Source organism: Occallatibacter sp., assembly GCF_035317045.1.
Taxonomy (GTDB): Bacteria; Acidobacteriota; Terriglobia; order Terriglobales; family Acidobacteriaceae; genus Telmatobacter.
In genome coordinates, this window is the sequence record NZ_DATHHT010000024.1 from 173,014 (window position 1) to 230,684 (window position 57,671).

Genomic DNA, 57,671 nt, shown 5'->3' on the forward strand with positions numbered 1-57,671 from the left:
CCTATTCCCTGCTTTGATGGAGTTTCATTGGGAAATCGCTACTACAACGGCCCGCCCTCCGACCATTTCGATGGCAAGCGGTTTTTCCACGCGGGTCTGCCTTCAACCGACAAGAGCATCTTGGAACTCCTTCGCTGGAAGCTATTCGAAAAGCAATCGCCGTGGCCAGCATCCATCCCTTCTCGTTCTGGACTGAAGCCCGATCCGCGTGTCGATGGCTTGCGCGTCACCGCTATTGGCCACTCATCGATGCTGATCCAGGTCGCCGCCCTCAACATCCTCGTTGATCCCGTCTGGTCCGATCGCGCCAGTCCCTTTCGCTCCATCGGTCCCCTTCGGCGCAATCCGCCTTCCGTCGCTTTCGAAGACCTGCCTCCGATCCACGCAGTCCTGGTGACTCACAACCACTACGACCACTTGGACACCGGCACCCTCGCGCGTCTGTGGAAGGGCCACAAACCAACCATTATTTCGCCCCTTGGCAACGACGCGGTCATCCGCAAGGAATCGCCGGAGTTGCAGGTACAAACGGGTGACTGGTGGCAAACCTTCCAGCTTTCAGATCAGGTTCGCGCCACCATCGTCCCCGCCTATCACTGGTCCGCTCGAAGCCTTGGCGATCGCCGGTTCGCGCTCTGGAGTGGATTCATTCTCGAGACACCCGCCGGCATCATCTACAGCGCCGGAGACACCGGCTATCAGGACGGAAAGGTCTTCCGGGAAATTCGCAAACGCTGCGGCGCGCCCCGCGTTGCTATCCTCCCCATCGGCGCCTATGAACCTCGCTGGTTCATGAATTCGCAGCATGCCGACCCCTCACAGGCCGTTCAGATTGCCATTGACTGCGGCGCGCAACATCTCCTCGGTGTCCATTGGGCCACCTTCCAACTCACCGATGAGCCGTGGGACGAACCCGCGGGGTTGCTGGAGAAAACGATGCGCGAATGCTCCGCTGTAGACCTCACAGCCAAAGCTCTCCTCCCAGGCGACACTTGGGAGCCTTGATTGCGCTCAGATCCCCTTCCGCAAATCCGCGGCGAGCAGCCGGTGAAACAAATGCTCCCCGCCTTCCCGGCGCACCGACAACCTTCCCGCCGCATAAGCCCGCGAACTCAACCCCCTCTGCACCGACTCGCAGATATCCACATCTTCGTCCTGGATCCGATCGCTCACCGCCACGCTCTTCGCGTTGCCCTCCTGCGCCGCCTCGCTCACGTCCGCGAAGTAGAAATCGAATTGCACCATGCACCGATCAGTTCCCAGCGGAAGCACGAGGTTCGTGTCCATGACACCCTCGTAAATATTGATCATGAAATTCGGGTACAGCCAGTAGTAGTAAGCCCGATCTCCAGTTCGCGTGGTTGCAAAGGATGCGTGTTCCTGCGAGCTCACCATCGGACTCGACTGCAGCGAATACCGCGCGCTGTTCTCGATCGTGTACTCCTTGTAATCGAGCACGCTGTTCAGTCCCTTGTGCAGGTGCGGCACGTGGTAACCGCCATCGAGATAGTTATCCACGTAGACCTTCCAGTTGCACTTGAGCGTATAAATCTTGCGCGCAAAGAAGTGGAGGTTGCCGATCGCCAGCGGCGCCACGCGTTCCGGCAAGTCTCCAAAACAAGCTTTCAACTCCGGCGCATCCGCATCCAGAGTCACAAACACAAACAACTCCCAAACCGCCACACGCACTGGAACCAGACCATTCGCCGCACGATCGAAGTTGCATACCCCCGCAAACTCCGGAGCACCCTTCAGCGATCCATCAAGCCCATAGGTCCAGCCATGATAGGGACACCGCAGATGCTGCACCGTTCCACACGGCACGTTGGCAACCGCAGCCGCGTGATGCCGGCACACGTTGAAGAAAGCGCGCAACACGCCATCCGATCCGCGCACAATCACCAACGGTTCACCCGCGATCTCAACAGTGAAGAACTGTCCCTCTTTCGCCACCTGATCCAACCGCCCCACCGCGATCCAGTTACGCCCGTACACTTGCTCACGTTCCGCCTGCTCAAAGCACGCATCCAGATACCACGGCGCCGGAATCGTGTATGCCTCTTCAAGAGGCGCATCCGCGTCGTACAAATCCACTAATTCGGCGAGGGTTTTTCTCATGCACTGTTCCTCTCAGTAATGTTGCGCGCCTTCCTCCGCTGGCCCGAGCAGTAGACGGCAATGCCGGCGGCAAGCAGCACAAGCGTCATGATGACCACTTTGAAAAATGTAGCCGTAGGGTGCGCATCGTCCTCTGCTGGAAACAATGAAAGCACAATCGTGCAGGCCGTCGAAACCAGGCCCAGGCAGGCCAGCGGAATCATTATCCGTCGACCGCCAGGCAAGCGGAACGCTCCCTCCGGCAATGGCTCCCGCTGCAGCCGGATCGCCGAGGCAAACAGGAACATGTAGGGGATGAAGTAAGTAATGACCGCCATACTTACCAGCATGTCGTAAGCCCCGTGAATGCTCGTGCCAGCCTGTCCGAGCAATCCAAAGAGAATGCCCGCCGCGCCATACGAAATCAGCGCCACGTGCGGCGTGCTGAACCGCGGATGAATCCGCCCGAACGCTTCAGGAAGATAACGGTGCACCCCGGCCACAAACGGCAACCGCGCCGTCGACGAAAGATACGCACTTGCAGCGCCGACATTGCTTACCGCTACCAGCACGGCGATTGGAGCAACCAGCACGCCCATCCCCAGCCGCCGCGCCAGAAAGTCCACTGCTGTCATGAAACCACCGAGCCCACTGATGCTGCTCGAAGGCAGCGCCACCAGCATCGACACGGTCCCGGCAATATATCCCAACCCCAGAATCGCGCCGGCCACGAAAAGCGCTCGCGGAATCACCCGCCGCGGCTCCTTGATCTCATCGCCCATGAACGATCCTGCTTCGCATCCGCCGAACGCAAAAAAGATCGTCGAAAGAAAAATCAGATTCCTCATCCGCGGCCGTGGCACCATTGCGGCCAGTGTGAAATGTGTTGCCGATCCGAATCGCGCGAACGAAACACAGCCAAGAGTAATCAACACTACAGCCGGAACGAGACTGCCGATCGCGCCAAGATTGTTGAGCCACTTGCCTGTGCTCAGCCCCACCACGTTCAGCAGCGTTATCAACGTTAGCATCGCCACTGTGAACACCAGGAAGTAAACCGGCGACTCCGCCAATTGCTGCATCGGTCCGCCGACAAAGAGCAAGCTGCTCGCCGCAAAAAACAGCACCGAAGGAAAATACGGCAGGTTGCTCATCCAGTAGGTCCATGCGGAGATAAATGCGGAGAACGGCCCGAACGCCTCACGCGTCCAGATGTACAGTCCGCCCTCCGCCGGATAGCGCGAGGACAGATCCAACACACATGCCGCCAGGGGCACGAAAAAAACCAACAGCGCCGTCAACCACACCGCAATCGCCGAAGGCCCGCTCGCGGCCGCCGTCGCGATCCAGCGCAGGCTCAGTCCCGAAGCAACATAAAACAACAAAACGTCACGGAACCCGAGCGCCCTCTTCAGTTTTGCTGTTGCCAAGGAGTGACCTCGCTGGTTCGATCCGGAGAAAGCTTGCTCCCCAGAATAACCGCCGAGGCTCTTGTCTTCTAGTTTGTCGAGGGTTCAATTGCCCGCTGCGGAATCAGCACCGGAATCCCATCCACAACCGGATAGGAGCGAGCACAGGCGGTGCACACAACAGCCGCTTCCTCAATCCGCAGCTTCGCGTAGCACGCCGGACAGGCGAGTTCCTCACCCCACTGCCTCAGATTGTAGAGATTCGTCTTATTCGCTTCGGGTGGCATCAGCGCGCACTAGTGAATCGTAGCGTCGGAAGCATCATCTTCGCCTTGCCCGGGCTTGCGATTCGGCCTGCGCATGAATTCCTGTTCAATCCGCTCGTTCGTCCCCGCATGTGCAAACTCGTAGGCCACGCGAATGCCGTTAAAGATGGCGCGATCGTTCGACGACCCGTGCCCAATCACGCAAACCCCGCGCACTCCCAGCAACTGGGCTCCGCCGTACTCGCGATAATCCAGCCGTCGACGAAAATCGTTGAAAGCCTGCCGCGAAAGCAGCGCGCCAACCTTGGCCGTTACCGTCCTCGTCAGCGACTCACGCAGCACATCGCGCACAAATCGCCCAACGCCCTCGCTGGTCTTCAGTGCCACGTTTCCCACGAAGCCGTCGCAGACAATCACGTCCGCCAGCCCGCTGAAAATATCGCGCCCTTCGACGTTTCCGATGAATTTGATCGGCAGGGCTTTCAGCAGCGGAAACGCCTCACGCGTCAAATCGTTGCCTTTTGTCTCTTCTTCACCAATTGAGAGCAGGCCTACGCGCGGATGCGCAATTTTCAGCACGCTCCTTGCGTACATCTCACCCATCACCGCAAATTGTTCCAGGTTGTGCGCCTTGCAATCCACGTTCGCGCCCACGTCGAGCAGCACGCACGGATTACCTGTAGAACTCGGCATCGGCGTAGCCAGGGCTGGTCGGTCCACGCCAGGAAGCGCTCCAAGCACGCCCTTCGCAGTTGCCATCGCCGCACCGGTATTGCCTGCGGTTACAAAGCCGGCGCACTTGCGATCGTGCACCAGTCTCAGCCCCACGCGCATCGAACTGTCTTTCTTGCTCCGGTAGGCTTGCGCGGCCTTCTCTTCCATCCCAATGCGCTCGCTGGCATGGTGGATCACGATGGGCAGCTCCTCGTTTTCCAGGTGCTCGTCGAGCAGATCGCGAAGTTCTGAAGATGGCCCGACGAGGTGGATACGGACGGGAAGCTCGCGGCAGGCGAGGATGGCGCCTTTGATCTCAGGCTCAGGCGCCTTGTCGGAACCCACTGCGTCAAGAGCGATGTCGACGAGCATGCTGCGTCACCGTGAACTGGAATGATGTTACGCGAACGCCGGAAATGCTGACGGGGCCGTTCCCTTGGGACGACCCCGCAGACTCAAACACTTGCATCATTGCATATTCCGGCACGTTCGGTGTGAGCGCCGTTTACTTCGCGGCTTCCTTGGTCTCGAGCACCGCGCGCCCCTTGTATTCTCCGCACTTGGCGCAGGCACGATGGGGGAGCTTCTTCTCGTGGCAGTTCGGGCACTCCGAAACTCCGGTTGCGGTAAGGAAGTCGTGGGAGCGGCGAAGAGCGGTACGGCGCGTAGAGTGGCGCCTTTTCGGATTCGGCATGATGCAATTCCTTTCGTGTTCGCGCCCCGTCAAGACCGCAGGGGTTCCGGACTGCCTTGCGGCGCGGGCGGAACATCAAAACATTTATTTTGAGGACTTTATCTGGCTGCGTAGCCCGGAAAGCGCCTCCCAGCGGGGGTCGGATGGACCCTCATCGCAGGAGCAATCCTGGCTATTGCGGTTCTGACCGCAGCGCGGGCAAAGTCCTTTGCAGTCAGGCTTGCACAGCGTTCTGACCGGCAGGGACAAAAGCACCTGCTCGCGCAGCACATCCTCAAGCAAAAGACTGTCTCTTTGATAATAACCGATTTCCGTCTCCGGTGGCGTTATCGACCGCTCCGTAGGCTCGGAGTCCGCCACCACCGGCCTGAAGATCAGGTCAAACTCCGACTCTATCGGGATTTCCACAGGCTCTACACAACGGGCACAGGGAACCTCAAACCTGCCTGCGAACTTCCCCCGCAGCCGGATATCGGCAACGATATCTTTGGGGCCACGGTGTTCGTGCAGGACTTCCGCAAGCCCCGAAGTGGCCAGATTGCCCATCTGCGTGGCTTCGTTCCCTAGATCCACCTTGCCGGGCGGCAGTGCCAGAGCGAACTCGATCGGCTCCCGCTCCAGCTCAACAACTTTGAATTCCATAAGTCTCAGCGTAAGGCGCAGCGCTTTGCGCGTCAATGCTCTGCAGGATCATCTCCGCACATCGCGCGAACTTGAGAAACTCATTGAAGGTTTTCTGCCATGACGAGGGAACTCCTGAATGTGCCCAGGACGACGAGCACCGTTCGCCCATCGCGCGATACGCCGAGATTTGCGCTCCAGGGAACCGCTTTTGCCGGTCCGTTCAGATTGAGAATCTGTTTGAGCTGACGCGTCCGAAAGGAGTAATACATCAATGCTGGTCCCGGGTCTGCAGAAGAGTCGACCAGGTACAGGCCATTTTCGGTAACTGCAAACTCGCCCCAATAACCGAAATGGAGTGCGTCTGTAACGTGATGCGCTTCGCCTCCGGTGGCCGGCATTGCCCAGATGCCTCCACCACTAAATTTTGAAAAATAGAGCGTTTTCCCATCGAACGATTCAAAACAGGCTTGTCCGCCATCGTGGGTTATCTGCATGTCTCGCCCGGTCGCCAGTTGATGACGCCAGATTTGAAAGCTGCCAGTACGATCGGAAGTGAAATAGATCGCACTTCCATCTCTCGACCAGCTGGCAACGCCGGTGTCGTAATCCCCCGACACGACCATATGCAGGTTGCGCCCCTCTTCGTCGACGACGAAGATCTGTCTGTGGTTCTGGTTCTCAGGAAGGTGGTCAAACACAATCCATTTGCCGTCGGCAGACCACCGGGGAGTTCCCGCGGCACCGCGGAGAGCGGTCAATCTCCGCGGATCGCTGCCATCGGCATTACTCTTCCAAATCTCGTCATGCCCCGACCGCATCGACTCGAATACGATTTGCCGTCCGTCCGGAGACGGCTGTGGTCCATAGTCCAGGGAAGAGTCTGGTAGAAGCTGCCGTTTGCCGATGACAGCTCCGCCCTCGCCTGAGAGTTCTGCACGCCAAACACTGGAACCCATAAAGGCTGAAGGCCCTGGGTAGACGAGTCGACTGCCATCACGAGACAGAGCCCCGACGCCGGGGTATCGGGTCTCCGGCTCAATCGTGCCCCCACCCACCGGGACGCGCCATGTTCGTTCCGCCCCGCTGCGAGTGGAATTTAGACAGATGAATTTTCCATCTGCGGTCCACATGAAGGCACCGACAGAACTGTTATCGGTGGTCAGTCGGGTCGGTACGCCTCCTGCAAGGGGTACGGAGTAGAGATCGCCCGCGCCTCCAGTTCTGACCCTGACAAACGCCACTTTTTGCCCATCCGGCGAAAGAACTGGTCCTGAGTCTCCCGACTCCTCTCCCTTCGACAGGGCTACGAGACAACGCTTCGCTCCGGTTTCCATCGAAAGCACCACAATGCCTATCGGACCATCGGGAACACACCTGTCGGCGAGTACCAGAGACCTCCCGTCAGAAGTCAAGCTGAAAGGGGGAACGTATCCGTATGGGCAGGCGACGTCTGTGATCCGATGTTCCGGACCACCGAGAGCAGATTCCGTGTAGATCGCTCCTCCATTGTCGTCGCAGCGGCCAAAAGCAACCTCGCGGCCATCCGGAGACCAGGTTGGCGGAGTCAAATATTCACTGCGCGTGTGAGTGAGCCGTAGCGGCTGGGAGTCGCCGCCGACGAATTGCACATATAGATCTCCCCTGCTGGGATGATCCTCGGCATCCCAAACAAAAGCTATTTGCCTTCCGTCAGGCGAGAATGCGGGCCACGAAACATTGCCACTCAGATTGGTCAGTTGGACGACTCGGACTGGCGCGGTCGGTGAATGTTTGGCAAGATTTGGACCGCCGGCTTCGTTTTGGTTCTTCACGCCGCGATATCCAAACCACGCGACTGCGACTACCACCCCCGTCGCCATAACTGCAGCAAAAACCCATTTGGCTTTTCGTCGCTCCGGGATGCTTCGGTTCTGTTCGTCTCTGGTGAGTGACGCTGCCGCCCCAGGTTGATTGAGGCCACCGTCCGACACCTCTACGGGGCACAGAAAGCGGTAACCAATGGTCTGCACTGTTGCAATATAGCGCGGCTCGCGGGCGTCGTCGCGCAGCAGGCGGCGCAGCGTGGCGACGCTCCGCGTCAGCGAATTGTCCGAGACCGAATAGTCCTCCCAGACCGCGTTTACGATCTCATCTTTTTTCACCAGCCTGCCTGGATTGCGCAGCAGAAACAACAGCACGCGAAACACCTTGGGTTCGACAGGAAAGGATTCCTCACCCCGGATCAGCAGGAACTCACTCTGCCTGACCTCGTATTCCCCGAACTTGAAAACACAGGGCTTGTGATCCGTCACAACTCCGTCACTCACTTTCAGAAATCGATATGAGGACCATCACGACAGTGTGGAGGCACGAGGCGACATTGCACCCAGCCAACCCGGCTGAGGTGATCGTCAATGTCTCTCTTCAAATGCCTGCTCGTAGCAAGTCTTCTCTCCCAGGCCGCTCCCGCGGCTCTTGGAGAAGCGCACTGCCCTGGGAATGTAGCTAGTCTAACCCTGCGCCTTGTCCAAGGCACGTTAATTGTCGTTGCCGTGGAGGCCAACCACTCGGGTCCCTATGACTTCCTCGTCGATACCGGCGCGCAGGTGAGCACCATCGACGTTTCGCTCGCCACTGAACTCCATCTCAAGCCGCAAAGCGCCGTCGGCGTCGAAGGTGCCGCCACGTTCTCACGCAGAGCCGCAGTCTCAATCGACAATCTTGCCGCAGGAGACCACACCGCGGTCAATTCGCTCGCCGTGGTTGAAGACCTGGCTCAACTTCGAGCCGTCGATCCGCGCATCCGTGGCATCCTCGGCGGAAATTTCCTCCAACATTTCGACATGCTCATCGACAATGGCCACCGCTTCTTGTGCCTGGACGACTCGGGGGCCCTCACGGCCGAGGTGAAGGGAGAAAGAATCAAACTCGCGGAGCCGTACGGCACAGAGAAAGATCTTCCGTTTACACGGCCTATCGTTTTTCCCGCCCGTCTTTCCTCACTCGGAAAGACTCCCGTACTCCTTCGGCTGGACTCCGGCACCAATGCGCCAATGTTGTACGCGAACAACGCGAGCCTCCACCTGGTTGCGGCGAACCCTTCACGCGTCTTGAAGCGCACGGTGAGCGGACTTGAACAACGATTTGCCGTGCTTCGGCCGCAGGATGTAGCGATCGGGAAGAGCGCATTGAGGCAGGTTTCGTTCACCGTTCCAATGAATGCAATTGGCAACGGACGGGCTCAGCGGGAAGACGGGTTGCTGCCTACTATCGCCTATCGCCGTGTGTTTATCAGTTGCTCTGGCGGTTTTGTCTCTCTCGATCCCTGGTAGAGGAACGGCGATGCCCATCATCCGGCGTTTGTGTCACTTCGATTTCGCTGCGAACTCCTGCCGAATCTCCGTTATCTGCTTCGCATGCCGCGCCGGGTGCGCGGCAATCATGATCAGTGTCTCCGAGCACGTCACAGGCCCGACGATCAGCGGATGGTCCGTCATCATGCAGCGGGGATCCCCGGTGCAGTTTTCCACCCAACGTTCCACCTCCGCCCGGGTCGTATCGAAGGCGGCTACTGCCTCGGTTAATGACGCAAACAGTCCATGTGGGTGGGCCTGCTCCGGCGCCTCGATCCGCCGGCTGCGATCCGCGGCGAGTGCGGCGATCTTGCCCTCGCGACGCGATTTCTCGAAAGGCTGGTCCGCGTGTTCAGCCGCGTTCAAGCGCGTCAGGAGGTACCGCTCCGACTCAACCATGTGCTCCACGCAATCCAGAATCGACCAAGATTCGCCTGAAGGCTTATGCACGGACATCGCATCATCCACACCCGCAAGCGCCTCGCCCAGCGCGTCTCGGCCGGCTTGCAACTGCCGCAACACTTCGACTTTCTCTGCCTTCTCCATCCTGACCGAACCTTTATGCCGGAACAGCTATTCTGGTTCCGGGCCACCATCCGAGTCAAATGCGAGGTAGAAGCATGCAGATCCGCGATGCCGTCCAAGCGGACTTCGAAGAGATCACCGCAATCTACAACGATGTTCTGATGAACTCCACTGCCATCTACAACGACCGTCCCGCCAGCGTTGCCGATCGAATCGGCTGGTGGCGCACGCGCCTCGAGCAGCACTATCCCATCCTCGTCGCGACCGACGGCGAGCATATCTGTGGCTTTGGCAGCTACGGGGATTTCCGCCCCTGGCCCGGCTATCGCTATACCGTCGAAGGAACCGTCCACATCTCCTCAGAACTGCGCGGCCAGGGAGTGGGATCACTGCTGCTCAAGGCGCTCATCGTCCAGGCGCGGCAGGCGGGCAAGCACTCCATGATCGCTGGCGTAGACTCAGGAAACACCGCATCCCTCCGCTTCCTCGAGCGCTTTGGCTTCGAGCGCGCCGGCCATCTCCGCGAAGTCGGCTACAAATTCGACCGCTTTCTCGACCTCGTTCTCCTGCAATACTGGATCACGCCGCCTATCGGTCGCGATTAGAACCTCGGCTGTCAACAATCCCCAGCCATCTCTTTGGAGTTGCCAACCAATGCTCTCAATGATTCAAGAATTGATCCGCCATAAGTGGTGGGCAAACGCCAACCTGTTGCACGCAATCGAGCAACATCCTGCCGCCGCTGAAGACGAAGAGCTCAGCAAGATGCTTCACCACATCCTGGTAGCCAACCGCTTCTGGCTCCTCACGATTCTCGAGCACTCTTTCGTTCGCGAAAACGAAATGAAAACCCCCGAAAATCTCGCCGATATCATCGATCGATTCAGCGAGACTCAACGCCTCGAATCCGAGTGGCTCTCACATGCGAATGAATCGGACCTCGAACGCACATTGGAGACTCGCACTTCACAGCTAGGCATCAATGTTTCGGTTCGGCAGGCGATTTTGCAGATCTGCCTTCACACCCAGGGACATCGCTCCCAATGCGCCACACGCTTGCGAGCACTGGGCGGAACACCGCCCGGCATGGACTACGTTTTGTGGATCAGAGAACAGACAATGGCGTAATGAACAACTTATGACTGTCTAGTGAGTTTGCTCCCCCGGAGCGTGCAGGTATTTAGCGGCGAACTCCAGAAAGTAAGGCCAGTTCGGCGCTGGTGTATGTCCGCCTTCGTGCTGTCGAAACGCCAGTTCCCCCTTTACTAGGGCAGTACCCATCGCAGGAAACTCCATCGATCCCAAATCCTTCGCGCCCATCATCCGATACACCGGTCCGGCGGCCACTTCAGCCAGGAACATCCCGCGTGGATCGGCCCACGCATCCCCGTTGGGATTGGCATATCCATCCCCTGCATCGGTGCCCCCTCCAATAAACAGAGGCTGCGGCGCACACAGAGCGATCAGCTCGTGATTGTCCACGGGCAGATCGCCGGCATTCAGCTTGCCTGCATAGCGAAGAAAATTTCCATCGAACCAGTGATACAGCGAAGCGCTGGCAAGGTTCGGAATCTGCTCGCCATAAATATGGCGGTATAGCTTCGCACCGCCCTCGCCCGACGAACTGACGTATCCAACCGCAAATTCCCGGTACTCGTAAGCCATCGTCACCAGCACGGCCTTGCCGAACCGGGAGTGCCCTACGAGCCCAACCTGCTTTGCGTCCACCGCTTTGTCCATTTCAAAGTAATGCCTGGCCTGCTCTGCGCCCCATGCCCACGCCCTCAGCACGCCCCAGTCATCGAGTTTGCGCGGCTGCCCGCGATTGCTCAATCCAATGATTCCCTCCGTTAGCCCCGACCCATCATCTTTCTGATAGCTAACTGGATTCAGAATTGCGAATCCCCAGCCGCGCTGCACCGCGAGTTTGCCATCCACTCCCCACGGCGTCGGAACATAGCTGTCCAGCGGCCCGCTTGTCGCCAGCTCAAAATCCTTCGCAAACGCCAGCTCCATGATCACGGGCACAGGACCTGCCGCATGCGCCGGAACCGTCAGCAACAGATCGATACTGAATGTGATCTGCGTATTCATCCACGGCCCAACTCGACCGGCAAGCCGCTTCGTAATCACATCGACCCCGCCGTATTTCTCGTGAACGGTGCTGATCACATGCCACTCCACCGCCGGCATCAAGCCGGGCGAACGCCCCAGCACCTCGCGATCGAAATCCTCACGGATCTCGCGTCTCCGCTTGACCCAGTCTGCTGCAGTCTTCACCGGCTGTCCGTTGTTGAATACCAACGGATCCGGCAACTTTGGATAGACATCGGCCTTCGCTTCGTCGTAATTGGTAGCCTTGGGCGATCGCGCATCCGGAACTGGCGCAGTCCGCAAATCCGACTCCGTCAAACCGTGCAGCCCGAGCAAGCGCGCTCGATCCTGCTCCGCCGTCAAGTGCTGCGAAACAACTGGCTTCGCATCCGTTGGCAGAGAAGTCGAAGACACCTGCGCCGCAACATAAGTTTGCGCGCCGAAGACAACCATCAAACTCAACCCCAGCTCGATCCCGGCGCGGCGTCGCAGGTAAACAGCAACGTTCAACAAGCATTCTCCAGTCGCGCCAAGCATATCGATTTGGCGGCCCAGCGACAAGACCGGCCAGCGTTCCCTCGCGTTACCGGTTCATCGTCTCGCTATGCCTCCGAATGCTGCTCGTTGCGGAGCCGCAAGCCCCGGTCGCATCGTGTAGTTGAGTCCCACGAGAAACTGCTGCCGCGGAGAAGCAAAGGTGTAGGCACGGACATAGGCCCCGTTGACCGCCAGCCACAGCCGAACGCCCCATGCACCTCCGGCCAGTGCAGCCCCATAGCGATTCGATGTGCCCGGCTGCGATCCTCCAAATGCTTCCAGAGTTCCCAGAAGCTTCGGCAAGAAATGCCGCGTCACCGCCAGCCCAAATTGCGCCGCCCCATCATGCCCGTGCAAACCACCGGCCACCGTGCCAGCCGCGTTGAAGTCGAAATGTGTGCTCTTCGCATCCGCGCTGGCGATAAAAGTTCCCACGTGATCGGTATGTCCGCTCCCAAAACCCTTCGCGGGATTCGCAGTTGGAAACTTGACTGCATAGTCCATCGCCAGGTCTGGAACTCGCCCCTTCTGTTCATGAAAGCGGTAGCAGGCACCGATCCATTGATCGGTTATGCCAACCAACCGCGCCCCGCTCCCGCTCTCGATCAAGTGCCCCGGCAGTCCCCACCGCAACTCGAGCCGCGGTGTGAACCCGAACTTGGCCGTCGTTCCGATCGTCTCCTGGTGAACTCCACCACCCATCGGTTGCGCTGTGAAAAGACTGTCCATCTCCAGCGCGCCACATTGCGTGGTCACCGCCGGACTGTCCCAAGTCGGTGGCGCCGCATTCGGCTCGATTCCTCTCTCTCTGCAAGCATCGATCTTTTTCACCGGAGCACCTCGCTCCGCGTGGCCAAGGACCAGTGTCTCATTCGCACTCGCAATGCCTGCGGGATGGTGGTCCGCTGGATCCTCTGCGAATCCCAGCCCATTCGCTAAAGACAGCACTGCAAACGTAATGCAAAGTTCGGTCAACCGCCTCATCGCATGCCTCGGCAGGACTGAGAGCCGACCTGCACACTGGATGCATCGGCGATAAAGAGAAAATCTTCATGAAGAAAATCTAAAAATCAAAATGCAGAAATGGCGTTCGTACTCCATGAACCATCCTGAGACACTTCCGCGCCTTCCCTCGATGCTTTGGCCCTTCGAAGGAAATTTTGCGGTCAGCACTATCTCGCTTCTCTCCATTGCGCCGATAACCCAAAGTGTCTGGAACCGCCCGAAAGCAGCATCCCGAGCGGTTCCCTGGAAGATGCCTCCCACAAGGCTGACTCCCTTGAGAAAGGAACTGACGGAATGTTCGCAATTCGCAATGTCCCTATCGGACGCAAGTTCAAGCTGGCATTTGGCATCGTTTGCCTGCTCTGCGTCGTACTCGGCCTGTATAGCTGTTTGACCTATTGGGATATCTCGAAGAAGACGCGCGCCATGGGTCAGGACTTGCTACCTTCGATCATTCACCTGTCCGATATGCGGGGCGCCCTCAATCTGCTCCGGCGTGAGGACCTGGATCTGCTGGTGTGCTCTTCGGCAAAATGCCTCACCGAGCATTCGGCTCTGCGTCGCAAGGCGATCGAAAGCTTCGAAAGCAAAATGGCGCTCTACGCGCCCCTCGTGGACCAAGGCGAAGAGCGCAACGGTTTTGACGCCACCGTCTCCGCCTTCGCGCGTTATCGCGATTTGAGCGATCGCGATGCCGCTTTTGCAGTTAGCGGGAAGAAGTCCGAGGCCTTGGCAATCTTCACCTCCGGTGCCTCTATCAATGCCTTTGACCAGGTCATAAATTCGCTTCAGTCTCTTCTTGATTACAACGTCAAGGAGGGACAGACGGCCGCGGCAGAGAATTCCACTGCCAGCCTTCACGCCGTCTGGATTGAGGCCTTCGCCTCCCTCCTCATTGTCGCTCTGTGCATCCTTGTCGGTACGGTGCTCACGCGTGTCATCGCACCACGCATCGCCCGAGGCACCCAGATGCTCGAGCGCCTCGCCGCCAAAGACCTCACAGCATACGTAGAAGTGACCGGCACCGACGAAATCGGCCGCCTGGGCGGCGCCATGAACAAATGCGCCGAAACCATCCGCACCATCTTGCAGGAGGTGGGCAGAGGTGCAGACACCCTTTCAGCCGCCACAACCGAAATCACGGCTCGCGCGGTGCAATCCGCCGGCAACGCCCACGCGCAATCAAGCAAGACGAATCAGATCGCCGCGGCTGCGCAGGAGATGACCGCCACTATCGCCGAAATCAGCCACAATGCCGAGAGTGCTGCCTCCGCGAGCCGCATCTCCGCCGAAACCGCTGACCAGGGCGGAGCCGTGATGGAAGCCGCCGCGGCCACCATGGAGAAGATTGCCACCGCCACTGGCACCGTCGCCGAAAAAATGACCTCGCTGGCTCACCGCTCCGAAGAAATCGGCAAGGTGGTCAGTGTCATCCAGGAGATCAGCGAGCAGACCAACCTGCTCGCGCTCAACGCCGCCATCGAAGCTGCCCGCGCCGGCGAACATGGCCGCGGCTTCGCAGTCGTGGCCGGCGAGGTTCGTCGCCTTGCCGAACGCACCAAGGGCGCAACCGAAGAGATTGCTGCCACCATCCGCAGTATCCAGGACGAAACCCATGGCACCCTTGAAGTCATGCAAGAGAGCAGAAAAGCCGTCGAAAACGGCCTGAATGAAACCGCGCGCGCTCGTAAAAGCCTCGAAGCCACAATCGAAGCTTCAAAGCAGGTGGAAAATCAGATTCAATTGATCGCCTCGGCCGCAACCCAGCAGACCGCCGCCTCAAGCGAAATCTCGGAATCCGCAGGCCATATCTCCGAGTTCGCTACCGAAAACGCACAGGGCGCCGAGGAATCCGTAGAGGCCCTCAAGAACCTCGCCTCGCTGGCAAGCGACCTCGACGGAATGATGCGCCAGTTCAAATTCGACAATTCGCTTACCCACGACTCCTACACCGGCATACAACAGCCCGCGTTCCTGGGCCAGCCCCGGGCCGCACACGTCTGATTCCTCCTGGTGGCACTTGCCCCGGTGAATCACTGCCGATTCACTGGGGCTCTTTTTTCCTCATCACACCTCGCCATTCCCGTTCTGTTGATCCTGCGCTTGAAGTTTTACACCGCCGTCAAGGCCACCGGGTACAATCCTTGTCTGGATTGCTGAAACCTCCCGCTGGTTGAGACAATCACAGATGGAGCACGCGTTCCCGTCCCCAGATCGCTCCGCGCCTGGCCATCGCAAGGCGTATGCTGTGCCTGGTATGCCTCGAACCGCCGCCGTGTTCAGTACCACGTTTCGTCCCTCAGTTTGCACCCTGGAGACACGCGCATGAGCGCCGCCAAATACGACCTTGTCGTCATCGGTTCCGGGCCCTCGGGGCAGCGCGCTGCCGTGGCCGCATCGAAAATGAAAAAACGAGTTGCCGTGGTCGAAGCGCGATCGGTCGTCGGCGGCGTGTGCGTCAACACCGGCACCATTCCGTCCAAAACCATGCGCGAAGCGGTACTGCATCTTTCCGGCTACAACTACCGCTCCGTCTACGGCATGAACTACCGGGTCAAGGAAAAGATCAGCATGGCCGACCTGGCCTTCCGGGTTCAAGCCGTCATCAAAACGGAAGTGGACGTAACCGAGGCCCAGCTTTCGCGGAATGGCATCGATATCGTCCACGGCATTGCCCATTTCGTCGACCCGCACCAAGTGCGCGTTGAGGGCCTCACGGGCGACAGCACCATCGAAGCTGACCGCATCATCATCGCCGTCGGCACCAAGCCTGCCGGTTCGCCCAAAGTTCCCATCAACGGCCGCACCATCATTAACAGCGACCAGGTTCTCGAACTCCCCTCGCTTCCAAAGTCCCTCATCGTTGTCGGCGGCGGCGTCATCGGCGTCGAATACACCTGCATGTTCTCCACCCTGGGTGTGCGCGTCACTCTAATTGAAAAGCGCGCCAAGCTGCTCGAATTCGCCGACCAGGAAATTATCGAATCCCTTAGCTATCACCTGCGTGACAGCCGCGTCACCATGCGCCTTGGCGAGGAAGTCGAAAGCGTTGAAGAACTCGCCGACGCTACCGTCATCGCCAATCTCCAGAGCAAAAAGAAAGTCTCTGGCGATGCCCTCCTCTACGCAGTCGGCCGGCAGGGCGCCATTGACGATCTCAACCTCGCCGCCGCCGGCATCGAAGCCGACAACCGCGGCCGCATTCCTGTCGACGAACACTACCAGACCAATGTCCCGCACATCTTCGCCGTGGGCGACGTCGTCGGCTTCCCTTCGCTTGCCTCCGTGTCGATGGAGCAGGGCCGCATCGCTGCGGCACGCGCATTCAACGACAACGCCACTTCATCGAACCCGAGCTTCTATCCCTACGGCATCTACACCATTCCCGAAATCAGCTTCATCGGCAAAACAGAAGAACAACTCACCGATGAAGATGTCCCCTACGAAGTCGGCATGGCTTTCTATCGTGAAACCGCCCGCGGCCAGATTCGAGGCGACACGACCGGCCGGCTCAAGCTCATCTTTCATCGCGACACGCGCAAAGTTCTCGGCGTTCACATCATCGGCGAAGGCGCCAGCGAGCTCGTGCACATTGGTCAGGCCGTCATGATCTTCGGCGGCACAGTCGACTACTTCGTCGACACCGTCTTCAACTATCCCACCCTCGCCGAGTGCTACAAGGCCGCGGCGTTCAACGGGCTCGGCCGCCTGCACCGCTACCAGGTGGAATAACAATGGACGGTTTCAGAAATCACGGAACACGCGTTCCTTTCACCGCCGGCGATTTCTTATCCACGCAAGCATTCTCCCCATGGAGGGCGAAATGACTACCGCAATTGGCGTTGTTGTTACGGAACACATTGTTGCCGGCAGGCTCGAAGATATGCGCCTTGCGGGAGAAACCGTGCGCTATCCCCAGAACGTCGATGAGGTAGACGCGCTCAACGGACTCCCCGTAGGCGAATTCGTTGAAATCCTCGCCGGAGAAATCCTTTCGGTGATCGGCAAGGGAGACGTCGATGCGATCGGTGTAGCGGTCCCGGGCGTGATTCGTCACGGCGTCGTCGAAGACTCCCCCAATCTCACCCAGATCAAAGGCATGCATCTTGCCGAAGAACTCACGCGCGTCCTCAGCGCCAAGGGTGTCAATGCACCTGTCCACATCGCCAACGATGCCGATGCCATCGCCGCCGGCGTCGCCGCCACGCGCGGCCAATTGAACAAACTCACCCGCGTCTGGACCATCGGCAACGGCATCGGCTACGGCCGCTGGCCCTACGTCGAAGGCGTCTGGGAAGGCGGGCACATCACCGTCACCCTCGACCCCAAGGAGCGCTTCTGCGGATGCGGCGGCGCTGGTCACCTTGAAGGCATCATGGGCTACCGCGCCATGCGTATGCGCTTCCTCGACCTTGAACCCGAAGAAGTCTTCGCGCAGGCCAAGAAGGGCGATGTCCGTTGCCGCGAGTTTGTCGAACTCTGGCATAGCGCACTCGCCGCCGCAACCGCGTCCTTCATCCATCTTGCCGGCCCCGGCCGCTTCTACTTCACCGGCCACAATGTCGGCTTCCTCGATATCCCCATGTTGCGCCGTCATCTTGAAACCATGGTCAAGATGAGCCCGCTCCTCAGTTATTCACTCGAAATCCTGCCCAACGACGATGCCACCGCCCTGCTCGGCGCCGGCGTCAGCGCCATTCGCGCCCTCGCTTCCTGACGCGGTCTCCACGTCGAACCGAGCCGTTTCGATTGTGCGGGTCCGCACCTCTAGTTTCGCGTTGCCCATCGCGATCAACGGACTCTGGGTTACACTTGCGCAAGCACCGCCAGGAAATCCAGAATCCGACACCGGAAGTGATTATGCAGGCATTCATCACATCGCTCGGAAAATTCCTGCCCGGCGAACCCGTTGACAACGATGCAATGGAGGAATTCCTCGGCACCATCGACGGAAAGACCTCCCGCATCCGCAAACGCATCCTGAAACAAAACGGCATTCAAGCTCGCTACTACGCTATCGACCGCCAGCAGCAGACACTCTTCTCCAACGCAACCATGGCGGCTAATGCCATTCGCACCGCTGTCGAACGCGCAGGCATCGATCTGGAGGACGTTGACTTCCTCGCCGCCGCCACTTCGCAGGGAGATCTCCCCATCCCCGGTTTTGGCAGCATGGTCCATGGCGAACTGAAATCGCCGCCCTGTGAGATCGCGACCCTCCACGGAGTTTGTGCCAGCGGAGTCATGGCGTTCAAATCAGCCATGCTGCAGATCCTTCAAGGCGAAAAGCAGCACGCCGTTGTCTGCGCCAGCGAATTCCCCAGCCGCCTCTTCAAATCGTCGCGCTTCGAAGCACAGAGCGTCGTTCGAGAAGAAGGCTTGAGCTTCGATACCGAATTTCTTCGCTGGATGCTTTCCGACGGTGCGGGCGCGGCTGTGCTCTCTAGCTCACCATCCGCTTCGGGCTTGTCTCTGCAAATCGAGTGGATCGAACTGCTTTCCTACGCCGGCCAGTGTGAACCGTGCATGTATGTCGGCTTGCCGAAGAACGGCGAGGCCCCAAAATCGTGGCTCGATTTTCCAAGCTATGATCTTGCCGCTGACGCCGGCGCCATCAATCTTCGCCAGGACATTCGCATGCTCGACGAAGTCGTGCGTCACGCCGTGCAAGGACTGTTGCAGATTGCGAAAAACAAAAACCTCGAGCCGAATCATGTCGACTGGCTGGCGGTTCACTATTCTTCCCACGTCTTTCGCGACAAATCGCACGACCTGGCTGCGCGACTCGGATTCTATATTCCTCAGGAACGATGGTTCACCAACCTCAGTTCCACCGGAAACGTCGGTTCGGCATCAACCTTCCTCCTCCTCGAGGAGCTACTCTACTCCGGCAAACTGAAAAACGGCGACACCATCCTCTGCATGGTCCCCGAGAGCGGAAGGTTCCTCTTCGGCTACATGCTCTTGAAAGTCGTGGAAGGCGCCAGCAGCACCGCCCGCACCGAGGCCGCACCCGAAGCCATCTTCCGCGCACAGCCTCCCGAACTGCACACCTCCAACGATCCGCTGGCCGAAGCACTCGTGCGCGACCTGGCACTGGTGTGGTTTGAATTTGAAGATCGCCTCCAGCGCGTCCCTATCGTGAAAAAGCTCTACGATGGCCGCTTCACAGTTGAGGATTACCGTGCGCTGCTCTTCAACCTGCGGCAGCAGGTCATCGAAGGTTCGCGCTGGATCGGCCGTGCAGCCTCCAGCATTACGCCGGAATACTTCCCCATTCGCAGCGCATTCATCACGCACACAAGCGACGAGCATCGCGACTTCGAAATGCTGGAGCGCAATTTCGAACTCGCAGGCGGCAGCCTCGACGCCATCCGCTCAGGCCGCAAGAACATCGGCAGCGAAGCTCTCTCTGCGTACGTCCTTGAGATGGCCGGCCAGCAAAATCCGTTCCACCTCATCGGCGCCATGTTCATCGTCGAGGGCGTCGGGCAAAGAATCGCCAAACAATGGGGCAAGAAGATTCAGGAAACGCTTGACCTGAAAAAGGAAGCAGTTTCCTTCTTTCTCTACCACTCTGAAAGCGACATTACACACTTCAAGAGACTGGATCTCGCCATCGCCAGCGGAATCCTCACTTCGAAACTCGTGCCCGAAATTGTCCGTTGCGCCAAGGTCACTGCGCGGCTCTACGCGTTGCAGTTGGAAGAGATCGGAAATTTCTGATGTCGATCGCGTCGATACTGGCCTTCTTTTTCGTCTACTACGTGCTGGCGGGCCTGGCTATCAACCTCGGTTATCATCGCGTGCTCGCCCATCGCTCGCTGAAGCTTCCCAAATGGCTCGAACGAACACTGGTCACGCTCGGGCTTCCGACTGGCACTCCCGTTCAGTGGGTGGGCAATCACCGCTATCATCACGCGCATACCGACACGCCCCTCGATCCTCACTCCCCCTTGCAACGCGGCTTCTGGTATGCCCACGTCGGTTGGTATCTCGGGTCGGACAACGTCTTTCTGTGCGTTCTCTATTCCCTCGCAGGCCCTTTCCGGTTGCTTATTGACGCATGGATGCGCCCCCGCACCAACCAGGAATTCAGTTCGCTCGCACCCGACGTCTCCGCCGACCCCTGGTACCGGCTGATCAGCCGCCCGTGGCCCTACGCGGCTGCCATGCACCTGCATTTCCTCGTTCCTGTGTTGGCGGCCTGGTACCTCTGGGGAATTCGTGGATGTGCCATTGTTTGGCTCACGCTCGTGGCTCTTTACAATATGGGAGACGCGATTGACAGCATCGCGCACATGTTTGGCAATCAGCTCTCGGGACAACACGACCGTTCCCGCAACAGTTTTGTCATGGGGTTGCTGATCCTCGGCGAAGGATGGCACGCAAACCATCACCGTTTTCCCTGGAGCGCGAAGCACGGTCTGGCAAGAGGACAATTTGACTGGACCTGGCAGGTGATTCGAGTTCTTCGCGCAGTTGGACTTGCTCGCGAGATTCGCATCCCAACTGCGCCTGACTTTGCTGGACCGACAGCCGTATCCGGAACGACGCATCTATCCAGAAACTGACAAGGGGGCACCGCCGATATGGACGTTACCGAACTCTACGAGAAAGCTCCATATAACCCTGAGGATCCGAATCCCTGGCTCGCGCTCTACCTTGACGCCAGTCTGCCGCTCAGCGACGAAGTCAAGGCCGCCTTGCTGGCCAACTCCGGCTCCAAATCCCGCCAGTTCATGCTTCCCTTGATACGGCCATTCGCAAAGCTGATGCTGGTCCTCTTTCAGATTCTCAAGATTTTCATCCCCAACAAATTTACGTCATCGAAGATTTTGCACCGGACCATCTATTGGGGACTGAAAATCTTCGTCCGTCCTGACGCGAATCTTTTGATCCTGCGTCACTTTCATATCGGAACCGAAATTCTTCAGTTCGTTGCAACCAATGTCCCGGGCGTCCAAATCCCACTCAATCCATTGCGCCCTCACAATCTCTACGATCTGCGCGATAACGTCTTTCTCAAACACGACCTCAATATCTATAACTTCCTCATTCGCCTCAATCGCGAGATGAAGACGCAGGGCATCAAGTTGAGCCGCCAGGAGCATCCCAACTTCGATTGCATCACGGATGGGCCATTTCAGATTGATGAAGCCAGTTTGCCCACGGGCCGCTTGAACTTTCTGGACCTCGAATCTGCAATTGAAATCTACACGCCGCTCTACCAGTTGTTTCTTACCGACAGTGATTTCTGGCGCGCCTGCAACTCGCTGCAACTGGATGAGACGGTGGCCATCTACAGCTCGAAGTTGCTCGGTGACGCCTCCTATGTAGGCCTGGTCAACAACAAGCACCCGTTGATTCCGCTCTCGACGCTCCAGGCGGGATATCGGCTCCTCCTGCACGGCCTGGCCGCCGAATGTCTCCACGCCACCCTGGTCCAGATCAAGCGCCAGTCCCAGCAACCAATGCTGGCATCCAGTTGAATTCGAGGCCGTCAGAATAACGCCTTCGTAGCGATCTTCTGGAATTACGCGAGCGCCTGATAGGGGAACAAGACAGCGCATAAACGAATTCGAAGCGTGGCCAAAGGTCGGTGCGAAAATCTTCCCTTCTTAGCTCAGCCGCAGATAGGTCTTCGAGAGCCGGTCGTGCCAGCTCATCTGGTCCTCGTCGAAGATCGACCACACCACGCCCAGGCCCACCGGAAGAACGGAAATCAGCATCGCCTTCATCCGGCCCTTTACCTGTGCGGCGTTCGGAACCTCATCATCAAAGGTGCAGAGCGAAAGCTGCGCATACCGCATCCCCGGCGTCACCTTGGCAAATGTCAGGAAGAACCACTCGTAGAGCGCGGCGAACCCCAGCGCTGCAATGACCCCGCACACTTCGGCGATCCGCAGGCCGGGCAAGTGATCGAACTGCGAAGCCACCAGGTAGGCCGTTCCCCACACCAGGCTCAAGATTAATGCCGCGTCCACCATCGTCGCCATCATCCGGCGGCTAAAGGGCGCCTGGTAGAGTTTGGGAACATCCGGCTGTATCGCATAGTAATCGGGTAAGGTCTGCGGCTGATCCTCAAGCTCGATCTGCTGCCAGCTTGACCCGATCCAGGCCGGCTCTTCCACGGTCCTCGCAGCAGCCCCCATCGGCACGGTGGAAACGGAATTCGGGTCTACCTCGAAAATGCTGAGTTGCTGCGGCTCATCATCCTCCACAAGCGCTTCCGTGATGCGCGGACGCATCCGGCGCGTCGCCACGATCTCACGCGGAAACTCAATGAGGTTGGCGGCAATGGGCTGCGCAGCCTCCACGGCTTCATACATCTCTCCGCTGTCCAAAGCGTCCTGCGACTCAGTCTCCCACGACTCAACGCGCGCTGCACGAGTCTCATGCTGCGCATGTCGGACCGGCAAATCCGGCTCCCAGCGAATCTCAAGGCCCGCGGTTGCCGCTGTCTCAGTCCTCTTGGTCGCTGACGCTTCGGTCCGCCTCACGCTGTCGGAGTTCTTTGTCCGTTTCTCTGGTACGGACACTTCGATGGAGCGGCTGGGCACTTCGGCGGAGCGCACTTCGTAGTCAATCTCCGCAACCTGGTCGCCGTTATTCTCGAAGTGATCGAGCACGGCCTGCGCGGCCGCCTGCGCCTCGAGCGCCGCCCGTGTGGCTGCCTCAGCGGCGCGCAATGCACCCCGCGCTTCCGCAGCCTGCATTTCGCTATAGCTGGGCGTCTTGGCGTATCTTGCTGCAACCCGTGCGGCGGCTGCCGCGGCCCGGCTGTTTGACGACGAGTGGGCGTCGTCAGCGGAATCCTGGTCCACGACCTCAATCCCCTTGCGAGTCTTGTGCTCCGCAAGGCGACGATTTACTTCCTGCTTCCACGATGGGAGGGGGGTAGGCGAGCTAGCCAGTGTGCTCAAAACTCTAAATTCCCTTCAATATTCCCTGGACCAATGCATTAGCCCCGTTAAATCAACCCGGCCAAATCAATCCTGCTAATCCAATTCCGTCAGCGCATCTCTGTGACGGCAGCGCGATTGACGCTTTTATTACGTCTCAACACCTGAGGAGGAGCCGCAACCGAATGAACCGTGCTCGCATTTGCTATGCTGGCCTTGGACCTCGGATGCATCCTCGTAATCTCGTGTTTATCACGGTGATAACCCTCTGTCACCTGCAACTTGCCGGACAGATGTTGACCAATGCGTTACCCCCTGCGCAAAATCCAGCGGGCGGCGTAACCAGCGGTCAGGCAACACCCGCGTCGCAACTCCCCGACGACCCCGGACAGGAAGCCATTCCCATTGCAAAACCAGAGCCGCAGCCGTCCACAGGCGTGCCTCTGCGCTGGGATGCAGGCCTGCAAACATATTCAAGAGACGGAGGCACCGTAACGCTCAGCGATGGTGTGGTCGTCTACTACCGCGACTACATCATTCGCGCCGACAAAATTGTCTACCACCGCGCCACCTCTGAACTCGAGGCCGAAGGAAACCTTCAGGTCACCGGCGGCCCCAGTGATGCCTACATCACCGCCTCGCATGGCGACATTTGCCTCGACATGCACACCGCGCGTTTCTACGACGTAAGCGGCTCGCTGGGAGTCAGGCGGGCCGGACGCACCGCGGTGTACTCCACCACCAACCCATTTCTCTTTTCGGGCCGCGTTCTGCTGCAGACCGGAGAAGGAAGCTACAAGATCGTCGACGGCACCATGACCAACTGCCGCCTCCCCAAACCCGATTGGCAGTTGATCGCACACTCCATCACCGTTGCCAACAACGAGGCCACCACGAGGAACACCGTCTTCAAGTTTCTCGGGATTCCGTTGTTTTACCTCCCCTATTTGCGTCATCCGGTGGAAGAGACGGGGCGTGAAAGCGGATTGATGATCCCGGTCATCGAGAACTCTTCGACGCGCGGGCTGGTCCTCGGCGAACAGGTTTATGTCGTGCTGAATCGCAGCATGGACATGCTGGTCGGCACAGAGTATTTCAGCAAGCGCGGCTGGGCTCCGAAAGGCGACTTCCGCTACAAGGGTCCGGGCCTCGACCACTTCACTGTGACATGGAATGCGCTCTTCGATCGCGGCATCATCATTCCTCCCTCAACCGAATTGGTGAATCAGGGTGGCGCCGATATCGTGGCCGTCGGCCGTTACGACCTGACCCAGGAAACCCGCGCAACGGTGAATGCCGAATATCTTTCCAGCTATATCTACAAGCTAGCGTTCGACGACAACTACCTCCAGGCTGTCAATTCCGAAGTGCACAGCACGATGTCGCTGACGCACAGCCATAACGGCCTTGTGCCTTCGGCCTACCTTGAGCGGCTGCAGAACTTCGCCAGTTCCTCCCAGGGCGATGAAGTGCGCATCCTGCATCTGCCCAGCCTTCGTTTCGATGTTCTCGATGAACCGCTCCACACATCGCCTCTCTACTGGAGAATGGGTTCGTCCATCAGCTATCTCGGCCGGTCTGAATTCGGATTTCACGTCCGCAACATGGGCAGGTTCGATTTTTATCCTCATCTGTCGCTGCCATTGGTGGGAGGCGGGTGGAGCGTGGTTCCGGAAGTCGCGCTTCGTGAGACCTTCTATACCGGCAGTCAGGATCCGGATCTGACGGGCGCAAATGGCGGCACGCCCACCGTGAGCCACGAGCCCTTGAGCCGGGGCGACGTTGAGGCTGCCGTTGATCTGAGGCCTCCTGCCCTCGAACGCGACTTCACCGTCGGAAACCACGTGTTGCGCCACGTGATCGAACCGGAATTCATGTACCGCTTCGTCGGTGGAATCGGTGTGAAAGCGCGCAACGTTCCGCTGATCGACCCTGCGGACATCGCCACCGACACCAACGAGGTGGGCTACGCCTTGACGCAACGCTTCTACGCGAGATCGAAGAATGCCCAGCCTTGCGCTGCAGCAGACAGCGAAACTTCAACTCCGTGTCCCGCGCAGCCTCGTGAGTGGGCGAGTTGGCAGATTGCCCAGAAATACTTCCTGAATCCTACGTTCGGCGGAGCGATCATTCAGGATCGCAGAAACGTTTTCGACACGACGCTCGACTTGACCGGCATTGCATTTCTGACCGGTGCACGCAATTTGTCTCCGCTGGTTTCGCGCCTGCGCTTTGAAGCTATCAATAATCTGCGCATCGAGTGGGACATGGACTACGATCCGAAAGCCGGGCGCCTCGACGCGAATAATTTGTTTGCCGGCTATAGCTTCGGTAAGACCACTGTTGGGCTCGGTCACTCTCTTCTCAACGCAGTCGACGAAAAGGGCAGCGCCGCTTCCCTCATCCAGAGCCAGCAACTGCAGCCTTTTATCGAGATCGGAAAGTCCAACGCGGGAGGATTCAACTTCGCGGCAAATGGAGGGTACGATTTTGTGAATCGCGCGACCCAATACGCCGGTGTCCAAGCCGTTTACAACTGGAATTGTTGTGGGTTGAGCGTGGGTTACCGGCGTTTCGCACTGGGATCGGTACGCGATGAAACCCAATATCTCTACAGCTTTACGCTCGCCAACTTCGGCTCGGCGGGTGAAGGTCTCAGTCGGTCGAAAACGATCTTTCACGATCCCACCCTCCCACCGGCTTACTGATGCCCGCGTTGTGCCAGCCGTAACCCGAATCGCCCCTCTTGCGTAATGCCGTTTGCTTGCTTTTTGCGGGTTTCTGCGTCCACTACTCAGTAACTTGGCAACGGTCCATTAACGCGCTCGGCAAGGGCTAGGCTGAGATATCCTTGCAGGAGAGGACAATCATTTGTTGCGCATACACTTTTTGGCCGGTTTGCTTGCTTTGAGCCTGGCCGTTGGTTGCAAGGCCCAGTCACCCGGCTCGGGGACTCAGGACGCAGCGCTGAACCGGCGCATTGAAGTGATGGTACGTTCGCAGTTCGGCATTCCGCCCGAGGTGTCCGTCGCTCTCGGCCAGCGGACCTCAAGCCAGATCTCCGGCTTCGATACTCTGCCCGTCACGTTGTCCCATGGTTCGACCAAAAAGGTCATCGACTTTCTCGTCTCCACCGACAACAAGAAACTGGCGCGACTGGAGACCTTCGATCTTGCGAAAGATCCCGTCTTCAACATCGACATTGCCGGGCGACCAATTCGCGGCAATCCAGATGCAAAAGTCACTGTGATCAACTTTGACGATCTTGAATGCCCGTTTTGCGCGCGTATGCATACCTCTCTGTTCCCGGCCACGATGGATCGATACAAGGACAAGGTGCGGTTTGTCTACAAGGACGACCCGCTGACCGACATGCATCCCTGGGCGATGCACGCTGCGGTGGATGCAAACTGTATCGCCATGCAGAATGGGCAGACTTATTGGAATTTCGTCGATTATGTGCATGCGCACGGCCAGGAAGTAAACGGCGAAGACCGCAACCTGACCAAGAGCTATGCGGCTCTGGATCGTATTGCCCGCGACGAGGCCGTGGTGGCGAAGTTGGATAGCACCAAGCTTGACGCCTGCATTGCCAAGCAGGATGAAACGCAGGTGCGCGCATCCGCAAAAGAGGCCGAGGCGCTGGGAATCGATGGAACGCCCGCTCTCTTTGTGGATGGCGAACGTATCAATGGCGCTGTACCCGAGGAACAAGTGTGGCTCGTAATCGATCGGGCTTTGCGGGCGGACGGTATCGAACCGCCGCCATCCGCACCGCCCGCTCAACCCGCGGCCAAAGGCAAGTAGGCGTGACTGGGGGATTCGCTTCGACGCCAGGCTCTCAGCTTCGTAAGTTGACGCTCGAACCGATATCCCGCATGTGAGTCTTTCGTTTCGAAGCCTCGGTCTTGGGATTTATCCTGTAGTTCCGGGGCCGCGGTCCAGGGCCCCCATCGACAGGTCTTGGTTGATGGGGTGGTGATCCGGGGTTCTCATCGACAGGTCTTGGTCGATGGGGTGGTAGGCGGGGCTCCCGAGGAGACATAGGTTGCAAGTCCAAGCATCGTCGTTCAAGCGTACGTCCTTCGCTCTTGTTATTCCATGCGCAGTTTTGCTGATTGCCCTGGCTGCATGCGGGCACACTCCATCGCCCGATGTGATGGCAATCGTCAACGGCAAGGATATTCTTCGCTCCGATCTGGAGAAAGCCTATAACAACTACAAGGCCACACAAGGCGATGCTCCGCAGGATCCCAGCCCTGAGCAGGCAAACATCGTTCGGCTCAACCTCCTGCGCCAGTTGATTGACAGTGAGATCCTCGATCAACGTGCCGCGAAGCTGAACCTCTCTGCGTCCGACGAGGATGTAAATGCGCAGCTGATTGAGTTCAAGGCGCCCTACACGGAGGAAGAGTTCGCCAAAAGGCTGAAGCAGCAGAACATGACGCTGGATGACCTGAAGAAACAGATTCGCCGCAAACTCACCGGTGACAAACTCATCAACAAGGAAATCGAATCCAAGATCAATATCACGGATGCTGATATCAACGGCTACTACACGCAACATAAATCCGAGTTCAATGTGATTGAACCTCAGTACCACCTGGCGTGGATTGTCGTGACGAGTGGTCCTTCGCAGCAAGCCGGCAATCTGCAAAACAACAAGGCGACGAGCGATGCCGATGCGCGCAAGAAGATCCAGACGATCCACAACCGTTTGACAACCGGCGAAGACTTCGGCTCGCTCGCGATGAACTATTCCGAAGACCCCAACACAAATTCAAGCGCAGGCGATATGGGCTTCGTCCCCGAGTCTGTATTGCAGCAGCGAGATCCTGCAACGTTCGGTGCAATCAACAAGCTGAAGCCCGGACAAATGACCGATGTGCTGCCGGTATATGGCGGCGCGGGTCCCACCCAACGCGCGGCCGGTTATGCCATCTACAAGTTGCTGGAACGCGAGCCCGCCGGTCAACGCGAACTCAACAACCCAAGCGTCCAACAGCATATCCGCCAGGGCTTGCGCGAAAGCCACGCGCAGTTGCTGAAAATCGCTTACCAGGAAATGCTGCGCGACGATGCAAAGGTACGAAACTATTTCGCCGAAGAAATCCTGAAACAAGGCGCGAAATAAGGCCGGAGCAACGCATCGATCTTAGGAGTTCCTTGCCGGTGCTAGTAAAGCTCCGCCGAACTAACGATCACCACGGGCAAAGAAGGTGATGTACTAGATACTCCTCCTGTAATGAGTACCAGGCCGCTGTTCAGTCTCGTAGCGGTGTGAGAGTAGCGCGCGGCCCCCCATTGACCCTTCAGGCGTGAACGTGTTGGTCGCAGGATCGAATACTTCAGTACTTGAGAAGATAGAGGGCGCGCAGTAGGAGCTTCCTCCTGCCACAAGCACGGTGCCGTCATCGCATCGAGCAATGTGGCGGTGTGCCCGGCCCATGGTGCACCCATTGCGCCAGTCGCTGAAAAGGATCCTTTTGCTGGATTGAAAAGCTCTGCGCTCGGAACCGGTGATCCATTGTCGAACCACAAATCGCGCCAGTTCACGCCTTGCGGCCGGCGCCTGGACGCTGGAACCAGCGCCGCCATGCTGTCGTTGCGGCCGGTTTAGCGTGCTTGCTCATTGTTGGAACCCTCGTTGTCTGGCGCGTCTATTTCGCTCGGCCTGCCCTTGGCGGATCCGACGTCATCCTCCTGGCGAGCCTGGTCAACAAAACCGGAAATCCCATCTTCGACGATTCGCTGGACAAAGCCCTCCAGATCAAGCTTACGGAGTCACCCTTTTGAGCCTCTTCTCCGAGTCGGACGTCCGCACGGCGATGCCCATGATCCAAACCAGCGAGTGACGCAGGAACAGTTCTGAATTCTGAATAGGGTCGAGAGAATGTGACTCGTCATCAGTCCCAAAATCAAATGGCCTTCGCGTGGAGCGAAGGCCATTTGAATGGTGGACCCTGTCGAGAACTACGTCATTTGCCGCTCGAATCCATGGTGATTCCGCCGGGCTTGTCTTTCTTCTCTTCGTTGGCCTTGCGGGTGCCCATTGCCTTGGAACTCCATTCCTTGGCTGAAGCGACGTCCGCCTTTACCGTAGCAGGATCGTTGAAATCCGTATCAGCTTTGCGGCGATACGTGAGGTTCAGATACGACATCGCATCGTCGTAGTTGGCGCGATTCGCAAGCGCTTGATTCAGATATTGCAACCCTTCGGTCACAAGGGGTGTGTTCTCGTCCTTGATCTGCTGCAGAACCTTCTTGGGCGCCTTTGCATTGCCCTCACCATCATCATTCATATTGACGCTTGCCAGCGCCTTCAGCGTATTCTCGTGAGCTAGTGTCCAGTCGATCACGCCAACGGTGTAAGCCGCTTCAGGATCCTTCGGGTCGGCCGCCAGGACCTTCTTCTGAAAGTCCTTCGCTTGATCGAAATTCTTGATGCTGAAATAGATCGCCGCAATCTGTTTGAGGCTGTTGATGTCGTTTGGTTCCTTGGCCAGAACTTCCTGGAAAATGCTGATCGCCTGTTGTGCGTTCTTCAGATTATCAGGACTGGTGAGGCCGGGAACAACGTTCTGCGCGAGCGCTGTCGCCAGATAGCTCTTTGCCATCGGCAGGCTCGGGTCCAGTTCCGTGGCCTTCTGGAAGTGTCCGATCGCCTCTTCATAGTGGGCAGACTTGTACGCCTCCACTCCCTTGTTCAATTGATCACGGGCTTGGAGGCGGTTGCACCCGCCCATGGAAAGCACCATGCCGGCTAAAGCAACCGTGAGCGCCGTAATTCGTGCGGGTCCATTCATGTTCTTATTCTTCTCCTTCAGGTGGTGCGCAGCGAGCACGCACTTTCTCAATCATGCATCTGGAAACGGGCGGGAGAATCCGAAACCAGATTGGCCAAATTGTACTCCTGCTGCCTTAAAACGAACTGTGTTCTTCGACTGGCAATGATTCTAGCGCCCGGCCAGAACTTCGGGTGTCATCAAACCGATCTGGTCGACTCCGGCTGCATGGCCGATGTCGATGATCTGAGCGATCTCCTTGAAGCTCAACCGGTCGTCGCCTTTGATGAACAAGACACGTTGCGCACGGTTGGCGTAGATGGCAGCAAGTCGCGACTGTAACTCCCCCTGTGCGACTGGTTGCTGGTTGATGCGGAGATCAATGGTGTTGCCGACTCCCCCGATCACTTCGAGAACAACTGCATCCTCGCGAGGACCGTTCTTGTGCGAAGCTTGCGGAGCCACAGCAGTCTCTCCCCTCGGAACAGCGGGAACAATGACCATGAAGATGATCAGAAGCACCAGAAGCACGTCGATCATCGGCGTAACGTTGATCTCAGAAGCAAGTCCTCTGATGTCGCCGTTCGTCGCGGTCATCGCAGTAATCCCCTTTCTTCCCATTCGGGGAGAGATTGATGCAGAGTGCGCTGTTATTGTCCAGCCATGATCTTCGGCGTCATCAGACCGATATGATCCACGTTCGCCGAATGCGCGATGTCGATCACTTCTGCGATATACGAGAAGTTCAAATCGTCGTCGCCCCTCACGAACATGACTCGCTCAGCGCGATTTGCGTAAATTTCCGTCAGCCGGGCCAGCAAGTCGGTCTTGGCGACATCAGTTTCGTTGATCTTGTAGGTCGGCGCAGCGCCCGGGCGATAGATCACCTGAACGACGATGGTGCGGTCGTTTTGCGGCGGCTGCTGTTGGGGATTCTTCGGCGGCTGCGGTACAAGGGCGTCAAGACCCTTTGGCGTGACCGGCACAATCACCATGAAGATGATCAACAATACCAACAAAATGTCGATCATCGGGGTGACGTTGATTTCGCCCATCGCGCCACCGCTGCTCCCAGTTGTCATTGCCATGGCTTCAAACTCCTCGTTTGCTGCAATCGGTTAATGTAATGCGTTCCAGGTCAATGACTACTGGCCGCCCAGGCCGTCGGCGCCTTCACGCTTGTTTGTCAGCAAGCCAACCTCGTCGACACCCGCGGTGCGCACGGCGTCAATTGCGTCTTCAACTGCGCGAAATTGAGCGCGCGCGTCTGCGCGAATAAATATCTCTTTGCCCGGCGTATCTGCCAGCTTGTCACGAACCATAGTTCCCAGCTCAGAGGTAGCTACCTTGTTCTGGCCCATAAACACACCGCCATCGCGGGTGATGGCCACAACAATGGCATCTTCCTTGTCGGCGTCGGGCATCGGAGTGGGATTTTCCACTTTGGCCATATCAACGGCGACCTTGTTCTGGAGCATGGGGGTGATGACCATGAAGATGATCAGCAATACCAGCATCACGTCCACCATCGGTGTGACATTGATGTTGGAGTTGACCTTACTGCCTTCGTTACGAACTGCAATTCCCATGTTTGGGCTCCGTGCCTGATGAATTCATGTACCGGATGCCATCCGGCCTTCCTTCGAAGCGATTGCCATGCCTGATCAGAAACCCGGGCAGGATGGCGTTGCCGCTTCCCCTGCCCAGTGAGTGTCTCGCTCGGCCTGCATTCAGATCGCTTAGCGTCTGCTCTGCTTGATGAAATAGTCGATGAGTTCGCTCGAGGAGTTATCCATTTCAACGTCGAACGCTTCAACTCGGCCTGTGAAATAGTTGAACGCCATGACGGCGGGAATGGCCACGAGAAGACCGAACGCCGTTGTCACCAGCGCCTCTGAAATACCGCCGGCGACTGCGCCGATACCCGAGGTCTTCTGGGTAGCGATAGCGTCGAATGCATGCAGAATGCCTACGACCGTTCCGAACAGTCCAACGAACGGTGCAGTTGAGCCGATGGTGGCCAACACGCTGAGGCCCCTCTTCAGCTTAGCGTGAACGATGGCCTCGGCGCGCTCAAGTGCACGGCCCGAGCTCTCGATCGTTGCCTCGCTGGCAACACCGCCAGATGCGCGGAATTCCTGCAGACCCGCCGTAACAACTTCGGCGAGGTGCGACTTCTTGGCCCGATCGGCGATTTTGATTGCCTCTTCCAGCTTGCTGTCCTTGAGCGCACCGGCGACCTTGGGCGCGAATTCGCGGGACTGCTTGCGGGCGGCGGAGAAGTACAGGTAGCGGTCGATCATCACGGCCAGCGACCAGATCGACTCGATGAAGAGAAGGATAGCCACTGAACGTGCCATCCACGCCATGTGCTGCCACAGCCCCAGTGGGCTAAAGGTAACCGTCTGTTCGTCCTGAAAGAATGCCAGGCTGTTGACCGTATGCGAAGCGAAGTGTGCGAGCTGAGCGAGAATCACTTGAATCGTTCCTCCTAAGGAGTTTGTGAGCTGAGACGATCCGCTGGTGCGGATTGAGTGAGACAATACCTGGGAAACTGACTCCTGTTGGCTTCATTCCTCACCGGCGTTCGCTTCCAATCTCATGTAAGCCGCTTGCTGGAGATCGAACTTGGTCCGCGCCGGATGGAGTGTTGGTGCCTCGGGATGCATCATCCCCGGTTTTGCGATTTGGAATGCGGCTCTATGATGATTCGCATTCGGGTCAAAAACAAGGCTCTTTCTCCTCAGAGAAAGAGCCGAAGATTAAACTAGCCTCCCAGCGTAAAGATCACGTTGACCGTGGTCTCCACCTCGACGGGCTCGTTGTTGAGCAGGTAGGGCCGGTACCGCCATGTCTTCACCGCCTCAAGGGCCGCAGACTGCAACATGGCAGGGCCGCTGACGACGTGAAGATCCTCGATGGTTCCCTGTTTTGAGATCTTCGCCTGAATCACGACCGTCCCGGATACCCGCGCCGCTTTGGCGATTGGCGGATACACAGGCGTGGTCTTCTGAATCAGCATGCCTTGCGCGACGCCGGCGGAAATATTGATCTTCTTCGGAGGAGCAGCCTGCACCTTGGGTGCCGAACCGGAACCGAACACGCTACCCATCACGCCGCTTGCGCTGCCGCCTCCCAGGTCAGATCCAGCCACGCCGAACGAACTCGGCGGCGCTTCTCTCTCCTGAACCTGCTTGATGTCCTTTGGAATCTTGGTTGGAGCGACGAGTTGGTTGTTCATCATCTCAGACTGCACGTGCACGATGTGTACGACCTCAGCCGGCGGCGGTGGTGGGGGTGGCGGCGGCGGCGGTGGTGGGGCCACCAGCAGGGTCTGCATCATCGCCTTGGGCAACGCTTCTGGGTAAATGAGCGGATAGAGGATCAACGCAACCAGAATTGCGCCGTTGACGATGAAAGTGAACATCATCCAACGACCGCTCTTGCTCTTGATTCTTCCGCCTGATTCAAATGTGGAATCTTCAAACATGGCCAGCCTCGAATCGGGGTGTCGGTACCTCTATTTAGACACCGCGGGATTCCCAAATGTTCCCGCGCTCTAAAACGCTCACAAAAAGCGTGCTTCACCTATATCAGAACTACCTACCACATGCAAAGGTTGCAGCAAAAGATGTGCATTGCAATGTTTTAGACCCTGGACCGCTTGGCAGCCGGAAGAACCGCGGCTTTGCCGCTACCCGCACGATACTGCTGCCAGGCAACCAGCATGGGTGCGGCGATCGCGATCGACGAATAAGTTCCGATCAGAATTCCAACCACCAGGGCAAACGAAAATCCGCGCAAAACCGGACCGCCGTACACAAAGAGAGACAGCACTGTCAGAAAGGTCAGACCTGAGGTCAAAACCGTCCGGCTCAAAGTCTGATTGATGCTCCGGTTGACCACGTCGGGAAGCGATTCTCGCCGGCTCAGCCGCAGATTCTCACGGATGCGGTCGAACACAACAATTGTGTCGTTCATGGAATAGCCCACCAGCGTCAGAATTGCGGCAATGACGGTGAGGCTGATCTCCATTCCCTTGAAACCAAACGAGTCCAGCAACGCAAAGGCGCCAACAGTAATCAGGGTGTCGTGGAAACAGGCAACCACCGCGGCAATTCCATAAATGAGCTGGAACCGGAACCAGAGATAAATCAGCATTCCCAAAAGTGAATACAGGGTCGCCAGCGTAGCCTGCTTCTCAAGCTGCTTGCCGACCGTGGGACCCACGACCGTCACATTGCGGATGTCGAATGAGTTATCGCCGAATTTCGCGCTAAGTGCGTTCTTAATCTGCTCCCGCCCTGTATCGAGAGACGACTCGACATGCTGCTCCGGCAAGCTGACGAGGACTTCGTGATGGCTGGGAATGTCGTAGTTGACGATGCTCGCGTCGCGAATACCGGCCGTCGCCGTGGCCTGGCGAATCTGTTCGATATCAGGCGCTTGCTTAAACTGGACTTCGACCTGGGTCCCCCCGCGGAAGTCCACGCCCAGAGGCACAGGGCTCCGAACTCCACCCACAGGATGCGTCCAGTGAAAGGCCATCGAGATAATACCCGAGACGCTGAAGATTAATGAAAAGGCCAGGAAATACCACTTCTTCCCCAACCAATCGACGCTAACGCTACGAAAGAATTCCACTGGTTCTCTGCCTTCCTCGATTTTCCAGAGCCCGCTGACCCCGGCATGCAATGTTGACGAATCCTGTCGGCCGCTTCTGTGTCCCGGCTAGATCGAAACAACCTCTCCCGCTTTCAGATTGTTGACGTGGGTATCGAAAATAACCCGCGATACGTAGACCGCCGTGAACAGGTTGGCCGCAAGACCAAAGGTCAATGTGACTGCAAATCCTTTTACCGGTCCGCTGCCAAACAGGAAAAGGATTGCCGCCGATACGATCGTTGTGACGTGCGTATCCAGAATCGTCGTCCATGCGTGCGCAAAACCCTGATCGACTGCTGCCGATGGAGCCTTGCCCGCACGCATCTCTTCACGAATGCGTTCAAAAATCAGCACGTTGGAATCGACGCCCATGCCGATGGTCAGAATCACTCCTGCAATGCCGGGAAGGGTAAGTGTCGCGCCCGAAAAGCCCATGAATCCGAGCAGGATCACCAGGTTCAGGAACAGTGCCAGATCGGCATTGATGCCCGAGCCCCGGTAATAGATCAGCATGAACACCATTACCAGCAGAACGCCAACGATGGCTGCTGTAACTCCCTGCTTGATTGAATCCGCACCAAGCGAAGCGCCGACCGTCCGATCTTCCAGATAGTTGATCGAGGCCGGCAACGCACCCGTGCGCAGCATTTTCGAGAGAATCGTTACCTCATCGGTAGAGAAGCTGCCTCGGATCTCGCCGGAATCGCGAATCGCACTCTCAATGTTCGCCACTTCCTTCACGCGACCGCCCAATACCACGGCCATGCTGTGCCCGACATTGGCGCTGGTGTATTCCCAGAACTTGTCGCCCGCTTCGTTCGTGAGCGTGAAGTGAACGGTTCTCTGTCCAGTGTTGGAATCTTGGCCTGGATCAGCGGAACGGAAGTCTGTGCCGGCGACGATCGCAACCCGCTGCAGGACGTAAACGCTATCCGCGTCAGAGCCGGTAGCCATCGAGCCGGAGCCATGGACCAGTTCCTCATCGGCTGGAACCGCTCCGCCTACGCTGGTCAGGGCAGCCTGCTCATCCGGATACGGTCCGCCAACGACAGCGTGAATTTCGAGACGCGCTGTCGAAGTGATAATGCTTCTGACACGGTCAATGTCCGAGATACCAGGCAACTCCACCAGGATCTGGTTGTCACCTAAGCCGTACTGCTGAATGACCGGCTCTGCGACACCCAGAGTATCTACGCGGTCGCGGATCACTTCGATCGTGTTCTGCACCGTCTTGTCGTCGAGGGCCTTCTCGACGTTCGGCTTCATCGTGACGCTCAGGCTGTTGTCGCTCCCACCGCTGATGTCGTACTCGTTGGAGTACTTGCTGTCGATCAGCGACTGAACGGCACTGGACTGCGCCGGATTGATTCCTTCGATTTGGATCTTCTCAGGATGGGCGGCTGGATCCGGCTTTAAGACCTGCGAAACCGTCAGCTTCGCTGTCTTGAGATCCTGTTCAATCCGAGCAACCGAATTGTCCGTTTCGGTGCCCACCGCCTCTTTGACTTGCACCTGCAGGATGAGGTGAACGCCGCCCTGAAGGTCCAGTCCGCGATGGATATGCTGGGTAAGCTGGCTCAACAGCGGTTCGCCACCGCCAATCTTCGGCGGATCGAAGCCGAAGAATGCGCCATACAGGAACACGACCAGCACGCCGATGATGATGAGAAGTTTCTGTTTGAGATTTTTCTTCATTGTTCCAATTCTCTAATTCGAATCGTTGTCGATTTTACGACTTCCGTTAACCGAATCTCGCCTCGCAACATACGAATCAAGACGCGCTACACGGATCCCGGCGCGCCGTCGTACGCTCAAGACCCCGAATCTTCCTGCGTGGTGACGGAAGCGATCGCGCTCTTGGCCACTTCCATTTTGATATTGTCAGGCGCCACGCGAATGATGATGACATCGTCCTTGATCGACATGATGATCCCGCGAATCCCGCCCGCGGTCGTCACCTTGTCACCCGTCTTGATGCTGCTCAACATCTGCTGCCACTGCTTCTGGCGCTTCTGCTGCGGCCGGATCATGACGAAGTACATAAGAGGAACCAACAATAAAAGCGGAAGCATCGTCATAGTGCCTCCACCCCCCGGTACGGGCCCAGCCGCCAACAATGCAAAACTCGTCACACTCATCCTTTACTCGCCCCCGGTGGCTCAATAGGCCGCTCAGGACGCAGGCACCTCCGCCTGAGCGAAGCCTGCAAGAGTTTGTCTCCGGGAATCTTCCTGGCCTCCAATGTTTCCGGCGCAGGCTGTGGAACATGAAATCGCTGATTTTGACCGGCAACAACACTCTAACGCACCGTCAGATTCAAACCAGTGACTCAGCTCACTTTCTGTTTCCTGTTCGACACGGTCTCTCCGAAAAGCCAACAGGAAAGTACGCCTCGCACAACAGCGCACACCCCCAGCCTGACTTCATAAAAGAAGGCCTGTCTAAGATAAGAAATGCGCAGCCGCAACCATGTCAAGGAGATCCCCCACACAAGCACGGAAGCGGACAGCGAGAACTCCGGGCTGCACGCTGTTCGGGCCGGGGAAGTTCTTTATAAACACCTTATCGTTTGACTTCCCCCTCTTTATGGTCCAGGGCGTCTTCTGGATCTGGCACGATTGCTGCCGCAGATTGGTTTGCTTGATCGCTGCAGGAAATCGATGCGGAAAAGACGACTATGTATCTCGCAACCTTGTTTCTGATTCCGGTAGGACTCGCAGTGGCTTTTTTGCTGTGGGTTCTGTGGAGCGTAACGCAAGAACTGTCGAGCCACCGGGATTCGACCGTAAAACAGCCGATGATCTCGATACAGATCCGCGACCCGTATTCGATGCGAGGCTTGCCGACACGGCCAGTGAGAAGTCTCGATACAGAAACGAACTACGGTTCGAGCTCTGCCAGGGAATACGCGCACGTGTCCACTGCACCGAAGCTCGGAATGAGATCCGTGTCCCGAGTCTGAGATTCTTCGCGAATTACGCTGTCATTCTGAGTGAACTGGACTAGCGGTTGTCATTCTGACTGAATGGGATGGCCGCTGTCATTCTGCGCGAACGGGGCCCCAAACGTTTTTCAGTTTGGGGGTGGTGAACGAAGAATCCGCTCTTGCATTTCAGGCATCATGTCAGGCCATGACAACCCCTTACTCCGCTGTCCAGTAGCTCAGCTCCGGGTGGGCGCAACTAACGCAGAACCGCTCCCCGCCAACATCTTCAAATCGGCCGAAATTGATGCCCTCGCCGCAACGCGCGCATAGCTCCCTGTCTCCCTTGGTGCCAGGCAACTCAGCCGGGTCAACATTCACCCGTACGCGCAGCACGCTGAAGAGCTGATCGTCGCCGAGTTCCCGATAAGCCAGCATTTGCTGCTTCTGCTTGTTTTCAATCTCCGGATGAAGCTCCCGGGCAAGGTCGCGCGAGTTCTCAAGCGCGACGATCCGAATCCCCCATCCGGCTTGAAGGTCCACGAACGTGGCTGCCATTTTTCCCCAGTCGCGGAATTTGAGAGTTCGCTTGCCCAGCCGGCAGCCCGTCACCATGCCGATTGCATCGGTGGCGCAGCGGTCGATCTCCGCGTAAACAATCAGCCGTTTCCGGTCGATCCCCAGCGGATCTTCGATCCCGATCCCCCGCAGACCAAGAAGCGCCATACGCGTGCCCAGAATCTGCCCCGCGCACATGTGCCTATGCGCAATTTCTGCCTTTTGCAACAAGTTCTCTATCGGTTCCATCATCCCTTCAGCTTGCCCCAACCCCCGGCGCCACGCAAGCCGACCATCCAGCTTTCGTTCCGGCTCCCCCGCAGACGTCAATGGATATGCTTTCAGGGAGGGTCGCACGGACAGTCCGCACACGAAGTGTGCCGGGTCACGTGTTGCGAAAGGCGGTCAAAGGTTCGATGCGTTCGGTGCTGCCGAGTTGGGTTTCGAGTTCGCAGATGCGATTCACCACATTACGCTTGAGGTTTTCGATGACGGGCGAAGTGGTGGCGTGGGTGTCTTCGAGCCTGGAGAGTGCGCGGCGAAGATGCCGCAACTCATAGAGTGCGGGCGAAGACTTGGGAACTGGTGGTTTCTGCGGGGCCATGGGAGTGAGAAGGATTCTTCCATCGTGCGGCAAATTGGTAGGTGACGGCTGTCACCGAGGCGGTCAGGGTCGCGAAACAGCCATCGGCGTGAGCGCTGCTGTCTCTACTTCGAGATCGGCGATGCGTTCGAGGAGGACTTGTTTGATGAAAGCAAATTCTGCCGGGTGCTCGGCCTGCGCGATGCGCTGCAAGATGTCGCGAAGAGTTGCGAGTGGATCGGGCGGATTGTCGGGCGCAGGCGCGCTGAATGCCATTGTCTTGACCTCCCAGACTAGGAAAGCTTCGCATGAAGAGAAGTTTGTGGAGGTGCCCAGCATCACAGCAGATCGAGGTGCACGGCATCCAGCGTGGCGAGGCCTGCCCGAAGTCACTCACTCGGACGTTGCGTGAGACCTGCGGCACCTGGCGAGTCCGGTCATTGAAGTGGTGACGTGTTCAGCTTCTCTCGAATCGAGACCACGGCGTCGGAAGTGATAAGCCGTCTGCTGCAGACGAGACAACTGGCCATGTGTTCGATGTACGCGCGACGAGCTTTAACTAATTCTATGTGTGCGTGGTGTGCTTCTTGTTGGAACTCGTGGACTTGTGGAGGTCCAACCGGCATTAGTTCGAGAGCCTGTTCGTACGCGTCGAACCAGGCCCATTCTTTCAAGGTGTGTTCAAAGTGCAGGCGAAGTCTCAAACCCTGTTTGCAATCGCGGTTCATGTGACCTTCCGGGGAAGCCAGGCAGATGTCATGTGGGACAGGTAAGCAGCCGTTATCGTAACTCTCTTCAGCGATGACGTCTGCACGATATCAGACACAGGAACTGTGGATTTTTTACAACAATTCGATACGGGGAAAGTCGCCCTGGTAAATTAGACGTGGCGCAGACGGCAAGGATGCGGCTGGCGATGGCACGAGCCTCTTCTCACATCTGCGAGGCGTCCTGCGCGGTGGATGCATCCCACCAATCCGGCATCCTTCGCAAGCCCCGTGCACCAGTTCCGGTGCACAACGTCTCTCCCCGGATTCAATCGGATGCGTAAACCAATGATCGCGGGAGGGGTATATCCCTATCCCTAAACGCAACTTCCTATTCCCTTTTCTTACTCCCTACTCCCTGTTCACTGGTTTTTTCGCGGTTCGGCGTCACCCTCGGAGTCCTCAACAAGAACAGCGGAGCCGGGAACAATCTCAAAGCTGATCGCATCCTTCCCCGCTGGATGGAATGTTGCGCGCAGCGGTTCGCGCTGCCACTCGACAACACCGCAAGCGGAATCCAATCGGTTCGAAAGATCGGACGGCGCCAACTTCTTCGCCAGAACCGGCTTTCGGCCAGAGATCTGCGCCACGACGGCATAAAGGCTCTTGCCGCTGGCCGTGATGCCGCAATAAGCGCCATAGTCGCGGAACCAGACAACCTGGCTGATGCCCGGATCGTAGTCCGGCGGCTTCATCGGGACGATGTGCCCAGTGACGCGATCGACCAGCAGCCACGGACCGCGCTGCCATACCCAGTGCTTCTCGGGACTTCGCGGCTTTTCTCCTGGCAGTTCATCGTTGATGCGAATGACGCGGCGCACCACAAAGCTGCGATCGGTAACATCGTGAGCTTCACCTGCAGTCCATTCCTTGACCGTGCCGTCAACGATCAGCGGCCGAATCTTGAGTGAGGCTTCGCCGGGTCCAGCTCCGGCTGGGTCGCCGGCACTCGAGTACGGAACGCGTTTTGCGGCGCCCAGGCCTACGACATGAACCTTGCGAGGTGTAGCGTTGCTTGAAACAGAAGAAACTGCCAGAAACGCAAATACTGCAATCAATCCAGCGAACGTCCTACCCAATTGCATCCTGAGTCCTGCTTCCTTGAATCTCTGCCGCCTCCACCGCGCGCGCCACGCGCAACGCCGTTCCCTCCTGGAGATGAGCAGCCAATACCTGCATTCCAACTGGCAATCCTGCCTTCGTCGCCCCACAGGGAACATTCACGCCGCAGATGCCCGCAAGGCTCGCTGTAACGGTATAAATATCGGCCAGGTACATGGCGAGAGGATCGCTCGTCTTTTCACCCAGCTTGAACGCGGGCGTCGGCGCGGTCGGCGTCACAATCGCATCCACGTCGGTGAAAGCGCGGAGGAATTCTTCGGCCAGAAGCCTGCGCACCTGCTGCGCCTTGAGGTAGTAGGCGTCGTAATAACCCGCCGAAAGCGCATACGTACCGAGCATGATGCGGCGCTTGACCTCAGCGCCAAAGCCCTCATCCCGCGAGTGGCTATACATGTCAGACAGCGTTGCGGACGAAGGCGAACGATAGCCATAACGCACTCCGTCGAACCGCGCGAGGTTGGCACTCGCCTCTGCGGTTGCGACGACATAATAGGTCGGAATCGCGTAGCGCGTAAGCGGCAGCGAAATCGGCTTGATCGTGCAGCCTGCGACCTTCAGAGCCGCGATGCCCCTTTCAATGCGTTCCCGTACTTCCGGATCGAGGCCTTTCCCGAAATATTCCGCAGGCACGCCAATGCGCAGCCCTTTTACGCCCTTGTCGCATTCCGCAGCGTAATCGGCAACCGGCGCGGGGGAACTCGTTGCGTCGCAGGGATCGTGTCCTGCAATGACGCCCAGCAGCGTCGCTGCGTCGCGCACGTTTCCAGCGAAGGGGCCGATGCGGTCAAGAGACGATGCAAAGGCGATGAGCCCGTAGCGGGAAACTCGTCCGTAAGTTGGCAAAACGCCTACTACGCCACAGAAGCTTGCGGGCTGGCGAATCGAACCGCCGGTATCGGTTCCAAGACTGGCGACAGCGATATTAGCCGCAACTGCCGCTGCAGAACCGCCGCTTGAGCCACCGGGTACGCGTTCTGGATTGACCGGGTTGCACACCGGGCCATAAGCCGAGTTCTCATTCGAAGAACCCATTGCGAACTCATCGCAATTGAGTTTTCCGAGAAGCACCGCGCCGGCGGCTTCAAGCCTGCCAACAGCGGTAGCGTCGTACGGCGGATGATAGCCCTTGAGAATCCTGGAGCCCGCGGTCGCAGGTGCACCGCGCATGACGAGCACGTCCTTGATGCCGACCGGGATGCCGGCGAGCGGACCCAGTGGATCGCCTTTCGCTGCAGTCGCGTCGACCCTGGCCGCTTGTTCGAGCGCGCGTTCTTTGGTCAGACTGAGATAAATGTTGAGACGCGGATTTACCTTCTCAATGCGCGCGTAGTAGTTGGCGGCAAGATCCGCGGCCTTCACGCGCCCGGATGCAATTCCCTCGCGCAGCTCAGAAAGCGTCTTCGGCTTTTCTACGTAAGTCTCAGTCGTCATGGCTTCTCTTGGCAGCGATGGGTTCGTGTCTGCGCTCTATCTTTCAATCACCTTCGGCACCTTGAAAAAGACCTGGTCGGTCTCTGGAGCTTCAGCCATTACTCCGACGCGATCAAGCGAAGGCAGCACCGCATCCTTGCGCAGTAAACCTTCGCCACCGGCGCCCTCCAGTTCGCTTACCTGGGCCAGAGGAGCGACGGCACTTGTGTCGAGTTCGCCTAATTGTGCGATGTGGTCAAGGATCGCGTTCAAATCATGAAGCATGCTCCGGGATTCGGCCGGAGTCAGTTCAAGGTGGGCCAGTTCGGCCACACGTTTCACGTCCTCGACGCTCACTTTGGCGGTCATTGTCGATCCATCCTTAGAATGGCAGCTTGCATTACCCGCTCGTTGTAGCTGTCGGGGCTGCCGGCGCATCCTGTCTGAAACTTAAGTATAGCGGCTCCTTTCTTGCGTTTTAACTCAGCCTCCACTGACGAGAACTTGATCGTTCGGAACGCGGTTAGTCGACCGTCAAGTTGAGAGTGATCTTGTGGGACAGTCCGTTTGCGGCAGTCGTTACGACGACGGAATAGGTTCCGGGCGGTGTCGTACCGTTCGCCGGACTCGAAGGCGGTGCTCCGCCTCCGCCTCCGCCCGCTCCGGCGCAGCTTGTTACACCGAAAGAACTCAGAATGAGAAGCGCCAGTAATAACGACCCTCGCCGTCGGCAACGGATTACGACAGGCACCATGAAGAGGCCAAGACCGAGAAAGATGCTGCCAGAGGCGAACGACCCTGCATGGCCGATATTCTGCGCGGAGGTTGACGCGAGACCGGTCGCAATCTTTACCGTAACGCTGCCCGTTGCATTTGCAGAAACTGTTTCGTTCGGCGGATTGAAAATGCACGAAGAGTTCGTTGGAAGCGAACCGCAAGTAAAGGTAAAGGTGCCGCTTGAGCCGCCGATCGTCGCAATGTTGAGAGCGAAGGTCGCAGACTGACCGCTCGAAACCGTCTGCCTCGATTGCCCGTTTGACACCACGGAGAAATCGAATCCCATACCGGAAAGAGGCGATTGCGCGCTCGTCGCAAGCGAGGAACTCGCAACCGTGAGATTGCCTGTCTGCTGACCTGCAGATGTCGGGAAAAACAGTACCTGCGCAGAGCAACTGGCTCCAACCGCAAGAGAGATCGTGCACGTTGTCAATCCAAGTTGAAATCCATTGGAAGTCGAAAGGGTGAGCGCAGACAGCGCTTCGTCACCCTTATTCGTAAGGGTGACGGTTTGTGCCGGACTGTTGTTGCCAATGCCAGTTGCAGGAAACGCAAGTGCCGCTGGCTGCACTTGAACCGATCCAGCAGCACCACCTGATCCAGAGAGAGCCGCGACCGCAGCCGTAGCGAACGTGGAAGAACTAACGTTGAGAACGCCGGTGACAACTCCATTGGCCGAGGGCGTGAAGATGATTCCGGACGTGCAGTTGCTGCCTGCTGCAATCGTGGAGCCGCACGCATCTTGAACGAGGCTGAAGGGTGGCAAAACGGAAAGGTTAATACCAGTTGCGGCAACGCTGCTCGAATTGGTGATGGTCACAGTCTGCGCGGCGCTGGGCTGGCCGAGTGTCGGCTCTGTAAATGAAAGGTGCTCCGGGATGACGGTGATCCCCGAAGGCGCCTGACCGATTCCCCTAAGCGGCACCTGAACGGGAATCACGCCCCTTGTGGACGAGGTTACGATGAGCGTGGCCGTGAGTTGACCTGCCGAGGCGGGAGAAAAGGCGATTTGAACCGCACAAGAGGCTTCGCTGTTCAGGGTTGCCCCGCAACCGTTTGCTCCCCACGTGAAACTCGATGCGGAAGAGCCGGTGATCTGGAAGGCGATGCTGCTCATCGGCGCGCCGCCAGTGTTGCTGATCGTCAACGTCAGAGGCGGGCCTGCCTGCGCAATGGGCTGCGAAGGAAATGTGAGTTGTGTCGGATTGACTCCGATGGCGGGCGGCAAAAGCCCTGTGCCGGAGAGCGCAATGCTTTGTGTGCGGATTGCGTCCGAAACCTCAAGGTTGCCCGTGATGCTACCGGTCGAATTGGGCGCAAACAGCACGCTAATGGCGCAACTTGCGTGGCCGGAAAGGGATGTTCCGCAAGTGTTGGATTGCTGATAGCCGGCATTGACGGTGACATCAATGGAATTGAGAGGGAGGTCGCCGTTGTTGGTCAGCGTTGCGGTCTGTGCGTTGGACTGCTCTCCGGTTGCGATTGCCGGAAAGGTGAGAGATAGAGGATAAAGCACATCGGACGCCGCGGAGGCGCCCGTTCCATTGAGCGCCACCGCCTGTGATCCGGCGCCGTCAAACAGCACAAGCGAACCGGTTACAGCGCCCACTTGCGTGGGGGTAAAGGTCACGGAGATCGCACAGTCGCTATTGGCCACGAGCGAAGAACCGCACGAGTTGGAAGCGACAGCGAACGGGACTGTCGCGGCAACGCTTGAAAGCGGAATAGCGCTGCCGCTCGAATTTTCAACCGTTACCGCTAATGATGACGAAGTTGCTCCTACCTGTACCCGGCCGAAATTGAGCATGGCCGGTAATGCAGTCACCAGCCTCGTGCTCAATCCTGCGCCAGAGAGTGGAATTGATGTCTGGCCGCCCGGGATATTCGCGTTGATCGTAAGTTGACCGGCAATACTGCCTGTCTGACCGGGCTCAGAGGTCACCTGCACAGCACAGCTTGCTCCTGCATTCACGGCGACATTGACGCAATTGTCAGTCTCGTTGAAACTAGCGCTTGCGGATATTGACGTGACGGCCAGCGCAATTCCGCCACTATTCGTGAGCGTGATGGTCTGTGCGTTGCTGGCCGTGCCAACAGTCTGCGATGCAAAGGTCAAGGAGTCTGGCTGTGCCGATGCCGTCGTAAGTTGCGTCCCAGAAGTCCACATTGGAATCTGCCAGGTACCGCGCCCGTAGGTCCCCGCCACCAGCACATTGGGCGATGTGGCCGTTGGTGATGCGCTCAATTGCGTGACAGGTGCGAAAGGAAGGCCGGTACCGAAGACCGACCAGCAGTTGGAGGGACCGTTGAAGCAAGCCGCTATTTCCCGAGTTGAGTAGACGCCTTCGTCGGTCGCGATATAGGCGGTATTGGCATCCTGGGGGTCAATCAAAACAGCGTTCGCAGGGGAGTGGGGCAAATTGGACGTGAGTTCGTTCCAGTGGCCACCCCCATCGGTTGTGCGGTAGAGAGTGCGAATGGCATGCAGAGAGTCTTCCGCGCCTTCAATCGTGATATAGACCGTATTGCCGCTTGCGTCGTGAGGATCGATGAAGATGCTGGAAACATCGAGGCCGTAGTAGTTGAGCCGCACCTGATCGTTGACGACCGGATTCAGCGTGAGATCCTGCCAAGCGGGCATCGTAGAGCCGGCGGGACTGTAGGTTGCCTTGAGAAAGTGTCCTGCGAGGACTGCTCCGCCATCCAATGCTCCGCGCATCCCAACGTAGATCACTTCCGTGCCGTCTAAGAGCGGCAGTGCGGCAATGGAGCGGATCAGCGCGTCGCCGCTGCAGTACTTCAGCCCCGAGACGCCGTCGAGTATCGGACTGATGGCATTTACGCTCGTCCAACTCGAGCCATCGGCGGGTCCGCGCCAGAGGCGGCACGTTCCCACCAGCAGTTGAGTTGTATCGAGTGGATCGATGATGAAAGGTGCAGGCGACGTCATTGTGTAACCATCACCGGCCACATCAGCATCATTGACGATGGGCGTCGAGCCAAAGGCTCCTGGGTTGCAATCTTCAGCCTGGGAGCAGCGGAAAATGGAGACCCCTGCACTATTGTTGACGTACCAATTTGCCTGGTCATCTGGATCGATCGCCACCGGGCCGCCTTCGCCGCCAAGAACCTGCGGCCAGTCTGAAGTAGGTCCGGAAGAACCTTTCACGCCTGCTGTGCCGTTCGCACCGAGGCCAACCATCATTGTGTACGGCGAGGCGCCGACCTGGGACATGTTTTCAACTTCAGCGATTGAGCCGAGGCCAGAGTTCAGGTTCTGAAAATGAGAGGCATCTGTCGGTGAGCAGGGCGAACCCGTCTCGCCGACGCCATCGGTCGAGCGCCAAAGACCACTGTCATTGCCGACGAATACTTCTAGTGGATTTGCCGGATTCCAGGCAAGTGCGTGCTGATAGGAGGCTACCTGTGCGCTCATGCAGGTAAATGCGTTGGTGGAGTTCCGCCAGGCGCACCCCATCGCGAGGCTGCAACGCCAAAGATCGTTGGCCCCGGCAATGAGAAGAGTGTCTTGCTGCGCCGGGACCGCCGCAAGCACCAGGTTGTAGTCGCCGTTCGCGATCGTTGCAGCCCCGAGGATTGTGTTGGTTTCCAACGGCGCGGTGTTCCATCTCTGCGCAAAGGCAACCGTTTGGTTGCTGCAGGCTCCTCCGGAGATGGAGCATTGATCCTGCCAGAGCCCCTGGTCCTGGTTATTGAGGTCGACGGTCCAGGCGAAGGTATCGCCAGTGATAGGATTCACCGCAAGTGCGCCGCGAAAAATGGGGCATGCAATGGAACCGATGGATCCGATGTTGGTCGGGCACATTCTAGTGGTGAGGCTGACCCCGGGCTGCGCAGTCATTCGGGTCCATGTGATCCCGTCGCTCGATTGGTAGTAGCCATGGAAGCGGACGGCGGCAATAAAGATCTGTCGAATCGGATTCCAAACAACGGCTGTGGCGGAGTTGCCATTGGGCGAAGCGAACATGTCCTGCGGGCCTTGCGGGTCCTGGCCTGGGGAGTCGGTGATGGTGGCCAGGCTCCAGCTGGCGCCGGCGTCGGTGGAGTAGTACAAGCCTGCACAGCTGACGCCAGAGAGTTCCGCGCTGACGAGGGTGCCTTCGTACGCTTCAGATACGGCAGCGACAACCAGTTGCGGGTTTACTGCGCTCCACGCAAAGCCCGCAAAACCTTCCCCTTGAAACGATAGCTGCGCATTGGCCGTGTGCGACATGACGGTCCACGTATTTCCCCCGTCGGGGGATCGCAATACTCCCGCACCGTAGTAGGAGTCAAGGGCATCGTTGGGGTCGCCGGTTCCAGCCAGGATTACGCCGGTGCCCCCGGGCTGGACCGAGACAGCGCCGATGCTGATGGAGGCGTAGCGGACCGCATCGAAGCCGGCGGGTGTTTCAGTGACTGGCGTGAAGGTGACCGAGCCTGCCGTTCCGGCGTTCTGCGAGAGCCAGACGCCGCCACCTGTGGTTCCGACAACGACTCGGTTGCCAGTGGGATCCGAGGGATCAATGGCAATCGAGGAGATACGGCCGGTGACGAGGCCGTAGTTGGGAGTGATGACCGCCAACGGACCTAGCGGCTGCCAGACCGCAGTCGACGGGCTAGTCGAGGCTGAGGCTGCGGGCGCGATCAGAGCGTTTCGCGGTCGATCGGAGAGGGCAAAGGAGCGACGTTTTGGATGGCCTCGTTGTGCGAGGAATCGCAGCGCCTGGGCGACACGAGGCGGAGTTGCCGGTGTGCCATCAGCGTGTGTGGACGCGGTTGCGGATTGACCAGGAGCCGTGCCTCCTAATGCAACGACCAGCGCAATGACGATCAGTCGCCATACGTTGACGGTAAAGCACATCAACGGCCTCGAGGTTCTCTTCAGTGGTGAAATCGTCACGCGCGTACAGGATCGGATTTCCGCCTCCCACACTGATCCTCCGAGGGAAGCTAAGCAAAATCCAATGAATTACCTAGCGCGGAACATCCAGATTTCCGGGATTGAAATTGTGTTCCATTTTAGGACGGTGCCTGAGCTAATGAGATGTGATCGCCGCTACATATCTCAGCGAAACAGGAGAGTGTTCAGCAAAGTAGTTCCGTTTTGACACTGTTCTGATGGATATAGGTGGCGGAGTCGAATTTTTTCGAGGTGGATGCGGCGGACATGGGGCGCACGAGGCCGAAGATGGGGCGGTTGAACCAAGGGCGGTCGTGCTTGCCGACGACAGCCCAGGCGATGCCGGCATAACCATTAGGGTCGCGGCCGTCGAGTTCGTAACGGTCGTTGAGGGTGACGGCCCACTCGTAGGCGCGCGCGGGATCGGGAGACCACGCGAGGATCATCTTGGCCCAGTACATGCGCATGTAGTTGTGCATCCATCCGGTCTGGGTCATCTCGCGCTGGGCAGCGTTCCAGAGATCGTCGTGGGTCTCGGCCCGCTCGAGTTGATGGAGAGTGTAGCGGTAAGGGCGGTCGTCGCCGGCGTGTTCAAGGAGTGTCTGGCGAGCCCAGGGTTCGGCGCATTCCCAGTTGTCGTAGCTGGGGTTGTGCTTGACGAAGAGAACGGAGAGTTCGCGCCAGGCGATGACCTGTTCGAGGAAGCGATCACGGGCTGCCGCGGACACTTGGCCTTTGGCGAAGGCCTGCACAACGGCGAGGGCGATCGTGAGTGGGCCGATGTTGCCGAAGTGGAGCCAGGGCGAGAGACGGCTGGTGCCTTGCACGTCGGGATGGTTGCGTTTGTCGGGGTAGTCTTTCAGTCCGTGAGTGAGGAAGTGCTTGAGGTGCTTGATGGCGGTGTGTGTTCCGCCGGTGAAGGTATCGACGGGTTGAATGGTGCGATCGAGGTGATTGAAGCCGGCGGTGATGTCGCTGGCGAGAGAGTCGGCGGCAAGGGACTTCGGCTTGTGCCACGCGTGCTGCTGTTTTGGGCTGTGCAGTGCGACGAGGAAATTGGGCAGCGTAGCTTTGAGATGCGGGCGCATGTGTTGCAGCAGGAAGTAATCGCGGCCAAAGACAGCTGAAGGCACGACAACGTCAGCATCGACGGTCCAATAAGGAAGCTTGAGGCGGCGAGCAAGGACTTTGCGCCAGCGCTCGGGTTCGCGGCAGGGGTTCTCGTCGCCGACCAGCATTGACGCGTTGACTTCTTCGAGGAATTTCTCCAGGGAGTTGTCAGGGTGGCGGCGAAGGACAAATCCGATGCTGCGCTCCCTAGCGTCTACTTCGACGTCGCGCAGGCCCTGCTGGAGGAAGTGGTAGTGGCGGAGGTTGGCATTAGGGTAGTTGGGGATGACAGAGAAGAAGACGACGACAGGGAGGCCGAGAAGGTTGGCGGCGTCGATGGCGACGTCGAGCGCGGGATTCTCGTGGATGCGCATGGCGCGCTGCATCCAGTAGACGACGCATTTGCCGTCAGTGCGCAGCGGGCCATCGCGCCGGACGAGAATGCGCGGGTTGGCGGCGAGTCTGGCGAGATCTTCGGGCTGGTTGGGTTGCCGTGGCATTGGTTTCGGCCGCGCACGCGGTCCTCTTATTGTCCACGGTGGGGTCTGACGGATTGGATGAGCGATGAATTCGGCTACAAATCCTGGTGTCGATATTCGATGGGATGAAAGCGGCTCCCAGGGTCGAGGAGCACATTCCAGCAGCCTACGATCTGTTTACTGCTCAGTACCCTCCCCCCTCCCCCACCATCTCTTGGCATAAATTTCCTACCTTCAGTCATTTGGTGGAGGGGTCCGCTGCAGACTATTCTTATCATTGAACTTGTCTGTAGATTATTCTTCGCAAAAGACTTCGAGACTGGTCAGGGAGAAGGAAGCGTTACGGACGCTCACGGCGAGGGCCCTGGAGTTTTTTGCTCATAGATATAGCTTAGCGAAATGCGCGAAATAGACTGCAAAGATTGAAGATTTTTTTGCATTTTGTTTTCAGAGAGTTAGCGGCGTCAGGGGCGACATGACGCTTGACAAGCGAGAAGCGGGATTGTGCGGCGGCCGTTTGTGAAAGTTTCGAAACTTAGGCGATAGCTCACGACTGAGACGCAAGGGTACACGACGTCCATGAGCGGGATCCGGGCACCGAGCATTCGGCCGGCCTCGCTTATCCAATTCGCTGTTGCCTCGTTTGTCTACGAACCCTATGCTTGTCGAGCACATATGAATTTTCATCGAAGGGCGAGAGAGGTCAATCGAAACGATGAACAAGCGTGAGTTCCTCAAATCTACAGGAGCGATTGTGGCCGGAGGCATGATTTCGCGGTTGACGACAGCGCAACAGCAACCCGCCCCGCGCGAGAACTGGGCGGGCAACATCACCTACAGCACCGACCACGTGCACACGCCGGCGAATGTGGACGAGGTGCGCGACGTGGTGAAGAGTTGCAGCCAGCTGCGGGCGCTCGGCTCGCGCCACTCTTTCAATCGCATCGCCGACAGCACGCAAAATCAGATCTCGCTTCAGCATCTCGACCAGATTGAGGTCGACGACAACGCCCGCACCGTTACGGTCGGCGCCGGAATCAAATACGGCCAGCTCGCGCCGGTCATCGACGCGCGCGGCTATGCGCTGCACAACCTTGCGTCTCTGCCACACATCTCTGTCGCCGGCGCGATTGCCACCGCGACCCACGGCTCGGGCATTCACAACGGCAACCTTGCAACTGCCGTTCGCGCGCTTGAGATCGTTACTGCCAGCGGCGAACTGATCCAGCTGTCGCGCGACAAGAACGGCGATGAGTTCCTGGGCGCGGTCGTAGGCCTTGGCGCGGTGGGCGTGGTCACCCGCGTCACGCTCGACTTGCTGCCGACATTCCAAGTGGCGCAAACCGTCTATCAGAATCTCAACTTCGATGAACTCGCACACAACTTCGACGCCATCTTCGGCGCCGGATACAGCGTAAGCCTGTTTACCGACTGGCAGCATCACCAGGCCACGCAGGTATGGATCAAGCGCAAATTGCAGCCGGGCGAGAAGCACGAATCGGCTGCGGAATTCTATGGCGCGAAACGTGCAACTGAAAAGTTGCACCCCATCACGGGCCACCCCGCCGAAAGCTGTACCGAGCAGATGGGTATCGCTGGACCGTGGTACGAACGCCTGCCCCACTTCAAGATGAATTTCACCCCATCGAGCGGCCGCGAATTGCAGACCGAGTACTTCGTTCCCCGCGAGCGCGGCTACCAGGCAATCCTCGCCGTCGAGAAACTGCGCGATCAAATCACGTCACATTTGTTTGTGACGGAACTGCGAACCATCGCCGCCGACAATCTGTGGATCAGCACTGCATACCAGCGCGATTCCCTCGCCATCCACTTCACCTGGAAACCCGAGTGGGACACGGTCAAGCAGATTCTCCCCCGGATCGAAGCACAATTAAAGCCGTTCGCTCCGCGCCCCCACTGGGCCAAGCTGTTCACCCTGTCGCCCGCGCTGCTGCAAGGGCAATACGCACGCCTCGCCGACTTCAAAGCGCTGCTGAAGCAGCACGACCCCAGCGGAAAATTCCGCAATGAGTTCCTGGAAAAGAATCTCTATGCAACGTAGGGACGAATTAGGTCAGTGGTATAGGAGGACTCAGGATGAACAAGAAGTCAAAAGCAGGAATAGTGTCGACGGGATCTGGCTCGGCCGAGGTGGATGCGCGTTTCCAGGAGGTGGGCGACTGGCGCGGAGAGATGCTTGCGCGCCTGCGCGCCTTGATCAAACAGGCCGACCCTGATGTGGTGGAAGAACGTAAGTGGAAAAAACCTTCGAACCCCTTTGGAGTGCCTGTGTGGTCGCACGACGGAATGATCTGTACGGGCGAGACGCACAAGAGTGTCGTGAAGATGACGTTCGCCAAGGGCGCCTTTCTGGATGATCCCGCCGGTTTGTTCAATTCCAGTCTTGAGGGAAATTTGAGGCGCGCGATTGACTTCCGCGAAGGCGACAAGGTGAATGAGAAGGCGTTGAAGGCGCTGATTCGCGCGGCGGTAAAGCTGAATACTTCAAAGGCGTGAGATCGGGGAGTGTTGAATTGGAGGTATTTCATGTCGGAGAAACGGGACATGGGGCACCCACTTTGTTGCGGGATTGATGCGAGGAAAGGCAACCGCAGATCCTTCGACTCGCTGCGCTCGCTCAGGATGACAGCGCTGGAAAAACGGAAAACAGGATTATGCACACAGAGATCGGGGTATCCCACCCATGCCGCGATGAAACTGCGTCATGGATGGGGCACCCACGGTCGGTGGCTGGTCAAGGGCCACCTGGTGTCTGTTCGTCCGCAATCAGGTCTGGTCTAATGTGGTCCTTCTGATAGACCATATAGATCATGGTTCGTGCTGCCAAACCGAAGCAGAAGGCTCCGCACGCGTTTGTTTTGGACGCGCTGATGCCCTTGAACCCCGAGGTGCGTCGCATGTTTTCGGGTTTTGCCGTCTACCTGCGCGACCGTATTGTTTGTATGCTCCGCGATCATCCCAAATCTCCGCAGGACAACGGCGTCTGGCTTGTTCTTTCGGACGGCACGAACCCCGGAGACGAAAAACTGCGCCGTGAATTTCCTTCCATCCGCAGGATCGAGCTGCTGGGAAACAAGATCGGCCATTGGCTGGTCATCCCGAGTGACAGCCCCGGCTTCGAGAGGGAGGCACTTCATGCGTGCGATCTTTTGCTGCGTCATGATCCTCGCTTCGGACGCATTCCCAAATCGAGAAGATAGCCGACATTCGACAGGACAACCGCCGATCCCTTCGCTGAATCAGCGAGCAGCTTTTCGGTTGTCGCGAACAACCAACCCGCCAATGTTTGGGATCGTCTCGGAACACACTGGTCCGTCTCGTCACCCTCCTCTCGTAAAAAGGGATGGCTCTTCCATACGCTGGGGTCATGAAGAGACTTGTCAGCAAAGATGCATTTTGGAAAACTGCGCTCTGCGTTTGCTTCCTCTCAGCAGTTTCGATTGCCTGGGGCGCGGCACCGATCAACATCACCATGACGGCCGATCACTGGCAGACGAAGGAGAACGCGGAGTTCCTGCAGCAGCTGGGTTTTTATCGCGGCCTGATGCGATTGAACAGCGGCGATGCGGTCTTGAAAGACATCACGTTCAGCAACGGAACCATCGAGTTCGACGTGAATACGATTGGGCGGGGCGCGCCTGGAATCGCTTTTCGTGAGCAAGACGAGAAGAATTTCGAGTTGTTATATCTCAGGCCCGATGCGGCCTGTCCCGCTTTCCACGCCTGCATGCAGTATGCGCCGCAAACGCATGGTGTGCTGCTTGGGACCTGTTTCCGCAATATCAGACGCGGGCACCGCTCCGGGAGAACGGGTGGAACCACATCAAGATGGTCATCTCGGGCCGACGGATGAATGTGTTTGTGAACGATACTCCATCGCCCACGCTTGAAGTGGGAAGCCTCGAGGGTGATGCGATGAACGGCGGCTTACGACTGCAGGGACCGGCGACGTTCGCAAACCTGGTGATCACTCCCGATGCAGTGGACGGTCTTTCTCCGGAGCCGGCGAGAGATCCGCTGGAAGATGACTACGGCTTGATCAGGAACTGGCGTCTCTCTGCGTTTGCAGCGCTGCCAAACGGCAAGGACCCGATGTATAACGAAATGCCCGGTGCTTCGCCGGAATGGAAGACGATCAGCACGGAGCGAAACGGGCTGGCAAATATCAGCCGCATGTATGGCAAGCCTCTGCCCGAACCGACCCGGGCACTAGCATGGCTGAAGACAACGATCACTTCAGACAGGAAGCAGACGAAGAAGGTCGATATTGGATGGACGCGCGAATTGTGGGTGTTCGTGAACGGGAAACTGGTGTACGCGGACCGAAATCTTTTTGAATCGGACGATGCGAGAAAAATTCCCGACGGGCGGTGTTCGCTGGAGAACGGCACGTTTACGCTTCCGCTGGAAGCCGGCGAGAATGAGGTCGCGGTGGCTATTGCGAACAACTTCTTCGGATGGGGACTGAAGGTGCGCGTCGCTGATCCGGAAGGGGTTCAGCTGGCAGGAAAGTGACGAGCAGTCGGATTGTTATCCCAGGTCTGAAAGTCCAGACCTGGGGCACCCATTGCCCGTGGCAGAAGTAGCATCATAAGACCGGGGCCACCGGCCCGAGGAGCAGGTCCCCCAACTCCGCTCGGGATGAGAGTGTCAGGTTGGGTTCGTGGACCGTTGCATCTACTCGTCGAGGAGGCCCTTTCCGTTGAGAATGTGCGGCATGAGTTTTCGAACGCGGGACTCGCGGGTTTTGGATTGCTTGGGAGCGGAAAAATGATAGATGTAGGCGCGTTGCCGTCCCGGTGTCAACGCGTCAAAGGCTCTCCTCAGCTCGGGGAATTCATCGAGCATGAGTTGGAACTCTTCAGGAAATTTCAGGTCTGACGTTTTCTTTAATTTCACTTTCAGTCCGGATTTTTCTACCTCGATGGCTTCGCGAATATAAGCCTTCAAGACAGATCTCAGCTCCGCGATTTCCCGGACAGAGGCGAACTTGAACCCGCGTGTGGACTGCGAATGCTGTCCGGGCCTGGTGAGCACGCCGTGGACATCCTTGAGCAGAACGCCTTTGAAAAAAGCGAGCGCGCAGGATTCCTTTAGCCCGCCGATGACGAGTACGTTCTTGCCCTGGAAGGTGTAGCAGGGTTGACTCCACTTGAACTCTTCGGTGAGTTCGGAGTCGAGAAGGATGGCGCGAAGCTTCCTGAACTCTTCCTGCCACTGTTTTGCCTTGGCGATGAAGGCGTCAACCTTGGGGTTTGGTTTGGTGGTTGTCATGGTGAACGATTCCCACTGGTTGGGCGTGACGCTGCGTACAGAAAACGAAAGACAAAAGCGGGTCCTTCGCTTCGCATACCCCATGAACGCTGACGCGTTCATGGGGCTCCAAAATGCTCAGCTCAGGATGACACGGGGGTAGCGGAAAGGTGTGCCGGTACACTGGTGGCCGGGACGACTACGCCGATTTTGCGGCTGTCGGGTCGCAGCGCCCACGATGCCAGAAGAAAACCAGTGATGATGAGAGGGGCGATGACGTGAAAGCCGTATGCGCCATATCCGCCAACCCAGGCGCAGGATGCGGCAGCGCCTGTCAGGTCGAAGAAGATGCCGGCGTATGCCCATTCCTTGAGCCGCGGATAACGCGGCGCAAGGATGGTGAGAGCCCCGAACAGTTTCCAAAACCCGAGGATGGCAAAGAAGTACATCGGGTAGCCAAGTTCGGGCACGACGCCATGGGGGTTGGCACGATATTGCGCCATCTGCGCAATACCGCCACTGCCGATGGGAAACGCGACGAGAATGGTCATTGTCCAATAGACGATGGATTTTGTTTTCGTGGTCATTGCAATCCTCCAACGACGTGCTCGAGTTTGCCGATGAAGCTGGTCCAGCCGTATTTCGCACCCTTGTAGTTGGCGCCTTCTTCCGACGGGAAGCCGGATTGCTCCATGCGCAGAAGCGTGCCGCCTGCGGTCGGCGTCAACGTCCAGGTAACAACGGTCTCCAATCCCATCGATGTCCAGCCATACGAGAGACGTGTGTGCGGTTCGACCAGCAGAACTTCACTATCGATGATGCCATTCCAATTCTGCACCGGGGTGGCGCGGAAGGTGAACCGGTGACCCACGATCGGCTGAAAATCATTCGTCATCAGCCACTCGGCTATCAAAGGCCCTTGCGTGAGGGCACGCCAGATTTTTTCCGGGGGATGCGGCATCTCCCGTTCGATGACGAGAGAACGTGTCGTGGCGATATCGGTCATTTGTCCATCCTTTGCAGCAGATTTTCGAGTTGATCAAATCGTTCGCGCCAGAAAGCGCCATATTGGCTCATCCAGTCGACCAGGGGGGCCAGCGCTTGCGGCTGTGCGTTATAGTGGGTCTCGCGTCCCTCGCGGCGATGCCCTACCAGCTTCGCCCTCTTCAGCACTGTGAGATGCTTCGACACCGCCGGTTGTGAAACGCCGGCACGATGCGTCAAGGCATGCACGGTCTGCTCCCCGTCGCGAGACAGGTGCTCGAAGATTGCGCGACGAGTCGGGTCGGAAAGGGCCTTGAAAACATTGTTCGTCACAGCTGGCATCGAGAATCCCTTCCGGTCATGGGCCGTATTGCCGGTCGATTTGCCCGGCGATTTACCAATTTACCAATCGAGGTGTGTTATCTGAATGAGGTTTCCGCAGGTATCGTCAAGTAGTGCGATGGTTGACCCCGTCGTCTTGGTTGGTTCCTTGGTGAATGTCGCGCCGTGCTGCTCTAGCCTCTCGAATTCCTTCTGGACGTCGGCGACGAAGAAATTAGCGGCGGGTATGCCTTGCCGATGGATCTCCTGTTGAAACGTCTTCGCTGCCGGGTTTGCATTTAGCTCGAGGACGAGTTGCACGCCTTCTGGTTCTTCAGGTGAGACGACAGTGAGCCATCTGTATTTCCCGGCCGAGAAATCCATTTTCTTGATGAAGCCGAGGACGTCGGTGTAGAACTTCAGTGCCTTGTCTTGATCGTCAACGAAAATGCTGGTGAGTTTGATTTGCATGATCTGTCCTTTCTGCTCTGCGCTGAACCTGAGATTGATATTTCCAACTTCACGTACAAACCATAACCGTTTGGTTATGGTTTGTCAAGAACCTGGAGAGAGAATTTTCAAGGGAGGGTCGTGGGCGGGGATCATCGCCATCGGGAGGGGCCGCGGAAAAAGAGCGACTGCAGGTTCCTCGGCTGCGCTCGGAATGACAGATTCTCGGAATGACAGATTCATGAGAGTTTGGCGAGAAAAGTGAAAAGCCGCCCTGAGGGCGGCCTTTTGAAGTCTGGAAACGAGCGGGGCTACTGCTGATTGGGATCCGCAGAAGGCACGGGAAGCCTTTGCCTGGCGGGTGGCTGTGCGTTGGAATCCCCGGGTTGACCCGTTGATGCCGGATCAGCAGAAGCGACTGTCAACTCGGATTTGCTGTACTTCGGCGCGCTGACGTATCCGTGGATGTGATCCTTCGAAATGGTGTTGATGACTATTTCGACGGGCTGCTGCATGTCGGGCTGGTAGTACATGACGGGCTGGTAGAGGTTGATGTGCTTCTGCGAGAGGTTGCGATCGTCGACCATCAGCTGCATGTCGGCATACTGATGCTTTTCGTTGGCCTTGCGCAGGCAAAGACTGAGGGGGCCCTCACGCTTGAACTGTTTCGATTTGTCGAGATCGAACTCGAAGTAGCTGCGCTCGCCTTTCTTTTGGAGGACAACGAGCTCGTCGTGCGTGCGGGCGATGGAGCCGCTGAGCTCAGTGCGCGTGCTGGAGAGGTTGTTGCGTGCTTCATCAATGGCCTTGCCCTGGGCGTCGAGCTGCGATTGGATCTTGTTGAAGCGCGCTTCCTGCGCGCTGGAGCGATGCTGGTGCGCGGCGGCGCGGTGACTGGCCGGTGGTCGGGACGGCGCTGGGGCGGGCTTTTCGATGTTGGTGGAGAGCGCGCTGACCTTCGCCGACAGAGCATCGAGCTCGCTGTGGGTCGCGCTGAGCCGGGCAGTCATCTGCTGATTCTGCGCGGTGATCTGTTGGTTCTGGGCGGCAAGGTTCTGCGCATTGTTGTGCTCATGGACGGCGTAGCCGAGGCCGCCTACTCCGATAACCGCGGCGGCAATATAGGCTGCTAATCGCCCGGCCACGGGCGCACCCGCCGGGAATTGGGAATCTCCCATCATATAAACCTCCAAAGACAGCTTTGAATAAAGTACTAGCAAGCTGGGTGCCAAGTTTGGTTGGATGTAAGCAATTGAAGGAATTGATGTTTACAGAGGAAGCGCTCCTAAAGTAATGAAGAAAAATGTTCCGTGAAATGGGAATTTCTACATAGGGGGAGCAGTAAAGTTTGAGCTGGC

The 57,671-nt window shown here is 57.9% G+C and carries 54 protein-coding genes; 19 read left to right on the forward strand and 35 right to left on the reverse strand.

Translation table 11 applies throughout. From position 1 onward, the window contains the following. Positions 1 to 27 precede the first annotated feature (27 nt). On the forward strand, positions 28 to 1,005 hold the full coding sequence (locus tag VK574_RS11635) for an MBL fold metallo-hydrolase (protein ID WP_472800022.1): 978 nt from the start codon (positions 28 to 30) through the stop codon (positions 1,003 to 1,005). Positions 1,006 to 1,011: 6 nt separating this feature from the next. On the opposite strand, the gene VK574_RS11640 is transcribed toward VK574_RS11635, so the two are convergent. From VK574_RS11640 to VK574_RS11670, 7 genes are all read right to left on the reverse strand, one after another. Further along, positions 1,012 to 2,118 (reverse strand): aromatic ring-hydroxylating oxygenase subunit alpha, encoded by a 1,107-nt coding sequence (locus tag VK574_RS11640; RefSeq protein ID WP_472800023.1) that lies wholly within the window; start codon positions 2,116 to 2,118, stop codon positions 1,012 to 1,014. Then, complete coding sequence (locus tag VK574_RS11645) at positions 2,115 to 3,527, reverse strand: APC family permease (protein WP_472800024.1); 1,413 nt, start codon at positions 3,525 to 3,527, stop codon at positions 2,115 to 2,117. Before VK574_RS11645 ends, VK574_RS11640 begins: the two co-directional genes overlap by 4 nt. A gap of 68 nt (positions 3,528 to 3,595) precedes the next feature. After that, the gene (locus VK574_RS11650) at positions 3,596 to 3,793 is read right to left on the reverse strand and encodes a Trm112 family protein (protein WP_472800025.1); all 198 of its coding nucleotides are present in this window, start codon (positions 3,791 to 3,793) and stop codon (positions 3,596 to 3,598) included. A 9-nt stretch (positions 3,794 to 3,802) separates the two neighbouring features. After that, a complete protein-coding gene (gene plsX, locus VK574_RS11655) occupies positions 3,803 to 4,858 on the reverse strand; it encodes a phosphate acyltransferase PlsX (RefSeq protein ID WP_472800026.1) in 1,056 nt (351 codons plus the stop codon). 133 nt (positions 4,859 to 4,991) lie between these two features. Then, a complete protein-coding gene (rpmF, locus tag VK574_RS11660; RefSeq protein ID WP_348265001.1) occupies positions 4,992 to 5,180 on the reverse strand; it encodes a 50S ribosomal protein L32 in 189 nt (62 codons plus the stop codon). Between the two features lie 84 nt (positions 5,181 to 5,264). Continuing rightward, positions 5,265 to 5,822, reverse strand: coding sequence for a YceD family protein (locus VK574_RS11665; protein WP_472800027.1), 558 nt, complete (start codon positions 5,820 to 5,822; stop codon positions 5,265 to 5,267). A gap of 80 nt (positions 5,823 to 5,902) precedes the next feature. Next, positions 5,903 to 8,110 carry a winged helix-turn-helix domain-containing protein gene (locus tag VK574_RS11670; RefSeq protein ID WP_472800028.1) on the reverse strand — a complete coding sequence of 736 codons (2,208 nt, stop codon included), beginning with the start codon at positions 8,108 to 8,110 and terminating at the stop codon, positions 5,903 to 5,905. Between the two features lie 87 nt (positions 8,111 to 8,197). Here VK574_RS11670 and VK574_RS11675 point away from each other — a divergent pair, with 87 nt between their 5' ends. Further along, entirely contained in the window at positions 8,198 to 9,115 is a 918-nt protein-coding gene (locus VK574_RS11675) for a retropepsin-like aspartic protease (protein WP_472800029.1), read from the forward strand. A gap of 33 nt (positions 9,116 to 9,148) precedes the next feature. Here the strand turns inward: VK574_RS11675 and VK574_RS11680 are convergent, their stop codons facing one another. Then, positions 9,149 to 9,682, reverse strand: coding sequence for a DinB family protein (locus VK574_RS11680; protein ID WP_472800030.1), 534 nt, complete (start codon positions 9,680 to 9,682; stop codon positions 9,149 to 9,151). 74 nt (positions 9,683 to 9,756) lie between these two features. On the opposite strand from VK574_RS11680, the gene VK574_RS11685 reads away from it, so the two are divergent. Further along, positions 9,757 to 10,266, forward strand: coding sequence for a GNAT family N-acetyltransferase (locus VK574_RS11685; protein ID WP_472800031.1), 510 nt, complete (start codon positions 9,757 to 9,759; stop codon positions 10,264 to 10,266). A 49-nt stretch (positions 10,267 to 10,315) separates the two neighbouring features. Beyond that, entirely contained in the window at positions 10,316 to 10,789 is a 474-nt protein-coding gene (locus VK574_RS11690; protein ID WP_472800032.1) for a DinB family protein, read from the forward strand. Between the two features lie 18 nt (positions 10,790 to 10,807). On the opposite strand, the gene VK574_RS11695 is transcribed toward VK574_RS11690, so the two are convergent. Both VK574_RS11695 and VK574_RS11700 read right to left on the reverse strand, forming a co-directional pair. After that, positions 10,808 to 12,265 carry a glucuronyl esterase domain-containing protein gene (locus tag VK574_RS11695; protein ID WP_472800033.1) on the reverse strand — a complete coding sequence of 486 codons (1,458 nt, stop codon included), beginning with the start codon at positions 12,263 to 12,265 and terminating at the stop codon, positions 10,808 to 10,810. Positions 12,266 to 12,346: 81 nt separating this feature from the next. Beyond that, positions 12,347 to 13,276, reverse strand: coding sequence for a hypothetical protein (locus VK574_RS11700; protein WP_472800034.1), 930 nt, complete (start codon positions 13,274 to 13,276; stop codon positions 12,347 to 12,349). Positions 13,277 to 13,591: 315 nt separating this feature from the next. Between VK574_RS11700 and VK574_RS11705 the strand changes: the two genes are divergently transcribed. The 6 genes from VK574_RS11705 to VK574_RS11730 all read left to right on the forward strand — a co-directional run bounded on the left by VK574_RS11705 (position 13,592) and on the right by VK574_RS11730 (position 21,789). Continuing rightward, complete coding sequence (locus VK574_RS11705; RefSeq protein WP_472800035.1) at positions 13,592 to 15,301, forward strand: HAMP domain-containing methyl-accepting chemotaxis protein; 1,710 nt, start codon at positions 13,592 to 13,594, stop codon at positions 15,299 to 15,301. Between the two features lie 321 nt (positions 15,302 to 15,622). Then, the gene (gene sthA / locus VK574_RS11710; protein ID WP_472800036.1) at positions 15,623 to 17,029 is read left to right on the forward strand and encodes a Si-specific NAD(P)(+) transhydrogenase; all 1,407 of its coding nucleotides are present in this window, start codon (positions 15,623 to 15,625) and stop codon (positions 17,027 to 17,029) included. Positions 17,030 to 17,120: 91 nt separating this feature from the next. Continuing rightward, positions 17,121 to 18,014, forward strand: a complete 894-nt coding sequence (locus VK574_RS11715; RefSeq protein ID WP_472800037.1) for an ROK family protein — start codon at positions 17,121 to 17,123, stop codon at positions 18,012 to 18,014. Positions 18,015 to 18,157: 143 nt separating this feature from the next. Then, on the forward strand, positions 18,158 to 20,023 hold the full coding sequence (locus tag VK574_RS11720; protein ID WP_472800038.1) for a 3-oxoacyl-[acyl-carrier-protein] synthase III C-terminal domain-containing protein: 1,866 nt from the start codon (positions 18,158 to 18,160) through the stop codon (positions 20,021 to 20,023). Then, entirely contained in the window at positions 20,023 to 20,871 is an 849-nt protein-coding gene (locus tag VK574_RS11725) for an acyl-CoA desaturase (protein WP_472800039.1), read from the forward strand. Before VK574_RS11720 ends, VK574_RS11725 begins: the two co-directional genes overlap by 1 nt. 18 nt (positions 20,872 to 20,889) lie before the next feature. Further along, positions 20,890 to 21,789 (forward strand): DUF6999 family protein, encoded by a 900-nt coding sequence (locus tag VK574_RS11730; protein ID WP_472800040.1) that lies wholly within the window; start codon positions 20,890 to 20,892, stop codon positions 21,787 to 21,789. Between the two features lie 129 nt (positions 21,790 to 21,918). Here VK574_RS11730 and VK574_RS11735 read toward each other — a convergent pair whose 3' ends face one another. Further along, the gene (locus VK574_RS11735) at positions 21,919 to 23,223 is read right to left on the reverse strand and encodes an RDD family protein (protein ID WP_472800041.1); all 1,305 of its coding nucleotides are present in this window, start codon (positions 23,221 to 23,223) and stop codon (positions 21,919 to 21,921) included. 164 nt (positions 23,224 to 23,387) lie between these two features. On the opposite strand from VK574_RS11735, the gene VK574_RS11740 reads away from it, so the two are divergent. The 3 genes from VK574_RS11740 (at position 23,388) to VK574_RS11750 (ending at position 28,336) form a co-directional block, all read left to right on the forward strand. Next, positions 23,388 to 25,910: an LPS-assembly protein LptD gene (locus tag VK574_RS11740; protein WP_472800042.1), complete on the forward strand. Its 2,523-nt coding sequence runs from the start codon at positions 23,388 to 23,390 to the stop codon at positions 25,908 to 25,910. Positions 25,911 to 26,073: 163 nt separating this feature from the next. After that, complete coding sequence (locus VK574_RS11745; RefSeq protein WP_472800043.1) at positions 26,074 to 27,009, forward strand: DsbA family protein; 936 nt, start codon at positions 26,074 to 26,076, stop codon at positions 27,007 to 27,009. Between the two features lie 241 nt (positions 27,010 to 27,250). Beyond that, positions 27,251 to 28,336, forward strand: coding sequence for a SurA N-terminal domain-containing protein (locus VK574_RS11750; RefSeq protein WP_472800044.1), 1,086 nt, complete (start codon positions 27,251 to 27,253; stop codon positions 28,334 to 28,336). 93 nt (positions 28,337 to 28,429) lie between these two features. Here the strand turns inward: VK574_RS11750 and VK574_RS11755 are convergent, their stop codons facing one another. After that, positions 28,430 to 28,651 carry a hypothetical protein gene (locus tag VK574_RS11755; RefSeq protein WP_472800045.1) on the reverse strand — a complete coding sequence of 74 codons (222 nt, stop codon included), beginning with the start codon at positions 28,649 to 28,651 and terminating at the stop codon, positions 28,430 to 28,432. Between the two features lie 110 nt (positions 28,652 to 28,761). Here VK574_RS11755 and VK574_RS11760 point away from each other — a divergent pair, with 110 nt between their 5' ends. Beyond that, on the forward strand, positions 28,762 to 28,998 hold the full coding sequence (locus VK574_RS11760) for a hypothetical protein (protein ID WP_472800046.1): 237 nt from the start codon (positions 28,762 to 28,764) through the stop codon (positions 28,996 to 28,998). Positions 28,999 to 29,180: 182 nt separating this feature from the next. Here VK574_RS11760 and VK574_RS11765 read toward each other — a convergent pair whose 3' ends face one another. The 17 genes from VK574_RS11765 to VK574_RS11845 all read right to left on the reverse strand — a co-directional run bounded on the left by VK574_RS11765 (position 29,181) and on the right by VK574_RS11845 (position 49,305). Beyond that, positions 29,181 to 30,008 carry a tetratricopeptide repeat protein gene (locus VK574_RS11765; protein ID WP_472800047.1) on the reverse strand — a complete coding sequence of 276 codons (828 nt, stop codon included), beginning with the start codon at positions 30,006 to 30,008 and terminating at the stop codon, positions 29,181 to 29,183. 150 nt (positions 30,009 to 30,158) lie between these two features. Beyond that, positions 30,159 to 30,584, reverse strand: a complete 426-nt coding sequence (locus VK574_RS11770) for an ExbD/TolR family protein (protein WP_472800048.1) — start codon at positions 30,582 to 30,584, stop codon at positions 30,159 to 30,161. 53 nt (positions 30,585 to 30,637) lie between these two features. Further along, entirely contained in the window at positions 30,638 to 31,042 is a 405-nt protein-coding gene (locus VK574_RS11775) for an ExbD/TolR family protein (protein WP_472800049.1), read from the reverse strand. Positions 31,043 to 31,132: 90 nt separating this feature from the next. Then, positions 31,133 to 31,576, reverse strand: coding sequence for an ExbD/TolR family protein (locus VK574_RS11780; protein WP_472800050.1), 444 nt, complete (start codon positions 31,574 to 31,576; stop codon positions 31,133 to 31,135). Positions 31,577 to 31,726: 150 nt separating this feature from the next. Then, the gene (locus VK574_RS11785) at positions 31,727 to 32,464 is read right to left on the reverse strand and encodes a MotA/TolQ/ExbB proton channel family protein (protein ID WP_472800051.1); all 738 of its coding nucleotides are present in this window, start codon (positions 32,462 to 32,464) and stop codon (positions 31,727 to 31,729) included. 290 nt (positions 32,465 to 32,754) lie between these two features. Beyond that, entirely contained in the window at positions 32,755 to 33,477 is a 723-nt protein-coding gene (locus VK574_RS11790; protein WP_472800052.1) for an energy transducer TonB, read from the reverse strand. A gap of 158 nt (positions 33,478 to 33,635) precedes the next feature. Next, a complete protein-coding gene (secF, locus tag VK574_RS11795; protein ID WP_472800053.1) occupies positions 33,636 to 34,631 on the reverse strand; it encodes a protein translocase subunit SecF in 996 nt (331 codons plus the stop codon). An 87-nt stretch (positions 34,632 to 34,718) separates the two neighbouring features. Continuing rightward, positions 34,719 to 36,347 carry a protein translocase subunit SecD gene (gene secD / locus VK574_RS11800; RefSeq protein ID WP_472800054.1) on the reverse strand — a complete coding sequence of 543 codons (1,629 nt, stop codon included), beginning with the start codon at positions 36,345 to 36,347 and terminating at the stop codon, positions 34,719 to 34,721. Between the two features lie 116 nt (positions 36,348 to 36,463). Beyond that, a complete protein-coding gene (gene yajC, locus VK574_RS11805; RefSeq protein WP_472800055.1) occupies positions 36,464 to 36,724 on the reverse strand; it encodes a preprotein translocase subunit YajC in 261 nt (86 codons plus the stop codon). Positions 36,725 to 37,794: 1,070 nt separating this feature from the next. Further along, entirely contained in the window at positions 37,795 to 38,361 is a 567-nt protein-coding gene (locus VK574_RS11810) for an FmdE family protein (RefSeq protein WP_472800056.1), read from the reverse strand. Positions 38,362 to 38,518: 157 nt separating this feature from the next. Beyond that, positions 38,519 to 38,737 carry a hypothetical protein gene (locus VK574_RS11815; protein WP_472800057.1) on the reverse strand — a complete coding sequence of 73 codons (219 nt, stop codon included), beginning with the start codon at positions 38,735 to 38,737 and terminating at the stop codon, positions 38,519 to 38,521. Between the two features lie 63 nt (positions 38,738 to 38,800). After that, a complete protein-coding gene (locus tag VK574_RS11820; protein WP_472800058.1) occupies positions 38,801 to 38,992 on the reverse strand; it encodes a hypothetical protein in 192 nt (63 codons plus the stop codon). Positions 38,993 to 39,845: 853 nt separating this feature from the next. Beyond that, positions 39,846 to 40,568 carry a hypothetical protein gene (locus tag VK574_RS11825; RefSeq protein ID WP_472800059.1) on the reverse strand — a complete coding sequence of 241 codons (723 nt, stop codon included), beginning with the start codon at positions 40,566 to 40,568 and terminating at the stop codon, positions 39,846 to 39,848. Continuing rightward, positions 40,555 to 42,036: an Asp-tRNA(Asn)/Glu-tRNA(Gln) amidotransferase subunit GatA gene (gene gatA / locus VK574_RS11830; RefSeq protein ID WP_472800060.1), complete on the reverse strand. Its 1,482-nt coding sequence runs from the start codon at positions 42,034 to 42,036 to the stop codon at positions 40,555 to 40,557. Before gatA ends, VK574_RS11825 begins: the two co-directional genes overlap by 14 nt. A gap of 36 nt (positions 42,037 to 42,072) precedes the next feature. Beyond that, positions 42,073 to 42,384: an Asp-tRNA(Asn)/Glu-tRNA(Gln) amidotransferase subunit GatC gene (gene gatC, locus VK574_RS11835; RefSeq protein ID WP_472800061.1), complete on the reverse strand. Its 312-nt coding sequence runs from the start codon at positions 42,382 to 42,384 to the stop codon at positions 42,073 to 42,075. A gap of 154 nt (positions 42,385 to 42,538) precedes the next feature. After that, complete coding sequence (locus VK574_RS11840; protein ID WP_472800062.1) at positions 42,539 to 47,656, reverse strand: choice-of-anchor D domain-containing protein; 5,118 nt, start codon at positions 47,654 to 47,656, stop codon at positions 42,539 to 42,541. Between the two features lie 224 nt (positions 47,657 to 47,880). Then, positions 47,881 to 49,305: a deoxyribodipyrimidine photo-lyase gene (locus VK574_RS11845; protein WP_472800063.1), complete on the reverse strand. Its 1,425-nt coding sequence runs from the start codon at positions 49,303 to 49,305 to the stop codon at positions 47,881 to 47,883. Positions 49,306 to 49,999: 694 nt separating this feature from the next. Between VK574_RS11845 and VK574_RS11850 the strand changes: the two genes are divergently transcribed. The 5 genes from VK574_RS11850 to VK574_RS11870 all read left to right on the forward strand — a co-directional run bounded on the left by VK574_RS11850 (position 50,000) and on the right by VK574_RS11870 (position 53,820). Then, complete coding sequence (locus VK574_RS11850) at positions 50,000 to 51,346, forward strand: FAD-binding protein (RefSeq protein ID WP_472800064.1); 1,347 nt, start codon at positions 50,000 to 50,002, stop codon at positions 51,344 to 51,346. 35 nt (positions 51,347 to 51,381) lie between these two features. Beyond that, entirely contained in the window at positions 51,382 to 51,801 is a 420-nt protein-coding gene (locus tag VK574_RS11855; protein ID WP_472800065.1) for a DUF1801 domain-containing protein, read from the forward strand. A 362-nt stretch (positions 51,802 to 52,163) separates the two neighbouring features. After that, a complete protein-coding gene (locus tag VK574_RS11860; protein ID WP_472800066.1) occupies positions 52,164 to 52,505 on the forward strand; it encodes a hypothetical protein in 342 nt (113 codons plus the stop codon). A gap of 167 nt (positions 52,506 to 52,672) precedes the next feature. Then, positions 52,673 to 53,158, forward strand: a complete 486-nt coding sequence (locus VK574_RS11865; protein WP_472800067.1) for a hypothetical protein — start codon at positions 52,673 to 52,675, stop codon at positions 53,156 to 53,158. An 8-nt stretch (positions 53,159 to 53,166) separates the two neighbouring features. Beyond that, positions 53,167 to 53,820: a hypothetical protein gene (locus tag VK574_RS11870; protein WP_472800068.1), complete on the forward strand. Its 654-nt coding sequence runs from the start codon at positions 53,167 to 53,169 to the stop codon at positions 53,818 to 53,820. A gap of 162 nt (positions 53,821 to 53,982) precedes the next feature. Here VK574_RS11870 and VK574_RS11875 read toward each other — a convergent pair whose 3' ends face one another. The 6 genes from VK574_RS11875 to VK574_RS11900 all read right to left on the reverse strand — a co-directional run bounded on the left by VK574_RS11875 (position 53,983) and on the right by VK574_RS11900 (position 57,494). Next, on the reverse strand, positions 53,983 to 54,579 hold the full coding sequence (locus tag VK574_RS11875; RefSeq protein ID WP_472800069.1) for a YdeI/OmpD-associated family protein: 597 nt from the start codon (positions 54,577 to 54,579) through the stop codon (positions 53,983 to 53,985). 122 nt (positions 54,580 to 54,701) lie between these two features. Then, entirely contained in the window at positions 54,702 to 55,145 is a 444-nt protein-coding gene (locus VK574_RS11880) for a DoxX family protein (protein WP_472800070.1), read from the reverse strand. Continuing rightward, positions 55,142 to 55,564: an SRPBCC family protein gene (locus VK574_RS11885; RefSeq protein ID WP_472800071.1), complete on the reverse strand. Its 423-nt coding sequence runs from the start codon at positions 55,562 to 55,564 to the stop codon at positions 55,142 to 55,144. Before VK574_RS11885 ends, VK574_RS11880 begins: the two co-directional genes overlap by 4 nt. Beyond that, on the reverse strand, positions 55,561 to 55,884 hold the full coding sequence (locus VK574_RS11890) for an ArsR/SmtB family transcription factor (protein ID WP_472800072.1): 324 nt from the start codon (positions 55,882 to 55,884) through the stop codon (positions 55,561 to 55,563). The genes VK574_RS11885 and VK574_RS11890 overlap by 4 nt, the downstream gene beginning before the upstream one ends. Before the next feature lie 60 nt (positions 55,885 to 55,944). Next, on the reverse strand, positions 55,945 to 56,334 hold the full coding sequence (locus VK574_RS11895; RefSeq protein WP_472800073.1) for a VOC family protein: 390 nt from the start codon (positions 56,332 to 56,334) through the stop codon (positions 55,945 to 55,947). Between the two features lie 290 nt (positions 56,335 to 56,624). Beyond that, the gene (locus tag VK574_RS11900; protein ID WP_472800074.1) at positions 56,625 to 57,494 is read right to left on the reverse strand and encodes a hypothetical protein; all 870 of its coding nucleotides are present in this window, start codon (positions 57,492 to 57,494) and stop codon (positions 56,625 to 56,627) included. Positions 57,495 to 57,671 lie beyond the last annotated feature (177 nt).

Excerpts from the sequence above, each read along its gene's own strand:
- VK574_RS11640 (WP_472800023.1), bottom strand. The coding sequence starts at position 2,118 with ATGAGAAAAACCCTCGCCGAATTAGTGGATTTGTACGACGCGGATGCG.
- VK574_RS11650 (WP_472800025.1), bottom strand. The coding sequence starts at position 3,793 with ATGCCACCCGAAGCGAATAAGACGAATCTCTACAATCTGAGGCAGTGG.
- plsX (WP_472800026.1), bottom strand. The coding sequence starts at position 4,858 with ATGCTCGTCGACATCGCTCTTGACGCAGTGGGTTCCGACAAGGCGCCT.
- rpmF (WP_348265001.1), bottom strand. The coding sequence starts at position 5,180 with ATGCCGAATCCGAAAAGGCGCCACTCTACGCGCCGTACCGCTCTTCGC.
- VK574_RS11665 (WP_472800027.1), bottom strand. The coding sequence starts at position 5,822 with ATGGAATTCAAAGTTGTTGAGCTGGAGCGGGAGCCGATCGAGTTCGCT.
- VK574_RS11675 (WP_472800029.1), top strand. The coding sequence starts at position 8,198 with ATGTCTCTCTTCAAATGCCTGCTCGTAGCAAGTCTTCTCTCCCAGGCC.
- VK574_RS11680 (WP_472800030.1), bottom strand. The coding sequence starts at position 9,682 with ATGGAGAAGGCAGAGAAAGTCGAAGTGTTGCGGCAGTTGCAAGCCGGC.
- VK574_RS11685 (WP_472800031.1), top strand. The coding sequence starts at position 9,757 with ATGCAGATCCGCGATGCCGTCCAAGCGGACTTCGAAGAGATCACCGCA.
- VK574_RS11690 (WP_472800032.1), top strand. The coding sequence starts at position 10,316 with ATGCTCTCAATGATTCAAGAATTGATCCGCCATAAGTGGTGGGCAAAC.
- VK574_RS11700 (WP_472800034.1), bottom strand. The coding sequence starts at position 13,276 with ATGAGGCGGTTGACCGAACTTTGCATTACGTTTGCAGTGCTGTCTTTA.
- VK574_RS11705 (WP_472800035.1), top strand. The coding sequence starts at position 13,592 with ATGTTCGCAATTCGCAATGTCCCTATCGGACGCAAGTTCAAGCTGGCA.
- sthA (WP_472800036.1), top strand. The coding sequence starts at position 15,623 with ATGAGCGCCGCCAAATACGACCTTGTCGTCATCGGTTCCGGGCCCTCG.
- VK574_RS11715 (WP_472800037.1), top strand. The coding sequence starts at position 17,121 with ATGACTACCGCAATTGGCGTTGTTGTTACGGAACACATTGTTGCCGGC.
- VK574_RS11720 (WP_472800038.1), top strand. The coding sequence starts at position 18,158 with ATGCAGGCATTCATCACATCGCTCGGAAAATTCCTGCCCGGCGAACCC.
- VK574_RS11725 (WP_472800039.1), top strand. The coding sequence starts at position 20,023 with ATGTCGATCGCGTCGATACTGGCCTTCTTTTTCGTCTACTACGTGCTG.
- VK574_RS11730 (WP_472800040.1), top strand. The coding sequence starts at position 20,890 with ATGGACGTTACCGAACTCTACGAGAAAGCTCCATATAACCCTGAGGAT.
- VK574_RS11740 (WP_472800042.1), top strand. The coding sequence starts at position 23,388 with ATGAACCGTGCTCGCATTTGCTATGCTGGCCTTGGACCTCGGATGCAT.
- VK574_RS11755 (WP_472800045.1), bottom strand. The coding sequence starts at position 28,651 with ATGGGCCGGGCACACCGCCACATTGCTCGATGCGATGACGGCACCGTG.
- VK574_RS11765 (WP_472800047.1), bottom strand. The coding sequence starts at position 30,008 with ATGAATGGACCCGCACGAATTACGGCGCTCACGGTTGCTTTAGCCGGC.
- VK574_RS11770 (WP_472800048.1), bottom strand. The coding sequence starts at position 30,584 with ATGACCGCGACGAACGGCGACATCAGAGGACTTGCTTCTGAGATCAAC.
- VK574_RS11775 (WP_472800049.1), bottom strand. The coding sequence starts at position 31,042 with ATGGGCGAAATCAACGTCACCCCGATGATCGACATTTTGTTGGTATTG.
- VK574_RS11780 (WP_472800050.1), bottom strand. The coding sequence starts at position 31,576 with ATGGGAATTGCAGTTCGTAACGAAGGCAGTAAGGTCAACTCCAACATC.
- VK574_RS11790 (WP_472800052.1), bottom strand. The coding sequence starts at position 33,477 with ATGTTTGAAGATTCCACATTTGAATCAGGCGGAAGAATCAAGAGCAAG.
- secD (WP_472800054.1), bottom strand. The coding sequence starts at position 36,347 with ATGAAGAAAAATCTCAAACAGAAACTTCTCATCATCATCGGCGTGCTG.
- yajC (WP_472800055.1), bottom strand. The coding sequence starts at position 36,724 with ATGCTTCCGCTTTTATTGTTGGTTCCTCTTATGTACTTCGTCATGATC.
- VK574_RS11815 (WP_472800057.1), bottom strand. The coding sequence starts at position 38,737 with ATGGCCCCGCAGAAACCACCAGTTCCCAAGTCTTCGCCCGCACTCTAT.
- VK574_RS11820 (WP_472800058.1), bottom strand. The coding sequence starts at position 38,992 with ATGGCATTCAGCGCGCCTGCGCCCGACAATCCGCCCGATCCACTCGCA.
- VK574_RS11825 (WP_472800059.1), bottom strand. The coding sequence starts at position 40,568 with ATGCAATTGGGTAGGACGTTCGCTGGATTGATTGCAGTATTTGCGTTT.
- gatA (WP_472800060.1), bottom strand. The coding sequence starts at position 42,036 with ATGACGACTGAGACTTACGTAGAAAAGCCGAAGACGCTTTCTGAGCTG.
- gatC (WP_472800061.1), bottom strand. The coding sequence starts at position 42,384 with ATGACCGCCAAAGTGAGCGTCGAGGACGTGAAACGTGTGGCCGAACTG.
- VK574_RS11840 (WP_472800062.1), bottom strand. The coding sequence starts at position 47,656 with ATGTGCTTTACCGTCAACGTATGGCGACTGATCGTCATTGCGCTGGTC.
- VK574_RS11845 (WP_472800063.1), bottom strand. The coding sequence starts at position 49,305 with ATGCCACGGCAACCCAACCAGCCCGAAGATCTCGCCAGACTCGCCGCC.
- VK574_RS11850 (WP_472800064.1), top strand. The coding sequence starts at position 50,000 with ATGAACAAGCGTGAGTTCCTCAAATCTACAGGAGCGATTGTGGCCGGA.
- VK574_RS11855 (WP_472800065.1), top strand. The coding sequence starts at position 51,382 with ATGAACAAGAAGTCAAAAGCAGGAATAGTGTCGACGGGATCTGGCTCG.
- VK574_RS11865 (WP_472800067.1), top strand. The coding sequence starts at position 52,673 with ATGAAGAGACTTGTCAGCAAAGATGCATTTTGGAAAACTGCGCTCTGC.
- VK574_RS11875 (WP_472800069.1), bottom strand. The coding sequence starts at position 54,579 with ATGACAACCACCAAACCAAACCCCAAGGTTGACGCCTTCATCGCCAAG.
- VK574_RS11880 (WP_472800070.1), bottom strand. The coding sequence starts at position 55,145 with ATGACCACGAAAACAAAATCCATCGTCTATTGGACAATGACCATTCTC.
- VK574_RS11885 (WP_472800071.1), bottom strand. The coding sequence starts at position 55,564 with ATGACCGATATCGCCACGACACGTTCTCTCGTCATCGAACGGGAGATG.
- VK574_RS11890 (WP_472800072.1), bottom strand. The coding sequence starts at position 55,884 with ATGCCAGCTGTGACGAACAATGTTTTCAAGGCCCTTTCCGACCCGACT.
- VK574_RS11895 (WP_472800073.1), bottom strand. The coding sequence starts at position 56,334 with ATGCAAATCAAACTCACCAGCATTTTCGTTGACGATCAAGACAAGGCA.
- VK574_RS11900 (WP_472800074.1), bottom strand. The coding sequence starts at position 57,494 with ATGATGGGAGATTCCCAATTCCCGGCGGGTGCGCCCGTGGCCGGGCGA.